49 protein-coding genes and 2 tRNA genes are annotated in these 49,624 nt (G+C 28.3%); 29 read left to right on the top strand and 22 right to left on the bottom strand.

Annotation, left to right across the window (positions count from 1 at the left end):
- Positions 1–57: 57 nt before the first annotated feature.
- Positions 58–657, bottom strand: coding sequence for a class I SAM-dependent methyltransferase (locus tag QM495_RS09560; protein ID WP_408671881.1), 600 nt, complete (start codon positions 655–657; stop codon positions 58–60).
- Positions 658–760: 103 nt separating this feature from the next.
- On the opposite strand from QM495_RS09560, the gene QM495_RS09555 reads away from it, so the two are divergent.
- Positions 761–1,984, top strand: a complete 1,224-nt coding sequence (locus QM495_RS09555; protein WP_408671880.1) for a multidrug effflux MFS transporter — start codon at positions 761–763, stop codon at positions 1,982–1,984.
- Between the two features lie 42 nt (positions 1,985–2,026).
- Here the strand turns inward: QM495_RS09555 and QM495_RS09550 are convergent, their stop codons facing one another.
- Both QM495_RS09550 and QM495_RS09545 read right to left on the bottom strand, forming a co-directional pair.
- Complete coding sequence (locus QM495_RS09550; protein ID WP_408671879.1) at positions 2,027–2,209, bottom strand: CPXCG motif-containing cysteine-rich protein; 183 nt, start codon at positions 2,207–2,209, stop codon at positions 2,027–2,029.
- 10 nt (positions 2,210–2,219) lie between these two features.
- Positions 2,220–2,987, bottom strand: a complete 768-nt coding sequence (locus QM495_RS09545; protein ID WP_408671878.1) for a sulfite exporter TauE/SafE family protein — start codon at positions 2,985–2,987, stop codon at positions 2,220–2,222.
- 80 nt (positions 2,988–3,067) lie between these two features.
- On the opposite strand from QM495_RS09545, the gene QM495_RS09540 reads away from it, so the two are divergent.
- Positions 3,068–3,760 carry a pseudouridine synthase gene (locus tag QM495_RS09540; RefSeq protein WP_408671877.1) on the top strand — a complete coding sequence of 231 codons (693 nt, stop codon included), beginning with the start codon at positions 3,068–3,070 and terminating at the stop codon, positions 3,758–3,760.
- 253 nt (positions 3,761–4,013) lie between these two features.
- On the opposite strand, the gene QM495_RS09535 is transcribed toward QM495_RS09540, so the two are convergent.
- The 6 genes from QM495_RS09535 to QM495_RS09510 all read right to left on the bottom strand — a co-directional run bounded on the left by QM495_RS09535 (position 4,014) and on the right by QM495_RS09510 (position 10,175).
- Positions 4,014–4,460, bottom strand: coding sequence for a hypothetical protein (locus QM495_RS09535; RefSeq protein ID WP_408671876.1), 447 nt, complete (start codon positions 4,458–4,460; stop codon positions 4,014–4,016).
- A 73-nt stretch (positions 4,461–4,533) separates the two neighbouring features.
- On the bottom strand, positions 4,534–4,977 hold the full coding sequence (locus QM495_RS09530; RefSeq protein ID WP_408671875.1) for an Hsp20/alpha crystallin family protein: 444 nt from the start codon (positions 4,975–4,977) through the stop codon (positions 4,534–4,536).
- A gap of 122 nt (positions 4,978–5,099) precedes the next feature.
- A complete protein-coding gene (locus QM495_RS09525) occupies positions 5,100–6,137 on the bottom strand; it encodes a response regulator (RefSeq protein ID WP_408671874.1) in 1,038 nt (345 codons plus the stop codon).
- Between the two features lie 271 nt (positions 6,138–6,408).
- Positions 6,409–8,412, bottom strand: a complete 2,004-nt coding sequence (locus QM495_RS09520; RefSeq protein WP_408671873.1) for a thiamine pyrophosphate-dependent enzyme — start codon at positions 8,410–8,412, stop codon at positions 6,409–6,411.
- A gap of 101 nt (positions 8,413–8,513) precedes the next feature.
- Entirely contained in the window at positions 8,514–8,993 is a 480-nt protein-coding gene (locus QM495_RS09515; RefSeq protein ID WP_408671872.1) for an Lrp/AsnC family transcriptional regulator, read from the bottom strand.
- A 69-nt stretch (positions 8,994–9,062) separates the two neighbouring features.
- Positions 9,063–10,175 (bottom strand): M14 family zinc carboxypeptidase, encoded by a 1,113-nt coding sequence (locus QM495_RS09510; RefSeq protein ID WP_408671871.1) that lies wholly within the window; start codon positions 10,173–10,175, stop codon positions 9,063–9,065.
- A gap of 289 nt (positions 10,176–10,464) precedes the next feature.
- On the opposite strand from QM495_RS09510, the gene QM495_RS09505 reads away from it, so the two are divergent.
- A complete protein-coding gene (locus tag QM495_RS09505; RefSeq protein WP_408671870.1) occupies positions 10,465–10,854 on the top strand; it encodes a helix-turn-helix transcriptional regulator in 390 nt (129 codons plus the stop codon).
- A 31-nt stretch (positions 10,855–10,885) separates the two neighbouring features.
- Here QM495_RS09505 and QM495_RS09500 read toward each other — a convergent pair whose 3' ends face one another.
- From QM495_RS09500 to QM495_RS09480, 5 genes are all read right to left on the bottom strand, one after another.
- Positions 10,886–13,321, bottom strand: a complete 2,436-nt coding sequence (locus QM495_RS09500; protein ID WP_408671869.1) for a M1 family metallopeptidase — start codon at positions 13,319–13,321, stop codon at positions 10,886–10,888.
- 118 nt (positions 13,322–13,439) lie between these two features.
- Positions 13,440–13,988, bottom strand: coding sequence for a DUF4252 domain-containing protein (locus QM495_RS09495; RefSeq protein ID WP_408671868.1), 549 nt, complete (start codon positions 13,986–13,988; stop codon positions 13,440–13,442).
- A gap of 4 nt (positions 13,989–13,992) precedes the next feature.
- Complete coding sequence (locus QM495_RS09490; RefSeq protein ID WP_408671867.1) at positions 13,993–14,508, bottom strand: DUF4252 domain-containing protein; 516 nt, start codon at positions 14,506–14,508, stop codon at positions 13,993–13,995.
- An 8-nt stretch (positions 14,509–14,516) separates the two neighbouring features.
- Positions 14,517–14,939: a hypothetical protein gene (locus QM495_RS09485; protein WP_408671866.1), complete on the bottom strand. Its 423-nt coding sequence runs from the start codon at positions 14,937–14,939 to the stop codon at positions 14,517–14,519.
- Positions 14,926–15,435 carry an RNA polymerase sigma factor gene (locus tag QM495_RS09480; protein ID WP_408671865.1) on the bottom strand — a complete coding sequence of 170 codons (510 nt, stop codon included), beginning with the start codon at positions 15,433–15,435 and terminating at the stop codon, positions 14,926–14,928. Before QM495_RS09480 ends, QM495_RS09485 begins: the two co-directional genes overlap by 14 nt.
- Positions 15,436–15,576: 141 nt before the next feature.
- Between QM495_RS09480 and QM495_RS09475 the strand changes: the two genes are divergently transcribed.
- Positions 15,577–17,046: a S41 family peptidase gene (locus QM495_RS09475; RefSeq protein ID WP_408671864.1), complete on the top strand. Its 1,470-nt coding sequence runs from the start codon at positions 15,577–15,579 to the stop codon at positions 17,044–17,046.
- 15 nt (positions 17,047–17,061) lie between these two features.
- Here the strand turns inward: QM495_RS09475 and QM495_RS09470 are convergent, their stop codons facing one another.
- The gene (locus QM495_RS09470) at positions 17,062–17,976 is read right to left on the bottom strand and encodes a patatin family protein (RefSeq protein ID WP_408671863.1); all 915 of its coding nucleotides are present in this window, start codon (positions 17,974–17,976) and stop codon (positions 17,062–17,064) included.
- A gap of 46 nt (positions 17,977–18,022) precedes the next feature.
- Between QM495_RS09470 and QM495_RS09465 the strand changes: the two genes are divergently transcribed.
- From QM495_RS09465 to pepT, 3 genes are all read left to right on the top strand, one after another.
- A complete protein-coding gene (locus QM495_RS09465) occupies positions 18,023–19,060 on the top strand; it encodes a WD40/YVTN/BNR-like repeat-containing protein (RefSeq protein ID WP_408671862.1) in 1,038 nt (345 codons plus the stop codon).
- A gap of 2 nt (positions 19,061–19,062) precedes the next feature.
- On the top strand, positions 19,063–19,620 hold the full coding sequence (locus QM495_RS09460) for a hypothetical protein (RefSeq protein WP_408671861.1): 558 nt from the start codon (positions 19,063–19,065) through the stop codon (positions 19,618–19,620).
- A 62-nt stretch (positions 19,621–19,682) separates the two neighbouring features.
- Positions 19,683–20,918 (top strand): peptidase T, encoded by a 1,236-nt coding sequence (gene pepT / locus QM495_RS09455; RefSeq protein ID WP_408671860.1) that lies wholly within the window; start codon positions 19,683–19,685, stop codon positions 20,916–20,918.
- Positions 20,919–20,933: 15 nt separating this feature from the next.
- Here pepT and QM495_RS09450 read toward each other — a convergent pair whose 3' ends face one another.
- Positions 20,934–22,382 (bottom strand): phospholipase D-like domain-containing protein, encoded by a 1,449-nt coding sequence (locus QM495_RS09450; RefSeq protein ID WP_408671859.1) that lies wholly within the window; start codon positions 22,380–22,382, stop codon positions 20,934–20,936.
- A 184-nt stretch (positions 22,383–22,566) separates the two neighbouring features.
- Here QM495_RS09450 and lysA point away from each other — a divergent pair, with 184 nt between their 5' ends.
- The 6 genes from lysA to gcvT all read left to right on the top strand — a co-directional run bounded on the left by lysA (position 22,567) and on the right by gcvT (position 31,166).
- On the top strand, positions 22,567–23,775 hold the full coding sequence (gene lysA, locus QM495_RS09445; RefSeq protein WP_408671858.1) for a diaminopimelate decarboxylase: 1,209 nt from the start codon (positions 22,567–22,569) through the stop codon (positions 23,773–23,775).
- A gap of 351 nt (positions 23,776–24,126) precedes the next feature.
- Positions 24,127–26,571: a bifunctional aspartate kinase/homoserine dehydrogenase I gene (thrA, locus tag QM495_RS09440; protein WP_408671857.1), complete on the top strand. Its 2,445-nt coding sequence runs from the start codon at positions 24,127–24,129 to the stop codon at positions 26,569–26,571.
- A 4-nt stretch (positions 26,572–26,575) separates the two neighbouring features.
- The gene (locus QM495_RS09435; RefSeq protein ID WP_408671856.1) at positions 26,576–27,505 is read left to right on the top strand and encodes a homoserine kinase; all 930 of its coding nucleotides are present in this window, start codon (positions 26,576–26,578) and stop codon (positions 27,503–27,505) included.
- 1 nt (position 27,506) lies between these two features.
- Positions 27,507–28,802, top strand: coding sequence for a threonine synthase (gene thrC, locus QM495_RS09430; protein ID WP_408671855.1), 1,296 nt, complete (start codon positions 27,507–27,509; stop codon positions 28,800–28,802).
- A 20-nt stretch (positions 28,803–28,822) separates the two neighbouring features.
- On the top strand, positions 28,823–29,956 hold the full coding sequence (locus QM495_RS09425) for a trans-sulfuration enzyme family protein (protein ID WP_408671854.1): 1,134 nt from the start codon (positions 28,823–28,825) through the stop codon (positions 29,954–29,956).
- Positions 29,957–30,083: 127 nt separating this feature from the next.
- Positions 30,084–31,166 (top strand): glycine cleavage system aminomethyltransferase GcvT, encoded by a 1,083-nt coding sequence (gene gcvT / locus QM495_RS09420; RefSeq protein ID WP_408671853.1) that lies wholly within the window; start codon positions 30,084–30,086, stop codon positions 31,164–31,166.
- Here the strand turns inward: gcvT and QM495_RS09415 are convergent.
- The gene (locus QM495_RS09415) at positions 31,163–31,702 is read right to left on the bottom strand and encodes a 1-acyl-sn-glycerol-3-phosphate acyltransferase (protein WP_408671852.1); all 540 of its coding nucleotides are present in this window, start codon (positions 31,700–31,702) and stop codon (positions 31,163–31,165) included. The genes gcvT and QM495_RS09415 overlap by 4 nt on opposite strands.
- A gap of 99 nt (positions 31,703–31,801) precedes the next feature.
- Between QM495_RS09415 and QM495_RS09410 the strand changes: the two genes are divergently transcribed.
- Both QM495_RS09410 and QM495_RS09405 read left to right on the top strand, forming a co-directional pair.
- Entirely contained in the window at positions 31,802–32,329 is a 528-nt protein-coding gene (locus tag QM495_RS09410) for a DsrE family protein (protein ID WP_408671851.1), read from the top strand.
- Positions 32,330–32,332: 3 nt separating this feature from the next.
- Positions 32,333–33,649 carry a DNA recombination protein RmuC gene (locus tag QM495_RS09405; RefSeq protein WP_408671850.1) on the top strand — a complete coding sequence of 439 codons (1,317 nt, stop codon included), beginning with the start codon at positions 32,333–32,335 and terminating at the stop codon, positions 33,647–33,649.
- A 49-nt stretch (positions 33,650–33,698) separates the two neighbouring features.
- On the opposite strand, the gene QM495_RS09400 is transcribed toward QM495_RS09405, so the two are convergent.
- Positions 33,699–34,409 carry a peroxiredoxin gene (locus QM495_RS09400; RefSeq protein WP_408671849.1) on the bottom strand — a complete coding sequence of 237 codons (711 nt, stop codon included), beginning with the start codon at positions 34,407–34,409 and terminating at the stop codon, positions 33,699–33,701.
- A gap of 240 nt (positions 34,410–34,649) precedes the next feature.
- Positions 34,650–35,924 carry a serine hydroxymethyltransferase gene (gene glyA, locus QM495_RS09395; protein ID WP_408671848.1) on the bottom strand — a complete coding sequence of 425 codons (1,275 nt, stop codon included), beginning with the start codon at positions 35,922–35,924 and terminating at the stop codon, positions 34,650–34,652.
- Positions 35,925–36,037: 113 nt separating this feature from the next.
- Between glyA and fahA the strand changes: the two genes are divergently transcribed.
- Together fahA and QM495_RS09385 are read left to right on the top strand one after the other, a co-directional pair.
- Positions 36,038–37,321, top strand: a complete 1,284-nt coding sequence (fahA, locus tag QM495_RS09390) for a fumarylacetoacetase (protein WP_408671847.1) — start codon at positions 36,038–36,040, stop codon at positions 37,319–37,321.
- A gap of 119 nt (positions 37,322–37,440) precedes the next feature.
- A complete protein-coding gene (locus tag QM495_RS09385; RefSeq protein ID WP_408671846.1) occupies positions 37,441–38,628 on the top strand; it encodes a hypothetical protein in 1,188 nt (395 codons plus the stop codon).
- Positions 38,629–38,630: 2 nt separating this feature from the next.
- Here QM495_RS09385 and ytxJ read toward each other — a convergent pair whose 3' ends face one another.
- The gene (gene ytxJ / locus QM495_RS09380) at positions 38,631–39,029 is read right to left on the bottom strand and encodes a bacillithiol system redox-active protein YtxJ (RefSeq protein WP_408671845.1); all 399 of its coding nucleotides are present in this window, start codon (positions 39,027–39,029) and stop codon (positions 38,631–38,633) included.
- 163 nt (positions 39,030–39,192) lie between these two features.
- Here ytxJ and clpB point away from each other — a divergent pair, with 163 nt between their 5' ends.
- The 7 genes from clpB (at position 39,193) to QM495_RS09345 (ending at position 46,042) form a co-directional block, all read left to right on the top strand.
- Positions 39,193–41,778, top strand: a complete 2,586-nt coding sequence (gene clpB, locus QM495_RS09375; protein ID WP_408671844.1) for an ATP-dependent chaperone ClpB — start codon at positions 39,193–39,195, stop codon at positions 41,776–41,778.
- Positions 41,779–41,864: 86 nt separating this feature from the next.
- The gene (locus tag QM495_RS09370) at positions 41,865–42,368 is read left to right on the top strand and encodes a histidine phosphatase family protein (protein WP_408671843.1); all 504 of its coding nucleotides are present in this window, start codon (positions 41,865–41,867) and stop codon (positions 42,366–42,368) included.
- 33 nt (positions 42,369–42,401) lie between these two features.
- A complete protein-coding gene (gene smpB, locus QM495_RS09365) occupies positions 42,402–42,860 on the top strand; it encodes an SsrA-binding protein SmpB (RefSeq protein WP_408671842.1) in 459 nt (152 codons plus the stop codon).
- A 6-nt stretch (positions 42,861–42,866) separates the two neighbouring features.
- Positions 42,867–43,775 carry a geranylgeranylglycerol-phosphate geranylgeranyltransferase gene (locus tag QM495_RS09360; protein ID WP_408671841.1) on the top strand — a complete coding sequence of 303 codons (909 nt, stop codon included), beginning with the start codon at positions 42,867–42,869 and terminating at the stop codon, positions 43,773–43,775.
- Positions 43,776–43,779: 4 nt separating this feature from the next.
- Positions 43,780–44,361 carry a Maf family nucleotide pyrophosphatase gene (locus QM495_RS09355; RefSeq protein ID WP_408671840.1) on the top strand — a complete coding sequence of 194 codons (582 nt, stop codon included), beginning with the start codon at positions 43,780–43,782 and terminating at the stop codon, positions 44,359–44,361.
- 51 nt (positions 44,362–44,412) lie between these two features.
- The gene (locus QM495_RS09350; RefSeq protein ID WP_408671839.1) at positions 44,413–45,366 is read left to right on the top strand and encodes a transketolase family protein; all 954 of its coding nucleotides are present in this window, start codon (positions 44,413–44,415) and stop codon (positions 45,364–45,366) included.
- A 52-nt stretch (positions 45,367–45,418) separates the two neighbouring features.
- Positions 45,419–46,042 (top strand): outer membrane beta-barrel protein, encoded by a 624-nt coding sequence (locus QM495_RS09345; protein ID WP_408671838.1) that lies wholly within the window; start codon positions 45,419–45,421, stop codon positions 46,040–46,042.
- A 67-nt stretch (positions 46,043–46,109) separates the two neighbouring features.
- Here the strand turns inward: QM495_RS09345 and QM495_RS09340 are convergent, their stop codons facing one another.
- A complete protein-coding gene (locus QM495_RS09340; protein WP_408671837.1) occupies positions 46,110–46,949 on the bottom strand; it encodes an FKBP-type peptidyl-prolyl cis-trans isomerase in 840 nt (279 codons plus the stop codon).
- 79 nt (positions 46,950–47,028) lie between these two features.
- Here QM495_RS09340 and QM495_RS09335 point away from each other — a divergent pair, with 79 nt between their 5' ends.
- The 3 genes from QM495_RS09335 to QM495_RS09325 are packed head-to-tail and all read left to right on the top strand — an operon-like array spanning position 47,029 to position 48,481.
- The gene (locus QM495_RS09335; RefSeq protein WP_408671836.1) at positions 47,029–47,394 is read left to right on the top strand and encodes an RNA-binding S4 domain-containing protein; all 366 of its coding nucleotides are present in this window, start codon (positions 47,029–47,031) and stop codon (positions 47,392–47,394) included.
- The gene (locus QM495_RS09330) at positions 47,375–47,977 is read left to right on the top strand and encodes an SAM-dependent methyltransferase (protein ID WP_408671835.1); all 603 of its coding nucleotides are present in this window, start codon (positions 47,375–47,377) and stop codon (positions 47,975–47,977) included. The genes QM495_RS09335 and QM495_RS09330 overlap by 20 nt, the downstream gene beginning before the upstream one ends.
- Before the next feature lie 6 nt (positions 47,978–47,983).
- Positions 47,984–48,481, top strand: coding sequence for a phosphoribosyltransferase family protein (locus QM495_RS09325; RefSeq protein WP_408671834.1), 498 nt, complete (start codon positions 47,984–47,986; stop codon positions 48,479–48,481).
- Here QM495_RS09325 and QM495_RS09320 read toward each other — a convergent pair.
- A complete protein-coding gene (locus QM495_RS09320; RefSeq protein ID WP_408671833.1) occupies positions 48,473–48,982 on the bottom strand; it encodes a shikimate kinase in 510 nt (169 codons plus the stop codon). The genes QM495_RS09325 and QM495_RS09320 overlap by 9 nt on opposite strands.
- Before the next feature lie 122 nt (positions 48,983–49,104).
- Here QM495_RS09320 and QM495_RS09315 point away from each other — a divergent pair.
- Together QM495_RS09315 and QM495_RS09310 are read left to right on the top strand one after the other, a co-directional pair.
- Positions 49,105–49,177, top strand: a tRNA-Lys gene (locus QM495_RS09315).
- Between the two features lie 52 nt (positions 49,178–49,229).
- Positions 49,230–49,313 (top strand) — tRNA-Leu (locus QM495_RS09310).
- Positions 49,314–49,624 lie beyond the last annotated feature (311 nt).

Genomic DNA, 49,624 nt, shown 5'->3' with positions numbered 1-49,624 from the left:
TATAATTTATATTATGTTAAATAGAGTTTTAATTTCTACGAAATATAATAATAAAGTCTACTCCTTTTTAAAAACTAGAGTCGTCATGCTTCTTTGATTGTGTACAATTGTAGTTTTAATATTTTCTATTAATGTAATATTATTTTTATTCAATAATTCATCAAGAATTACTTGTGTTAATAAAAACCTAGTAGTTTTATCAGGTAATTCATATACACCATTAGTTATGTGTTTAACTTGATTTTCAATCCCAAAATTTGAAGCTACACGAATAAATAAAGTTCCTTGATGTTTTAATACTCTAAGTAATTCTTCAAACATTCTATAAAAATGGTTTAAATCTTTTGCAAAATGTAAAACTGCACTACAAATTATATGTTCAAAACTATTTGACTCATAAGGTATTTCTTCTACAGTTGCCTGAATAAAATTATTTTGCTGAAGTTTATAAATTTTCTTACAATAATTTAATTTTTCTAAATCAGTATCAATTCCATGAATATTAAAATTCTCAGCATAAAACCATTTTAAATTTCGTCCATTGCCACATCCTGCATCCAAAATTTTACTTCCATATTGAAAGCGTTCTTTTAAAATTTGATCTAAAATGTAAATATCAATATCTTTAATTGTAGCCTCTAGCGTTTGTAAATTCATAAAATATATAGTGTATAGTGCAAATTACAAATTCTTATTTATTTATCATTTTAACTATTAGAATTTCATCAAATCATTATTCGATTTGCAGTATATTTACACGATGCAAAAACAATCTTCACAATTTGAGTTTATAGCTTTAATGGCAGCACTAATGTCTATTGTAGCATTGGCTATTGATGCCCTTTTGCCAGCGCTAGATTTTATTGGAATTTCAATTGGAATCACTCAAACTACTGATAATCAGTTGTTAATAACTATGATTTTTTTAGGACTTGGATTGGGTCCCTTATTTTTTGGTCCAATATCAGATAGCTTAGGTAGAAAACCTATTGTTTATATGGGTTTTGGTTTGTTTATTATTGCAAGTTTAATTTGTGTGCATTCTGAAAGTCTTGAAATAATGATATTTGGTAGAATATTGCAAGGTATTGGGCTTTCGGCGCCTAGAACTATTAGTATTGCAATGGTTCGTGATACTTATAGTGGAGATTACATGGCACGAATTATGTCTTTTATAACTGTAGTATTTATTTTAGTGCCTGTTGTTGCTCCTGCTATGGGTAAATTTGTTTTAGACCATTACAATTGGCAAGCTATATTTTATTTACAATTATTTTTTAGTATTATAGTTAGTTGTTGGTTTTGGTTTCGACAGCCTGAAACACTAGCTTTAAATAAACGAGTGAGATTCACGAGTCATATTTTTATTGATGGTTTAAAAGAGATTAAAAAATCTAAAAGAACTATTGGTTTTACATTAATTTCAGGGTTTGTTATGGGCTCATTTATGGTTTATTTAAGTACTGCACAGCAAATTTTTCAAATACAATATGGTTTAAAAGAGCAATTTCCATATATATTTGCTGGTTTAGCGATAGCTATAGGTACTGCTACTTTCTTAAACGGAACATTTGTGGTGAAGTTTGGAATGGAAAAAATGGTGACCACTTCCCTATTAACTTTTTTTGGTATTTCGTTACTTTATATCGTGTTATTTAATGGAAACGCCAATCCTCCTATTGTAATTTTATTAATGTTCTTTGCTTCACAGTTTTTTGCTATTGGCTTTTTATTTGGAAATTTAAGAGCTTTGGCAATGGAACCTGTTGGTCATATTGCAGGAATTGGTGCAGCTATTACAGGCTTTATTTCTACTATGATGGCAGTTTCCATTAGTACTCTAATAGGTAGATTTGTTTCAAACACGGCACTTCCATTATTTATTGGATTTTTGGTTTGTAGTATTTTATCTATTTTAGTTTTAATGTATTTAAAAATTAACACTTCTGAAAAAAGTATTGTAGAACAGGTTAAAATTGAATAAATCTAAATGAAATTTAAAAAAGTACCGATTTACTCCTATAATTTATTGTTCAATACTGTTTATGATTAATGAGACAAGTACTCCACTTTCAAAAATTGAGTTTATTTCAATAGGATTACAACAAATTTCACAATCTTCTACATAAGTTTGATCGTTTACGGAGTTATCTAATAGCATAGAAATAGTTTCCCAACAATACGGGCATTGAAAAAAACACTCTTCCATTGAGTTAAAATTATTTAAATAAAATTAATAAAGCCCCTACGGCTGTAACTACAATAATAAATTTTCTATATAATTGGTTGTTAATGAGTTTTACTAATTTAATTCCAGTAATAAAACCAATAATTATGGCAGGAGTTAATATTATATTTAGTGAAATACTTTCTAAAGAAATTGTTTTCCAAACAAACAAATGAAATGGAAGTTTAAAAACATTAATGATAAAAAAGAGCCAAGCGGCAGTACCTATAAATTCATTTTTAGGTAAACGCATGGCCAAAAAGTAAATGTTTGAAAACGATCCTGCTAAATTACCAATCATAGATGTAAAACCTGATAAAAGCCCTATACTATTCGAAAAAAGTCGATTTTGAGGAATTGCTGAAGACTTTCGCTTATCCATAAGTACCATAAACACAACTATTCCAAGAATTAAAATAGCCATTAAAAATCTAAATACTTCATCAGAAATGTCATTTCCAAGCCAAACACCTACCAAAACACCAATAACCATTGTTGGTAGCAACTTACCTAAATACTTCCATTGTGTATGTCTATGATAATAAATTACAGCTAAAATATCTGCAAATACCATCATTGGTATTAATGTGCCAGTAGAAGATTTTCCACCAAAAACCAATGCCATTAAAGTTACAATTACTACTCCAATTCCCTTTATTCCTGCTTTTCCCATTCCTAATAGAACAGCCGCTAGAAAAACTAATGAAAAGCTAGATATAGATAATCCATGCTGTGTTAAAAATTGAGTTACAATTTGCACTATAAATTTCTTCTTATTTAGTTAACTGCAATGTAATTATAATTCATTAGAATAATTTTTTTAACTTGTATATTTGCAATATGGAGATTGAAATTCTTTTTGAAGACGATTATATTGTAATTGTAAACAAACCTAATAATGTTCTAATACATAATTCATATTATGCAAGGAATATTAAAGAACCAACTTTATTAAATCTATTATTGAAGCAATTTAATCAGAATTTTTACCCAGTACATCGTTTAGATAGAAAAACTTCGGGCGTGTTACTTTTAGTTAAGCAAAAAGAAAATGTTTCAATGTTTCAAGAGTTGTTTAATTCAAATTCTATAGAAAAAACTTATTTAGGAATTGTAAGAGGCTTAATAAATACTTCAATTAAAATTGATTCTCCAGTGAAAAATCCTGATACTATGGTTTATAAAGCAGCAGAAACTTTTTGTAAGCCATTGTTAACTAAAAATTTAGATATTGCAGTTAAGCCTTACGATACTTCAAGATATAGCTTAGTAGAATTAATACCCACCTCAGGCAGAATGCATCAATTACGTATTCATATGAATAAAATAAGTCACCCTATAATTGGTGATTATATGTATGGAGATAGATTTCATAACAGAATGTTTGAGGATGAATTTAATTGTCATAATTTATTTTTGCATGCGAACGCTCTTAAAATAGAACATCCAATTACAAACAAAATAATTAATATTGAAAGTAGTTTACCTAATAACTGGTATACTATTTTTAATATTTTTGAGTGGAAATTATAAAACCGTTTTCAAATTTTAATTCTACATAAACTTTACTTCAAAATAAGATATAATTACATAGATAAACTATTAAACTTGAGTTATTCTCACCCAAATAAAAAAACTCCTTTTTAATAACTTTTCTAAACTTATCAACTTCTACTCTTTTAAAATTATCATTTTAATAATAAATATGAGTAGTAATTATTGATAATCGTATATACTCTTTCAAAGAATTAAAATTTGAAAACGGTAAAATTATTTGAACTTAGTCCTATTTAGTCAACAATTTTTGTTGTTTATCTTTTTTCATTATTAGTAATATAAGTTCAAATACTTCTTCTTTTATATATTTAAAATTACTTAAATAATTTTTTAATTCATTTTTTAAAAAATTATGATTTTCTCTAAATAAATTTTCTTTTTTTAAGTAAATATTTTCAATTAGTAATGCTAAATTAATTTGGTGTTCTTTTATGGATTCTATTAATGTTTTACCCAATATAGCTTCATGATTAATACCATTTAATAATAATTTAGCCTTGTTAAAATTATTAGTATCACATAAACCAATTATATGTTCTGATAGTAATTCTTTTAAAAAATCTTGTTCTATTCTAATAAATTCAATTTCAGAAATCCAATACTTAGTTTTACTGTGTAAATATTGAATACTGTTGTTGAAAATTGGTGCTTTTTGTTTAGGAATAATATGTTTCATCTCAGTATCAATTATTTTTCTTGTTCAATAGAATCCGAGAAATATTTTGTATCTCTCGGATTCAACCAGAAGATTATACAATTTCTATTACTTTTTTGTGTTCTTCACTTTTTAAAATCTCCAATTTTTCTAAATGAACTCTAAGAACACCATTGTTATATTTTGCATCAATCTTCTTATTAAAATCTATACTCTTTGGAAGAGTAAATGATCTGTTAAACGAATTGTAATGAAATTCTCTACGAGAATAATCACCCTCCTCTTCGTTATTAATTTTATTGTTTTCCGCTGAAATTGTTAAAATATCATCGGTAATGGCTACCTCAAAATCTTTTTTTGAAAAGCCAGGTGCAGCAACTTCAATTTCGAAGCCTTCTTCATTTTCCTTTACGTTAATTGCTGGAATCCAATTATCTTTTAGAATTAAATCTTCATTCAATAATCTGTCAGTATTTAAAATGTCAGGGAACATTTGGTCAAATAAAGGAAAACGTCTGTTAAATTTAATAAGTGACATAATATGTTATAATTAAAAATTAAAAAATCGTATTATTGAGTTACTAATTTAATTATTTAAAAGTCTATTTTCAATGATTCTCATCAATTAAAAAAATGATTCTCATCAATTATTTTATTGATTTATTGTATTTGAAGTAATTTTTTTTTATTAATAATTTTTAATCCATTTTTACTTTCTTTTATTAATTTTTCTTCTTTAAAAGCATGTAGCGTCCTAATTAAAGTTTCATATTCAATACCAATAGAATTTGCTAAATCGCTTTTAGAAATATTGATTTCTTCAGCTTCTTTAATAGTGGTTTTTTGCAGTATCCTTACTAAAGTTCTGGCTGTTTTTTTTCTAACTGAGGAATAAGCTAAAAGTATTAATTGTTCTTTTATGTCTATTAAATTATCGGTTAATAAATCTATAAATTCGTATAAAAATTTAGGATTATTTTTTATAATAGTATTTATTTCACTTTTATTTATTTTATATAATTTAACGTTAGTAATTGCTTTTGAATTTTCAAAATGAGAGGAATGTTTCACAAATGAAGAGTATCCAAAATATTGATCATTAGTAAAATAACCAGTAATAAATTCTTTCCCGTCTTCATTTATTTTATACGTTTTTACTTTTCCTTTTTTAATTAAAAAAAGGTGGTTACTTAGGTTTTCTTTACAATAAATAGTCTCATTTTTTTTAAATGAAAATATGGTTTTTTTTGATAAAAATGTTTTAATATTTTTTATGTTTTCAATTTGAATATCTCTGTTTATATTTGAAGTTTGATGTTCAAAAGCTTCAGCTCTTTTTAACCTACTTTCAATAGCTTTTAATAATTCAGTTTCTTTAAAAGGTTTAATTAAAAAATCATCTGCGCCTAAATTCATCCCTTTTCTTAGATCACTATAATCTATATTTTCTGCTAAAAAAATAAATGGAATATGCGCTAGTATTGGTATTTTAGAAATTATTTGTAAAACATCAAAACCATCTAATCTAGGTATTAGAATATCACAAATAATAATGTTTGGAATAAAAGTTTTAGCCATTTCTATTTCCTTTTTTCCATTTTCAGCTGTAATTATTATATAATTTGCTAATTCAAGTATTTCGGTAATATATTTCCTAAATGTAATTTCACTTTCTATTAATAATACTGTTTTTTTCATGGCTTTTAATTATTTGCGACTGTATTTTAAATAAATTCAATTAAAACTTAATTTTATTTAATAAATAATCCAAAAAATGTGATAAAGGGTAATTTAAAAGTCAATACTTTTATTTATAGTACACATATTAGTTCTTTCTTGCAATAAGCCTAAGCAAGATTTGTGAAAAGTAATTTGTTCTTTTAACTTATGGTAAGAGAACATATAAGACTAAAGTTAGCTTATAAATTTGTTAATTTATATGATAAAAATCAGGTTAAAGCTTTAAATGCTAGTAATTTAATACATTTAATATTTCAGAATACAATTTGCTTTTAGGTAAATACATGTTTTCTAAATTTTTAGCAAATGGAATAGGAGTTTCAATACTTCCTACCCGTTTAATTGGAGCATCTAAATAGTTAAAGCAATTTTCGTTAATTAATGCTGATATATCTGATGCAATACCTCCAAATAGCGTGTCTTCTTGTAAAATTAAAACCTTACCCGTTTTTTTAACTGAAGTATAAATAGATTCGGTATCAAGTGGCTGCAAAGTTCTTAAATCTATGATATCTGCAGAAATTTGATGTTCTTTAACTTCTTTTAATGCCCAATGTACACCAGCACCATAAGATATTATAGTAATATCAAAACCTGTTTCAACTAAGGCTGCTTTTCCAAAAGGAATTGTGTAATAATCATCCGGAACTTCTTGATAAATAGACCTGTACAAAGCTTTATGTTCAAAAAACAACACAGGATTTGTGTCTTCAATAGCTGTTGCAAGTAAGCCTTTAGCGTCGTAAGGGAAAGCTGGATATACTACTTTTAAACCAGGTGTTTTTGTAAACCAAGCTTCATTTGTTTGACTATGAAATGGTCCAGCTCCAATATCTGCCCCGCAAGGCATTCTCAATACAATATCGGAATTTTGATTCCAGCGATAATATGATTTAGCTAATAAATTTATCACAGGATTAAATCCAGAGGTTACAAAATCTGAAAATTGTAATTCAACTACAGATTTAAATCCATTAATCGATAGTCCAAAAGCAGTTTCTATAATTGAAGATTCACAAATTGGTGTGTTCCTTATTTTTTCAGCTCCAAATTTATCTAAAAAACCTTCTGTAATTTTAAAAACACCTCCATAATCGGCAATATCTTGCCCCATAATAATTAAATTAGTATGTTTTTCCATACATTGTTTAAGTCCTTGAGAAATAGCATCTACTAAACGAATATTTGAAGTTTTTATTGAAGGTTTTGTTTCAATATAATTTACGTGTTTATAAACATCCTCTAATTCATTATTAATAGTTGAAGAAATTTCTTCTTCAGCAAAAGCGATTTTTAAATGTTCATGAATCTCATGCACAATTTCCTGCTTCATTAGTAGTTCCATTTCTTCAGAAAGAATATTTTCTTTTCTTAAAAAAGCCTGAAAATTTGTAACAGGATCATTAAATGCCCATTTTTCTAATAACTCAGTTGGAACGTACTTATTACCACTCGCCTCTTCATGTCCTCTCATTCTAAAAGTTTTAAATTCTATTAAAACTGGGCGAGGATTTTCTCTAACACTTTTAGCAATTTCAGAAACTTTTGTATGAACTTCTAATATATTGTTGCCATTAATTATGTGACTTTCTATTCCATAACCAATGCCTTTATCGGCAATGTTTTCACATTTAAATTGTTGGCTTGATGGTGTAGATAATCCATATCCGTTATTTTCAATGCAAAAAAGTACAGGTAAATTCCAAACAGCAGCAACATTGAGAGCTTCATGAAAATCCCCTTCACTTGTTCCTCCATCACCAGAAAAAACGGTTGTAACTTTAGGTGATTTTTTTAGTAAATCGGCTAAAGCAATACCATTTGCCACGCCCATTTGGGGACCTAAATGAGAAATCATACCAACAATTTTGTACTCTTGAGTTCCAAAATGGAATGATCTATCTCTTCCTTTTGTAAAACCGCTCTTTTTTCCTTGCCACTGTGAAAATAATCTATGAAGTGGAATGTTTCTAGAAGTAAATACACCTAAATTTCTATGAAGTGGTAAGATATATTCGTCAAAATTAATAGCGTTTGTAACACCAACAGATATTGCTTCTTGTCCAATTCCTGAGAACCATTTAGAAATTTTACCTTGACGTAAAAGAATTAACATTTTTTCCTCAATTAATCGAGGTTTTAGAATTAATTTATATAATTCTTGTAATTGTTTATTTGTGTAGTTTTCTCTATTATAAATTATAGATCCAACAGAGGTGTTAGTAGTTCTCATTAATAATCATTATAATTTCAAATGCAATAATAAAGCAATTATATAAAAAAATACCTTATTATAATTTATAATAAGGTATTTTTTTATAGTTTTATTATTTACTAAAGTTCTCTAAATATAGAGTGCATTAAACGAGTTTTATCGTTAATACTTTCTTCAAGAGAAATCATAGTTTCTGTTCTTGAAACACCATCAATATCATCTATTTCAAAAATTATTTCTTTAGCATGAGTAGTGTTTTTTGCTCTAATTTTACAGAATATGTTATATTTACCTGCAGTAATATATGCTATGGTTATATTTGGAATAACTTTTAAATCTTTAATAACTTGTTTAGTTTTTGAAGTTTGGTTTAAATAAATACCAACATGCGATATGAAAGAATATCCCATTTTTTCATAATCTAATGTTAGTGTAGATCCTTTAATTATCCCTTCATCTTCCATTTTTTTTACTCTAACATGAATAGTTCCTGCCGAAACAACTAATTTTTTAGCGATATCTGTAAAAGGAGTTCTAGCATTTTCAATAAGAATATCTAATATTTGATGATCAATTTCATCAAGCGTAAATTTTTTCATGGTTTGTTTTATTTAAAAAATATACAATACGCAAATTTATTAAAAAAAAACGATTATTCTACGATTTATTTACGAATTTGATAATTTCAACTCCAAAACATCTAAATTTTCTGCATTTATTAACTCATAAGTATGAAAACTCGATAAATCACCTCTGTTTTCAATATATTTATATTTAATTAATACATTTTTTTTTATTTTAAATTTATACTGTATCCCAACATCTTCTATATAAGTGGTATTATTTCTAATAACTTTTAGATTTTTGTAGATTATATCTAAAAAATATTTATCGTTTTTAGGTATATTAAAGTATGGTTTGTAATTGTTATATACAGTGTTTGTTGAAATATAAAATAATCCATTTAAAAGGGCATAGAAGTTAAATTTTCTTGTAATTTCTCTATCATAATCACCTTTGAAATGACCAGCTTCTATTAAAATAGTGTTGTGTCCAAGCTTTTGAAAATTATCACCTGTGGCAGTTGGATAAAATTCATCGGTATATCTTCCAATTTGGTTCGGCATAATTTGCTGCAGAAAGTTATTCATAGCAACAATAACACTCATTGTCTCTTTTCTTCCCTTGGTTACTGTTCGTTCAATACCTTCTGAAGGTGCTAAAAAAGATAGTGTTGCAGCGTTATTTGTTCCTTCAACATTAAAAATAGAACGTTGGTCATGTAAATTGAAACAAAATTTAGGCTTAAAACTGTCTAAAGTTGCACGTAACAGTTTACTTTCAACGGCTTTTTGCTCTACAGCATCTCTGTTTAGATCAATATTTTTAAAATTTTCTCTTGTAAATTTGATAGCACCATCAGGGTTTAATAGCACAATAAATTCTAAAGTGCAACTTGCTAAAATTTTATTGATTATTATTTTTAAGCTTTTATCGTCAGATTCAAAAAAATTAAATAAATCAAATAATGCTTTTGTTCCAGTACTTTCATTTCCGTGCATTTGAGACCAAGTAAGGATTTTAGTTTTTCCAATACCAATAGAAATTTTATAAATGGGTAGCTTATTTTCAGAAACTCCAATTTTTTCAACTGAAAACTTTGATGATAACTTATGTAAAATAGGTTCAATATCATTTAAGAGAATTCTTCTACCAAATAAACTTTTTTCAAAATTTTGAAGATACCAATTATCTAATTTATTTATACTTATAAAATTCATGTTACAAATGTAAATAATCAGATGTTTACATTTGTATACACACTTTTAATAAGTAAATTATACAAATGTAAACAGATATTGGTAGTAATAATTAATGGTGTGCACTGACGTTAGTTACTTCTATAAGAAATTCTTATAGAACTTACATAGATAGCTATTAATCAGTATTATACTCTATGATATATGAAGTGTTGGTTTTATATAAAAGTTCTATTTACATTATTTATAAATAAGTTTATTGTTCCTTAAAATTAAAAAGATTACATTTGTAATCTAAAAATAGATTACAATGGTAAACGTTGAGGAGTTTTCAAAACGGCTAACAATAGTTATGAATTATTATGAAATATCAGCTGCTTCACTGGCTGAAAAAATTGATGTTCAACGTTCAAGCATTTCACATCTTCTTTCAGGAAGAAATAAACCCAGTCTAGAATTTGTTTTAAAAATATTAAAAAACTTTCCTGAGGTTGAGTTGTATTGGTTATTAAACGGCCAAGGTAATTTTCCTAAGGAAAATAGAAAAGAAATAAGCACACCTACTCTATTTTCTTCAAATGAAGAGAAAAATATGGTGAAAGAAAATTTAAAACCTACTTTAAAAAATGCTAAAGATAATTCTATTGAACGAATCGTTGTATTTTATAATGATGGTACCTTTAGAAATTATAATCCCTAAAAAAACTTTAGAAATTTACTTAATTAAACTGTTATTCAATAAGCTTAGCTAGTCCAGTTTTTAAAACAAGAATTAATTCTTCTTTATTTGTGTTATCAGACTGTTGTTGTGCATAAACTAATTGATTGATCATATTTATTGCCATTTTATCGAAGCTGAATTTTTTATACTGCAATCCTAATTTTACAAAATCGTTAGTTAAATTTTCTATGGCTTGTTTATTATCACTACCAGAAATCCATTTAAAAGCTTCGGAATATAATTGCTGAGTACGTTTATTTTTTGTTAAAAACATACCTTTTAAAACATGGTTAGCTATAAATGGGAGCTTTGTTTTATCTTTTTCATTGATATAAATATTTGTGATGGCATCTGCTAAATGTTCTTTTATATCATCATTTAGGGTATTTACTTTATCTAAGGTAGTTTGTTTATCAATTTGATATAGTGAAATTAGTGAACTTCCAGTAATTGCATAAGATTCGCTATTCATTCCTCTTACAAAAAGAGGCTTGTAAATAGGTTCTATTAATTTTCCCAAAACTCTTAAAGCAGCTGCTTTTACAAGTGTTTTTTTATCAAATTGAGCTAATTTTTCAATTTTAGCAATGGCTTCTTTTTTATAATATTTTTGAAACAAATCGATATTTTCTAACGCTAAAATTCTAATTTCATAGTAAGGATCATCTAATGCTTTAATTAAAGTACTAAATGCTTCTTTATCATCTTGATGTATTGCAATTTCTTCAATAGCTAACCTTCTATCTAAATAGTGAGGAGCATTGTTAAATTGATAGATGTAGTTTTTGAGTGTTTTCTTATCTGTAATTTCAGCTAACAATACGTGTTTAGCATCAATATTTATAAGCTTTGGTAGTTTATTGAATGGAAAAGTAAATGAATTTTGTCTGCTATCAACCCAAACTTTATGCCTTAATTTTCTATTTTGTTCATAAATATCAATTGTCAAAGGAAATTTAAAAATATTCCCTTGCTGATTAATATTTACAGTAACGGTTCCATTTATGGTGTTATAATCATAAGTTACACTTAATTTTATATGTCCATTTCCAAAGTACCATTGGTTGAAAAACCAATTTAAATCTTTACCACTTATTTTTTCAAATGCTATACGCAAATCGTGTGCTTCTGCAGTCCCAAATTTATGTTTTGTTAAGTAGTAATTAAGGCCTTCAAAAAATGCCTCATCTCCTAAATAATCTCTTAACATATGAAGAATTGCACTTCCTTTATGGTAGCTAACAGGATCAAACATATCCTCCTTATTTTTATAATAAAATCGGACTAATTTTTTATTATCACTTTGACTTTCTAAATATACTTTTATATCATCAAACATATGTGCATTTGCTTTGTCTTTGCCATATTTATATTCATACCATAAATAAACACTATAGGTTGCAAATGATTCATTCAAAGTTAAATTAGACCAACTTTCAGTAGTTACTAAATCTCCAAACCAATGATGAAATAATTCATGTGCAATGGTTTCTTCCCACTCATTATTATCAATTAATTGTCCTTTTTTTTGCTGTGCATTTTCACCATGAACAACAGCGGTAGTATTTTCCATGGCGCCACTCACATAATCTCTTACAACAATTTGGCTGTATTTATCCCAAACATAAGGAACACCTGTTATTTTTGAAAAGAAAGTCATCATTTCTGGAGTTAATCCAAAAATATCTTTAGCTACAGATTCGTATTCAGGCTCTACATAATAATTAACATCTAACCCATTCCAATTATCTTTAACAATACTAAATTCTCCAACACCCATAAAAAATAAGTATGGAGCAATCTTTTGATCCATTTTCCAATAGTCAGTTCTAGTTCCGTTATTATTTTCAGTTTGACTTATTAATGTTCCATTTGACAGCGTTACAAATTTAGACGGGACAGTCATATAAATTTCATGTGTTGTTTTTTGATTTGGGGAATCTATTGTTGGAAACCAACAACTACTTGCTTCAGTTTCTCCTTGAGTCCATATTTGAGTAGGTTTATTAGGATCTTCATCTTTAGGATCTATAAAATAAAGTCCTTTTGCATCAGTTATAACTTTACTACCTTTTTGTTTAACTTCTTCAGGTCTTGCAGTATATTTTATATAAATAGTATATTCTTCTCCTTTTTTATAAGTTCTATCTAAATCTATTGTTAATTCATTGTCTGAATAATTAAAAGAAGCTTTCACTTTGTTCAACATTATTTCATGAATTTTAAAAGCTTTTGCATCTAAAATAAGTTTATTAGTTGCATAAAAATGAGGTGTTAAAGTAATCCAAGCTTCACCATTCATTTGACTTTTTTCAAAATTAAAATCAACTTTTAATTTGGTATGTACTAAGTCGTTAATTTTTTCTCTTTCTCCTCTATATTGTTTTTTTTGAGCAGTTCCAAGTATCGAAAATAGAAGAATAAGTGTAAGTAATAAATTTTTCATTCGTAAAATTTAATTTAAGGCTTCAAAAATAGTATTTTTTAGTGTTTAAAGAAGTTAATAACACGTTAAAAAGCCATACGTGTTAGGTATGGCCTAGTTTATATATGTGATTTGAAATTTATTTAATACTACTTAATAACCCTCCAAGCTGTTTCAATTGAGCATTATCATCATCCATTTTAATTTTTTGAGTTAATTTTAAGATAGCTGATGGATTCATATTTTTTCCGATAATTCTTATAACTGCAAATCCCTTAGTATTGTCAGCTCCAAAAATAATAACTTCATCAATTGCATCTTCTTCTCCAAGATAACTTACACTTACATTACTTTTTCCTAAATTCATACGAACTAATTGTTTGTATTTAGGGTTTTTAAGAATCGTATTTATTTTTTGTTTTTCTGAAGCATATAAATCTGCATTTGTTTCATTTAATTGCAATGCTAAAAAATTAACTTTCTTTATAGTTTCTAATGTGTTTTTAATGTCTTCAGAAACTTCCGTGTCTTTTAATTGTAAAATGCTAGCAGGTAAATCAATTGAGATAAACTCACTATTTTCCTTACTATCTACATAATACTTTTGAAGTGAAGGGTTTGTTTCACAAGCAGTTGTTAATAAAACTATTGCGAAAACTAATCCTGTGAATTTTAAAAATACTTTCATTTTATTAATTTTTTTCTTTAATACCACTATTAGGAATGTGTGCTTCAGTAAGTTTAGATATTTTATTTAAATCAATATCTCCAGTTAATGATAAAATAACAGCTTCTTGGTTTGATTTATGTTGTAAATCACTAACAAACATTAATAATTCGCTTACGTGATCATCATCTTTACCAGATTTAATATATATTTTCACCTTGGCATCTTTGTCTTTTACTCGCATTAACTCTGTAAGTTTTGCAGATTTTAAATATTTTAAAACTACAGTTTCCATTTCCTTTGCTATTTCTGAATTTTCAGTAGTAAAAACTCTAAAAGAATGTAAACCTTTTACCATATCAAAGTATTCTTTACCTTCTTCTCCACTGCCTCTAAATTTTGCAAGCATTTTAAAAGCATTTTGTGTTACAACTACAGTTGTTACGTCATCCATTTCTTCAAACTTGTCAAAAATTGAATTTTGAGCATAATTTGTAAATGATATTAGTGCGATTGTTATTAATAAGATTATTTTTTTCATTTTTTGTTTCATTTAGGTTGTTTAAAAATTTTGTTTGTTGTGTTTCCAAAACGTTGTAATTGTGTAATTGCAACATTCCCTTTGTTTAAATTTGTTGAAAGCATTTGGAATGCGCCAATAGTTTCGGCATAAACTTTATCTGCTTTTCTTTGTTGAATATTTTCATATCCACTGTAAACACTTACTAGTAATATTACTGAGGCAGCTACAGATAGCCATTTCCAATTCTTCTTTTTACTGTTTAATTGAATGGTTTTTGTAAAACGCTCATTTTTACTAGTTGAAAAATACCCGAATAATGCTTGATATTCTTCTAAATGTGGAGCTACATTATCACTTAAGAAATAAGTTTTCAACGCTGTTTCTTCTGCAATGCTTGTTTCAGCATTTAGATATTTTTCCAACAACTTTTCTATGTTAGCTAATTCCATATTTGTGTTGTTTTAATAATTGTTCTCTAATTGTTTTCCGTGCTCTAGATAATGTTACTCGAATTGCTGTTGGTTTTAAATTCAATAATTTTGCAATCTCATCAAATTCGTATTCTTCAATATCTCTAAGCTGTATAATTAATTTTTGTTGCGCTGGTAAGTTTTCAATTAATTCATGAACTTTACTTACACTGTCATTAAGTTCCATTCGTCTATCTAAAGACGTTCCATTTTCTTTATAATTACTATGAATCAATGTTAAATTACTTGCTTGTTTTGATTTTAACCGATCAAAACAATAATTTTTTGTCATTGTCATAGCAAAAGCTTCTATGCTTTTATACTCTTTTAATTTTTCTTTATTTTTCCATAACTTAAAAAGTAATTCTTGAGTTGCATCTTCAGCTTCTTCAGTAGATACAAGTAACCTTTTCGCCACGCGAAACACTTTATCTTTAAAGGGCATTACAGTTTTTAAAAACTCAGATTGCTTCATTTTAAGTTTGGTGTTACAACATTTTTTGCTGCTGTTACAATTATGACGAGCAAGTTTCGTTTTTGTAACAGTGGCTATTAAATTTTGTAAGAAAAATTAATATCTTTCGACTTAAATTAAGGTTAAATATAAAATTATAAAATGAAGAAAATTAACTATTCGCTATTAATATACTTAATTTTTAGTATAGTTTTTATAAGTTGTACTAAAAATAATGATATTGAAGTTCCTCAAAATATTGAAATTCAAGATTTTGTATGGAAAGGAATGAATTCATGGTACAATTGGCAATCAGGTGTGCCTAATTTAGCAGATTCTAAAAATGATGATACAAATGCTTATTTTTCTTATTTAAATAGTTACTCAAACCCTGATAGTTTATTTGAAAGCTTGCTCTACAATCCTGGCACAACTGATAGGTTTTCTTGGTTTATTGATAATTATGAAGTTCAAAACAATGCATTTCAAGGAATTTCAACATCTTTTGGCTTTCGTTTGCAAGCCGTTACAACAAATGGTAGTGGAAATATAATTATATATGTGCGATATGTTGCACCAAACTCACCTGCAAGTAATTCAGGAATACAAAGAGGTGATATTATAAATGCTCTCAATGGTTCAGTTTTAAATGAAAGTAATTATAATAATGTTATAAAAGGTTTTAATAATGAAACAATTACGTTGTCTTTTGTCTCTGAAAGTAACGATATTCTAACTCCTATTGAAGATAAAACAATAACTGCAATTGAATTATCGGAAGATCCAGTACATTTTAAAACTGTTTTTAATAATATTGATGGGGGAAAAGTTGGTTACTTGGTTTATAATTCATTTAGATCTTCTTACAACGATGAATTGAATGCCGCTTTTTCATATTTTCAAAGCGAAGGTATTGATGAGTTAATTTTAGATTTAAGATTAAACGGTGGTGGTGCTGTTTTAACAGCCACATATTTGGCAAGTATGATTTATAATAATGCTAATGAAAATGTTTTTGCGGAATTAAAATTTAATAGTAAGCATTCAAATGAAGATGGCTTTTATTATTTTGACAATACGCTAGATGTTTATAATTCAAATGGTGATAATATTGGTCAGGAGTCTATCAATAGGTTAACTTCAATTAATCAGTTGTATGTTTTAACATCATCTAGCACTGCATCAGCAAGTGAAATGATTATTAATGGTTTAAAACCTTTTATTCCTGTAAAAGTAGTCGGTACAACAACGTATGGTAAAAATGTTGGTTCTATTACACTTTATGATTCTCCATCTTCAAAATACACTAGTATTTCAAGCGCAAACCCAAATCATTTAAAAGCAATGCAACCCATTGTATTTCAAATATATAATAAAATAGGTCAAAGTGATTATGCAGAAGGATTTGCACCGGATATTGAAGTGAAAGAATATAATTTTTGGAATGCTATTTTACCTTTTGGTGATGAAAATGAAGTTGTTTTAAAAGCTGCGTTAGATGATATTCGTGGACTTAGTGGTAAAAGTGAAAGCACTTTGAAATATAAAAATAGCAAGGCTTTTAATGTGATTGTACTTGAAGATAAATTTGAAAAAGAAATGTATATTGATAGTGATTTTTTTAATCAATAATCAGATCAAATTTTATTATAAATTAGGTCTAAATTCATTCGTAAATTCATTATATTTAAGTTGTGCATGCTTATACCCTTGCACCCACCATTTAGTCATTAATTTTTTATCAAAAACTAAAGAGTTTGTTGTTAAAACTGTTGGTGTGTAATATAAATTAAGCTTTACATTATAATCACTCGCTGATAATTTTCCAATAGTAATATTATGTCGCTCTACATGCTCTAACATAAAATCAAAAATGTCAAATAATATAGAAAAAGGATTCTTAGATTGAATTCTATTAATTTGAGTTACTTTGGTTTCTAAAATAATAGCATCAATTTCTGTAGCTCCACGTAAAATAGCTTCCTTAATAGGAACAATGCACCCAAACCCTCCATCTGCATATTGGCAGCCATCTTTAACTAATACACTCATAAATGGAGCATAATTGCATGAAGCCCAAATCCAGTCACAAAAATCATTATACGTACAATCATTAATTGATTTGTATTCAACTTTATTAGTAGATAAATTAGATACAGTAACTACAGACTCAATATTATTGTATTTTATTTGTTGATACATTTCTTCTGTAATATTCCTTTTTATAAGTTTTCGTAAATTTTTACTTTCTCCAAATGTTTTTCTGCCATTTATAAAATTCCAAAACGTATTAAGATGATTTATGCTTATAACTTTTTCTCCATGAATTTTTCTTATTAAAAAAGGATTATTACTAAATATTGTTTTTTGATCAACATTTGTGTATAAATGTTTTAACTCATCAATCATTCCTAATGCCAAATGTGAAACCATTAAACTACCTGTAGAAGAACCTAAGAATAAATCATATTTTCTCTTTTTTTCTTCCATTAAAAACTGTGCAACACCTCCCGCGAAAGCGCCCTTGCTTCCGCCTCCAGAAATAACTAATGCTCTTTTCATAAAGCTATGATTGTTTTATGTATTTTAGTACTTTAAAAATATTAAAATGAAAAGAATTCTACAATGCTTAGTAATCTTATTTTCCATCATTTCTTGCAAAGAAACATATAAATCAAGAGCTAGCATAAAAATTTCAATTGAAAAATTTAAAATGGATGGCACAAGTATTCGTGCTATTGCAATTTTAAATGATTCATCTGCTGTGTATGTGGGTTCAATTGGTGATATTGGAGTTGTTTCAGAAACCGGTAAAATTACTGAAATTCAAAATATTTCAACGGATACAATTGTGCCTCATTTTAGATCTTTAGCACTAAACAAAAATGCTGTTTTTGCTTTAAGTATTGGTAATCCAGCACTACTCTACAAGGTTGAAAATAATAAAATTACTATAGTTTATAAGGAATTTGATAAAAAAGTTTTTTACGATTCGATGCGATTTTTTGACAAACTAAATGGAATTGCAATGGGTGATCCTACTGATAATTGTTTATCTATAATAATAACAAATGATGGAGGAAATACTTGGGAAAAAGTAACTTGTAAAAATTTACCTAAAATTGAAAAAGGTGAAGCAGCTTTTGCAGCGAGTAATACGAATATTGCTATTGTGGGTAAAAATGCCTGGATTGCTACTGGTGGATTAAAATCGAGAGTTTTCCACACTGCAGATATGGGGTTAACATGGAATGTGTATGAAACACCTATAATTCAAGGAAAAAGCACCACTGGAATATACACTATAGATTTTTATAATGAAACTCAAGGAATTATTTGTGGTGGAGATTATACAGATAAATTTGGGGAAACAGCAAATAAAGCATTAACATTTGATGGAGGAAAAACTTGGAAACTTGTTTCGGAGGGTACTTTACCAAACTATGTGAGTTGTGTTCAATATATACCAAAAACTAAAGGAAAAGAGATAATGGCTGTTTCTACAAATGGTATTTTTTATTCAAAAAACTCAGGTAGAAATTGGGAAAAAGTGAGTGATGAAGGATTTTATTCAATTAGATTTGCATCTTCAGCCATTGCTTGGCTTTCTGGTAATGAAGTAATCGCAAAAATGATACTTAAATAAGTATGAAAAAAACTATTATTTTAATAGCTTCTATACTATTTCTATGGGGTTGTAATAAACAATATAAGCTAAGTAAATCATTTAATTGTAATCCAATTAAAACAGTAAATAAAATAGAAATTAAAGATTTTAATAATAACTTCATATTAACTATTCCAAATAATTGGAAATCAAAGCTATACTTTAGTAAATATGAATCTGAAATATTTGTGGCTGATACTTTAAAACAACTCACAGAATCATTCATTTTATCAACTTCATTTAATTTAGGAAAAGTAACTTTAAATAAAAATTTCTATCAAAAAACAGATTCTATTTTAGTAGCTAATAATTTAGAACTCTTAAAATCAGGAATTGATACATATCAATCTAAACAAGCTTATTGGTATGTTGCAAAAGGTTTCAAAAATAAATTTACTTTTCATCAATTTAATTTAACTTCAAAAAGAACTGAAAACTCTTATTTTAATGCTTCTGTAGAGATTTACGGAGATAAGAATGTAAATGAACGAATTTGTGAAGCAATTTCAATACTTCAAAAAGTAAAATTTTTGCAATAATTTATGATAATTTGATTGTAAAACCTTTATCAAAATCTTACTTTTGAAAAAAATATAATAATATGCAAAAAATAATAGATCGCTTTGTAAAGTATATCACTGTAGATACACAATCAGACCCAAATAATCCAGATTTCCCAAGTACAGAAAAACAATGGAATTTGGCACATATTTTAGTGAAAGAATTAAATGAAATAGGCTTAGAAGATGTAACATTAGATGATCATTGTTACATAATGGCTACATTACCTTCAAACGTAGAATTTAAAGTACCAACAATTGGCTTTATTGCTCATATTGATACAAGCCCTGATTATACAGGAACTAACGTAAAACCACAATTTTATCCTAATTATAATGGAGAAGATATTATTTTAAATAAAGAAGAAAATATTGTTTTGTCACCAAGTTATTTTGATGATTTGTTGTTGTATAAAGGTCAAACTTTAATTACTACTGATGGTTCTACCCTTTTAGGTGCTGATGATAAAGCTGGAATTACAGAAATAGTTTCGGCAATGGAATATTTAATGGAGCATCCAGAAATTAAACACGGTAAAATTAGAATTGGCTTTACACCTGATGAAGAAGTTGGGAAAGGCGCACACATGTTTGATGTTGAAAAATTTGGTGCAGATTGGGCTTATACAATGGATGGTAGTCAAGTTGGTGAGTTAGAATATGAGAATTTTAATGCGGCTGGTGCTGTTGTAACCATAAATGGAAAAATTGTACATCCTGGTTATGCAAAAGGCAAAATGATAAATTCAATGACTATTGCAAGTGAATTTATCGCTTCTTTACCAGAAAATGAAGTTCCTGAAAAAACCGAAGGCTATGAAGGTTTTTTTCATCTTCATAATATGAAAGGAGAAGTTGAGAAAACTGAATTACAATATATTATTAGAGATCACGATCTTAAATTATTTAAAGAAAGAAAGGTTTTATTTCAAAAATTAGTAAATGATTTAAACAAAAAATTAGGTGCTAACCTTGTTGAAGTTGAAATAAAAGATCAATATTTTAATATGAGAAAAAAAATTGAGCCTGTAATGCACGTTGTTGATATTGCTGAAGAAGCAATGAAACAATTAGGCATTAAACCTTTAATTAGTGCAATTCGTGGTGGAACTGACGGGTCTCAACTTTCGTATAAAGGATTGCCTTGTCCTAATATTTTTGCTGGCGGACATAATTTTCACGGTCGTTACGAGTATGTTGCAGCAGAATCTATTCAAAAAGCGACAGATGTTGTAGTTAAAATTGCTGAATTAACAGCAGAAAGAGCTAAAAAATAATTTTATTATTATAATTTAAAGCTGGTTAAAAAAGAATATTCTTGCAAGTTTTGCTCTAAAATTATCCTTAATTTGAATATTTCTATTAATTAACAACTTGTCTGCTTTCTCTGGTTTAATATTCTCATTAAATTTATTTATGAGTTTTTTACTGATAATTGTATCAAAAAAAACAGCAACCAATTCACCCTCATAATAATAAGATCTTGGTTGGAAGTTAAAACTTCCAACCATTGCTATTTTATCATCTACCACCAAATATTTAGAATGTAGGGATGCTCCTTTCTTTAAATAAACTTCCACCCCTAACTTAGCTGCTTCTAAAGAGGACGTAAGTATTGGGTTAGATAATACTACCTCATTTAAACTTGCTTCTGAATTAGTTAAAAGTCTTATTTTAACACCCTTGTGAATCGCTTTTTTAATTGCACTTTTAAATGGAGTTGTCATAATAAAATAGGCGTTCTCAATAACTATAGATTTTTTTGCTTCAGAAATTAATTTTACAATTCCAGTTGTAATATTTTGATCCGCTTTCCTGTTTTTTGTTCCAGGATTATGGTTGTTGATAACTACTGGGATAGTTTTTAATAAATTAGGAGCTCTATTTACTTTAGAAACCTTTGGTATTAAATCAAAATATTTTGCAAGTTTATTATTTTTAACTTGTTCATTCCAAATTTCGGCAAAAATATTGTACGTATCCATTGCAGCGCTTCCGTCAATAAAAACATCAACATCTTGCCAAAAAACAGCACCAGAAATATGAGAATACATATTTCCATAATTCATACCTCCTAACACACATTTTAAACCATCTACAATAAATAATTTTCTATGATTTCCATTAGCCCGATAAGGTTTAGTACGCCAACGAATTATTTTAATTAGCCCTTCACTTTCTATTTCAAGATTATCCAATATTTTATTATGTAGCTTTCTTTCAGATACTTGCCCATCTACAATAATGCGAATGTCAATCAATTTATTCGTTCTTACTTTTTCTAATAATTTCTCTTTTAATAAAAAGCCTGTTTCATCATCATAAATTGCCCAAGTAGATATATAAATACTTTTTTTAGCTTCTTTAATTAATTTTAATCGCTTATTAAAACCATCAATACCACTATATATAATATAAGTATTGTAGGAATAAGAAATATTTGAATTTGTGCTTTTTGCATAATCATGTACATAATTACTGCAATCTGTAGATTTACAAGAATCATTTTCAACAATAGTTAAAATTTTCTTATTTAGTCTTTTCCAACTTAAATGATTTTTCTTAAACCCACTTCTAAATGATAAGCCTTTTTGATCAATCCCCCCAAACAGAACAGAATTTAACATATGAAGTTTCGTGTTAAATTTCTCGTTTTTGAATTTCTTATATCCTTCATTGTTTTGAGGGAAAACTTGTGAAAAATTCAATACAAAAAGTATAATTAAACTTATCTTTTTCATATTTAAAAGCATTAGTACTTAAAATTAGAATATTAATTTTTAAAAAAGTATTACAAAACTCACATTTCAAATTTATTAAGTTTTTTGCTGAAAATTTAACAACTCATTAAATAATGTAATTTAAACAAATTATATTTTAAAAATTAAATACATTTGATACATTTGATACTTCAAAAAAAAAAGAATGGATAATCAATTACTAGTGTCTCTTACAGAAAAATACGGAAGCCCCTTATATGTTTATGATTCCGAAAAAATAAGTTCTCAATACAATCGTATTACGAATGCTTTCTCAAGTGTTAAAAATTTAAAATTAAATTATGCTGTAAAAGCGAATTCAAATATTAGTATTTTAAAGTTATTTAAAAAGTTAAATTCTGGAATTGATACGGTTTCCGTTCAGGAAGTTAGATTAGCTTTAGAGGCTGGTTTTAATCCAAAAGATATCATTTTCACACCCAATGGAGTTTCACTAGAAGAAATTGAACAAGCAGCTAAATTAGGTGTTCAAATAAATATTGATAATATTTCAATTTTAGAACAATTTGGTAGTTTATATCCTACTATTCCAGTATGCGTACGTATAAATCCTCATATTATGGCTGGAGGAAATAGAAAAATTTCAGTTGGACATATAGATTCTAAATTTGGAATTTCTGTTCATCAAGTACCTCATATTAAACGTGTTGTAGAAAATACAGGAATGACTATTAATGGAATTCATATGCATACAGGTTCTGATATTTTAGATATTGATGTTTTTTTAGCGGCAACAGAAATTCTTTTTAATACGGCTACTGAATTTAAAAATCTTGACTTTATTGATTTTGGAAGTGGATTTAAAGTTCCCTATAAAGAAGATGATATTTCTACAAATATTGAAGAATTAGGAGAAAAGTTAACGGAAAGATTTAATTTATTTTGTAAAGATTATGGGAAAGAATTAACCTTAATGTTTGAACCTGGCAAATTTTTAGTAAGTGAAGCGGGTAAATTTTTAGTAAATGTAAATGTTGTTAAACAAACCACATCTACTGTTTTTGCAAGTATTGATTCAGGTTTTAATCATTTAGTTCGCCCAATGATGTATGACTCATATCACCATATTCAAAATATTTCTAGTCCAAATGGAAGAGAGCGCTACTACTCTGTTGTGGGTTATATTTGTGAAACTGATACGTTTGGATCTAACCGCAGAATTAGTGAAATTAAAGAGGGAGATGTTTTGTGTTTTAATAATGCTGGCGCTTATTGTTTTTCAATGGCATCTAATTACAACTCACGCTATAGACCAGCAGAAGTGCTTTTACATGAAGGAAACGACTATTTAATTAGAAAACAAGAAACATTTGATGATTTGTTAAAAAATCAAGTTATCATAGATTTTGATTAAGAAAAATCAAAAAATTTGATTTGGAATTTTTAAGTATTCATAAAAAACATATTAAAATTCCGTTTTATATGAAGTTATTTTGTAAATAAATTAAAATAGTATCAAAATTTAACGAAAAGCTTTGTAGATTTGAAAAAATAATTAATTTTGCTATATGCAAGCTAAAGAATTACATCATCTAACAATTAACGCAATTACTATGCGTGGCTTTGCTGTTACAACTACTACAATTACTATTACCCTTTAGGGTTTATTTCTATTCATATTAACTGTACCCATATTCGTTTTCATAAGAAATGAAACAAGGAATATTTAGAAATCAAAAATTAATTTTAGTAAAAATAAGAACTCATGAAAGTATTAAAATTTGGAGGTTCATCAGTTGCTTCTTCAGAAAACATAAATAAAGTTATAACTATTGTTAAAGAAAGTGCTAATAGTACAAATGTAGCCGTAGTTGTTTCAGCTTTAGGAGGCGTTACAGATTTATTATTAGAAGCTGGAAATTTAGCTTGTAAAAGTAACGAATTGTACAAAAACCGCTTAAAAACTATTGAAGAGCGTCATTTGCAAGTTGTAAGAGAATTAATACCTGTAAATAATCAAAGTAGTGTTTTAGGATCTATAAAAAAGAAATTAAATAAATTAGAGAGTACACTTGAAGGAGTCTTTTTAATTAATGAATTATCACATAAGACATCTGATAAAATAGTGAGTTTTGGAGAATTGTTATCTTCGTTTATTGTTGCTGAAGCTATGAAATACAGTAATTTAGATGTTATATTAAAAAATTCCCAAGAATTAATTGTTACAAATGAAAATTTCTCAAATGCTTCTGTAAAGTTTGAAAAAACGTCTTCAAATATTAAAGATTTTTTCAGTCAAAACAAACATCAAGTTGTTGTGTTACCTGGTTTTGTAGCTTTAACTGAAAAAGGTGAAGTTTCAACTTTAGGGCGTGGAGGTTCAGATTATACAGCAGCTATTATAACTTCAGCAACAAATTCATCTATTTTAGAAATTTGGACAGATGTAAGTGGAATGTACACTGCAAATCCAAAATTTGTTCGTCAAGCATTTCCCATAAAAAATATTTCGTACCAAGAAGCTATGGAATTGTCGCATTTTGGAGCAAAAGTATTGTACCCGCCAACAATTCAACCAGTATTAGAAAAAGAAATTCCAATTGTTATAAAAAACACCTTCAATTCAAAAGCTGAAGGAACTTTAATAACCAAAGTTTCATCTAACAAAAATCCAATTAAAGGAATTAGTCATATCGAGAATATGGCTTTAATTACTTTAGAAGGAAGTGGAATGGTAGGTATTCCAGGTTTTTCTAAACGTTTGTTTGAATCGTTATCTCAGCAAAGAATTAATGTTTCGTTAATAACACAGGCATCTTCAGAACATTCAATTTGTATTGCCATTGATACTTCTGATGCGGAAAAAGCAACATTAGTAATTAATACCGAGTTTAGTTACGAAATTGAGCAACACAAAGTGGAACCTTTATTGGTTGAAAAAAACAATGCAATTATTGCACTGGTTGGTGATAATATGAAAAGTCATCAAGGAATTAGTGGTAAAATGTTTAGTACATTGGGTAAAAACAATGTAAATATTAGGGCGATTGCCCAAGGTGCTTCAGAAAAAAATATTTCAGCGGTAATTGCGCATAAAGATATAAAAAAAGCATTAAACACCTTACATTCAGCCTTTTTTGAAGATCAGACAAAACAGTTAAATTTGTTTGTTGTTGGAGTTGGAAACGTTGGAAGTAAATTAGTGCAGCAAATTAAAAATCAGCAACAGTATTTGCTAGAAAACTTGAAAATTCAAGTGAGAGTAATCGCTTTAACAAATTCTAAAAAAATGTTGTTTAATGAAGATGGCATTGATTTAGAAAATTGGAATGTACCGTTAGAGAATGCAGAAAACTTAAATATGGATTTATTTCACGCTAAGGTTACTGAATTAAACTATAGAAATAGCATTTTTGTTGATAACACTGCAAATGAAAGAATTTCAGGCTTGTATGCCAATTATTTAAAAGAAAGTGTGGCAGTTGTAACGTGTAATAAAATTGCATGTTCATCAAACTATTCAAATTATTTAAACTTAAAAAGTTTAGCTCGCGAGTACAACGCTCCGTTTTTATTTGAAACCAATGTTGGAGCAGGATTACCAATAATAGATACTTTAAAAAATTTAATTGCATCTGGAGATAAAGTAACTAAAATACAGTCAGTTCTATCAGGGAGCTTAAACTTTATCTTTAATAATTTTAATGAAAATAATTCTTTTCATGAAGTTGTTCAAAAAGCAGGTATTGAAGGGTATACAGAACCCGATCCAAGAATTGATTTAAGTGGTGTAGATGTGATGCGAAAAATTTTAATATTAGCTCGAGAAAGTGGAACAAAATTAGAATTAGATGCTATTGAAAATGATTCTTTTTTACCGCAATCAAGTTTAGAAGCAGTTTCTTTAGCCGATTTTATGGAAACATTAAATGTTGAAGCAACTCATTTTAATAAAATATATCAGAATGCTTCAATGAATAATTGTAGATTGAAATATGTTGCTGAATTTGATAACGGAAAAGCAAAAGTTGGTTTGAAAGAAATTACTTCAGACCACCCTTTTTATAATTTAGAAGGAAGTGACAATATTGTACTTTTTTTTACAGAAAGATATAGTCAGCAACCTTTAATAATTAAAGGAGCTGGAGCTGGAGCTGATGTTACTGCTTCTGGTTTATTTGCTGACATTATTAGAATTGGAAATAATTAAAATTATGAATGAATTAACAATATTTTCTCCGGCAACCATTGCTAATATATCTTGCGGTTTTGATGTGCTAGGTTTAGCACTTGATACTGTAGGCGATGAAATGACAATTCGTAAAGTTTCACAAAAAGGTGTGAGAATTACTAAAATTATTGGTCAAAATTTACCGAAAGAAACTCACAAAAATGTTGCGGGAGTTGCTGCTCTAGCTTTATTAGCTGAAATAGAAAGTAATTTTGGATTTGAAATTGAAATAGATAAACGTATAAAACCTGGAAGTGGTATTGGAAGCAGCGCTGCAAGTTCAGCGGGTGCAGTTTGGGCAATTAATGAATTATTAGGAAAACCATTTAACCCTTTAGATTTAGTTCGTTTTGCAATGGAAGGTGAACGTTTAGCAAGTGGAGTTGCTCATGCAGACAATGTGGCTCCTGCCCTTTTTGGTGGATTTACATTGGTTAGAAGTTATGAACCTTTAGATATTATTAAAATAAATACACCAAGTGAATTGTTTGCAACAGTAATTCATCCACAAATTGAAATTAAAACTTCTGATGCTAGAAATATATTAAAAACTACAGTTCCTTTGAAAGATGCTATTAAACAATGGGGTAATGTTGGGGGTTTGATAAGTGGCTTATACACTAATGATTATGAATTAATAGGTCGTTCTTTAGAAGATTATATAATTGAGCCAATTCGATCTATTTTAATACCAGCTTTTGATAAAGTTAAAGAGGAATCCATAAATACCGGTGCTTTAGGTTGTGGAATTTCAGGTTCAGGACCTTCTATTTTTGCATTAAGTAAAGGAAAGGAAATAGCTACAAAAGTCGCTGAAACAATGAAATTAGTGTATGATAAGGTTGGAATTGAATATGATATCCATGTTTCAAAAGTAAATACAAAAGGAATAAAAATTTTAGAAATTAAGTAATATGAATTTTTATAGTTTAAATAAAATAGCACCAAGTGTATCGTTTAAAGATGCTGTAGTTAAAGGTTTAGCACCCGATAAAGGATTATATTTTCCTGAGAAAATTAAACCCTTAGTAAAAGGCTTTTTTAATAATCTCAGTTACTTTTCAAATGAAGAAATTGCTTACGAAGTAATTAAACAATTTATTGCTGATGAAATTCCTGAAGCTGATTTAAAAGAAATAATTAAAGAGACACTTAGTTTTGATTTTCCAGTAGTACCAATTGAAGAAAATATTTCAACATTAGAACTGTTTCACGGACCAACAATGGCTTTTAAAGATGTTGGTGCACGATTTATGGCTCGTTGTTTAGGCTATTTTAATAAACAAGAAAACACAACTAAAATTACTGTTTTAGTTGCAACATCAGGTGATACTGGTGGCGCGGTAGCAAGTGGTTTTTTAGGTGTTGAAGGTGTTGAAGTTGTAATTTTATATCCAAGTGGAAAAGTAAGTAATGTTCAAGAAAAGCAATTAACAACATTAGGGAAAAACATTACAGCTTTGGAAGTAAGTGGTACTTTTGATGATTGCCAAACGATGGTTAAAAACGTTTTTTCGGATAAAGAGTTAACTTCAAATAAAAATTTAACATCTGCGAATTCTATCAATGTTGCACGTTGGTTGCCACAAATGTTTTACTTCTTTTTTGCTTATAAACAATTAAAAAACAAGAAAAAGGACGTTATTTTTTCTATTCCAAGTGGGAATTTTGGAAATATTTGTGCAGGAATGATGGCGCAGCAATTAGGTTTACCAGTAAAGCAATTTATTGCTTCAACAAATGTAAATGATATTGTTCCTAATTATTTAAAAACTGGAATATATACTCCAAAACCTTCAATACAAACCATTTCTAATGCTATGGATGTTGGGGATCCAAGTAATTTTGTACGAATTTTAGAAATCTATAAAAATAACGATGCAGAATTAAAAAACCATCTTACCTCCTATTCTTTTACAGATGATGAGACACGTGAGGCATTGAAATTCATAAAGGATAATTCAAATTATATTGCTGATCCACATGGAGCAGTTGGTTATTTAGGGTTGAAAAAATACTTATCAGACAACGATGCCCAAGGTATATTTTTAGAAACTGCACATCCAGTTAAATTTTTAGATGTTGTTGAACCTGTAATCAATGAAACTATTGAATTTCCTACACAAATAAAGGAAGTAATTGATAGAGAAAAAGTTTCAATACCTATTTCTACTTATGAGGAATTAAAACAATTTTTGCTAAATTCATAGAAAAGTGTAAATTAGTTATAATGAAATCTAAACCAAAATTTGAAACCTTAGCCATAAAAAGTATAGAAAATAAATTTATGGATTCAAAGCCTGTTAGCACACCAATATATTTATCGAGTACTTATGAAAGAAATGAAGATGGAACTTATAATAACAATTTCATTTACGCACGCCTTAATAACCCAAACCGTATGATATTAGAGCAAAGCATTGCTCAATTAGAGCAAGGTAAACATGCCTATGCTTTTTCTTCAGGTATGGCAGCAATTAGTGCTGTTTTTCAAAGTTTAAAAACGGGTGACCATATTATTTTACCTGATGACATTTATTATGCAATAAATAAATTAGTAGATGAAGTTTTTATACGTTGGAATTTAACCTACGATTTGGTAGATATGTGCGATTTAAAAGCTATTAAAAATGCTATAAAACCGGCTACTTCTTTAATTTGGATTGAAACACCTTCTAACCCACAATTAAAGATTAGTGATATTTCTGAAATTGCTAAAATGGCTCATAAAAATAATATAATTTGTGCTGTGGATAATACATGGGCCACACCTGTTTTACAAAATCCATTAAAGCTTGGAGCCGATATTGTAATGCATTCAACTACTAAATATTTTGGAGGTCATAGTGATGTGATTGGTGGTTGCATTGTTGTAAATAATAATAAAATAGCTAAAAAAATTAAAGCAATTCAATTATTATCTGGTGCAGTTCCTTCTCCTTTTGATTGTTGGTTAATTACAAGGGGTATTCAAACATTACATTTACGAGTTACAAAACAGTCTGAAAACGCTATTAAATTAGCCACATATTTAGAAAAACATCCAAAAATTGAAAAAGTGCATTATCCCGGTTTGGAAAGTCACTCTCAATATTCAATCGCAAGAAAACAACTAAAAAATGGTTTTGGGGCTATGATTTCAGTTTTAATTAAAGGGAATGAAGCTGCAGCTATTAAAATATCAACCAACTTAAATTATTTTACAACAGCAACTAGTTTGGGAGGTGTTGAAAGTTTAGTTGAACATAGGAAATCTGTTGAAGGTGAAAACAGTTCTACTCCATTCAATCTTTTAAGAATATCTGTGGGGATTGAACATATTGAAGACTTGATTGAAGACTGGGAACAAGCACTTCAGAAATAAAATTTTAAAACCATTTTTTACACTAAAAAAATAATTTTATCATTGTAAAATTAGTTGATAAAAAGGTAAAATACTACCAATCGAATTCTCGAATATTTAGTATTTTAGCAATACAAAACTTTATTAAATGAAAAATACTGCATTAACTCATATTCACCAAGCACTAGGTGCGAAAATGGTGCCATTCGCAGGCTATATTATGCCTGTTCAATACGAAGGTATAAATATTGAACACAAAACTGTTAGAAATAACGTAGGAGTTTTTGATGTTTCACATATGGGAGAATTTTATTTGAAAGGTAAAAATGCATTGGCATTAATTCAAAAAGTTACTTCAAATGATGCTGCTGTTTTAATAGATGGTAAAGTACAATATAGTTGTTTGCCAAATGCTGATGGTGGAATTGTAGATGATTTATTAGTGTATCGAATTAATAATGAAGAATATTTATTAGTTGTAAATGCTTCAAATATTGAAAAAGATTGGAATTGGATTTCACAACATAATGACTTAGGTGTTGAAATGATTAATAGTTCTGATGAATTTTCACTATTGGCCGTGCAAGGACCATTAGCAGCTAAGGCGTTACAATCTTTAACTGAGATTGATTTGACTGAAATGAAATATTACACTTTTAAAATAGGTAATTTTGCTGGAATGGATGATGTCATAGTTTCTGCTACAGGTTATACAGGTTCAGGTGGATTTGAATTATACATTAAAAATAAAGATGCTGAGCAAGTTTGGAATGCGGTTTTTAAAGCCGGAGCCGAATATGGCATTAAACCAATTGGTTTGGCTGCACGCGATACGCTACGATTAGAAATGGGATTCTGTTTATATGGAAATGACATTAATGATACTACTTCACCTATTGAAGCAGGTTTAGGATGGATTACAAAATTCACCAAAGACTTTGTAAATGCTGAAGAAATTAAAAAGCATAAAGAAGAAGGTGTTACAAAAAAATTAGTTGCTTTTGAATTAACTGAAAAAGGAATTCCACGTCACGGTTATGAAATAGTGAATGAAAATGGTACTATTATTGGTGAAGTTACTTCAGGAACTATGAGTCCTTCGCTTAAAAAAGGAATTGGCTTAGGTTATGTTGAAAAAGCATACGCTAAGCGAGATACTCAAATTTTTATACAGGTTCGTAAAAAAACATTAGCTGCAGTTGTTGTTAGGTTACCATTTTATAAGGCTTAGCAATTTTCGGGTATTTTACCTATAACATCTTTATAATATTCATGAAAGAAGTTAAAGTCTTTTTCCTTGTTATCAGTAAGATAATATGGTTTTGAGACTTTAACTTCTTTATCTTTAAAATTAAATGTTATCATCACAATTGGTACATTTGCTCCTTTTGCAATATAATAAAATCCTGTTTTCCATTTTTCTACTTTCTTTCTAGTTCCTTCGGGTGAAAGCGCTAAAATAAATTTTTCATTATTGTTAAACACTTCTACAATAGCATCAACTTTGTTGGTACTTGTATTTCTGTCAATTGGAGTTCCTCCTAACCATCTAAAAATAAAACCAAAAGGAGGCTTAAATAATGCTGCTTTACCAATATAGTTTGCTGGTACTTCCTCTGCAAATTTAATAGCAATTCCAAGAGGGAAATCAAGCCAGTGCGTATGTGGAGCGCCAATAATAACACATTTTTTTAAATCTTTTTGGAATTCTCCAACAGTTTTCCAACCTAAAATTGTGTATAATATAAATCGAGAAAAATATTTCATATCATTGTTAATAACTCCGTTTTTATTTTTAAACTTGAAGTTATTTCAACAAAGATAAAAATCTTACTTTTATAAACTAATATTTAAATTATTACGGTTGTGAAAAATATAATACTTTTACTCTTTTTGGTTAATTTCACTTCAATTATTGGTCAAGAAGCCGAAATTATTAAAGGTTACGGGAAAGTTTATTCTATTAAAAACCCTGATTTATTATTGAAAACTAATACAGAGTATAAAATAATTTTTGATATTTTTACTGATAAATCTAAAAAAAATGGTGTAAATCCTTTGCTTAATACTGTTGCACGTTATTTAAATATGCATGCACAACAAGGAGTATTATTAGAAAACATGAAGATAGTTATTATTTTACATGGGGCAGCAACAAAATACACTATAAACGATATTGCTTTTGAAAATCAATTTGAAATAAAAAATCCAAACAGTAAATTACTACAAGAACTTAAGAAATCGAATGTTGAGTTGTTTGTGTGTGGACAATCTTATGTTGCAAATGGATTTAAAATTGAAAATAAATCGTCGAATATTAAATTGGCTCTTTCAGCTTTAACTGCATTAGTTCATTTTCAAACTGAAGGATATCAAATTATTAATTTTAATTAAATTATGGAACAGTATTATATTGGTATTTTCATTTTTATTATAGCTTCAATTATTGGTGTTGTAATTGGTAGATTGATAACTAAAAATAGACTTGAAAAGTTAACTTCTGAATTAGAAATTAGAAATAAACTATTACTTGAAGATAAAGACTCTAACGAATTAATTATAAGTAAATTAAATAATGAAAAAAGTTCTTTAAGTGAGGAGAAACATGAAATAGATTTGAGATATACTCAAAAGGTTTCTGAACTAAACAATTTGGAAGAAAAACTTTCAGAAAATAAAGCAGAAGTTGAAAAATTACAAGAAAAATTCACCAAAGATTTTGAAATTTTAGCAAATAGAATATTAGAAGAAAAATCAACAACATTTACAAAACAAAATAAAGACAATTTAAAAGTTATTTTAGATCCGCTTCAGCAGAGAATTAAAACTTTTGAAGAGAAAGTAGAAAATACCCAAAAAGATAGCATTAGAATGCACTCCGCACTTGAACAGCAATTAAACAATCTTAAAGCTTCGAATTCAGAAATGAGTAAAGAAGCGATTAATTTAACGAAAGCATTAAAAGGCGACAGTAAAATACAAGGAAATTGGGGGGAATTAGTTTTAGAACGTGTTTTAGAAAAATCGGGTTTAGAGAAAGAACGAGAATATTTTGTACAACAAAGTTTTACCAATGAAGATGGAAAACGTGTATTACCTGATGTAATTATTCAGTTACCCGATCATAAAAAAATGATTATTGATTCAAAGGTTACTTTAACTGCTTATGAACAATATGTAAGTGCTGAAAATGAATCTGAAAAACAACACTTTTTAAAGGAACATGTAAATTCGCTTAAAAGACATATAGAGCAATTAAGTGCCAAAAAATATGAGGACCTTTATACCATGGAATCACCTGATTTTGTGTTGTTATTTATACCTATTGAACCGGCATTTGCTATCGCTTTAAATATTGATAATCAGTTATATAATAAAGCATTTGAAAAAAATATTGTAATTGTTACTCCTACTACTCTTTTAGCAACACTTAAAACTATTGACAGTATGTGGAATAACGAAAAACAACAACAAAATGCCATTGAAATTGCCACCCAAGCAGGTAGATTGTATGATCAATTTGTAAATTTAACAGATGATTTAATTAAAGTTGGAAATCAGCTAAAAACGGTACAAGGAACTTATGATACGTCTATGAAAAAGCTTACAGGAAAAGGTAATTTAATTAAAAAAGTAGAAAATATTAAAAAGTTAGGCGTTAAAACCAGTAAAATAATTAATGATAAGTTATTAGAAAGAGCATCCGAAGATTAAAAGTAAAATCCCGCTAATTAGCGGGATTTTTTTATTTAATAGAGTTCTATTATTTTTTTAAAATTTTACCTAAAACTTCTTCTTTACCTAGCTTTTTAGTACAGAAATACCAATCTTTACAATCCATTTCTTCTTTACCTTCCATTCTATCTTGGGCAGTTCCACAAGAACCTGCAGGACCAATAATAACATCATCCCCAGGATACCAATCTGCAGGAGTTGCAACTCCAAATTCATCAGCTGCTTGTAAAGCTACTACAACTCTATATAATTCATCAAAATTTCTACCTAAACTTAATGGATAATAAATGACTGCTCTAATAATTCCTTTTGGATCAATAAAGAATACAGCTCTTACAGCTTGTGTTGTAGCTTCATTTGGTTGAATCATTCCGTATTTGTTAGCAACATTCATAGTAATGTCTTCAATTAAAGGGAATTTTACTTCAACATTTTTCATTCCTTTGTATTCAATTTTTTCTTTAATTGAGCGTAACCAAGCGATATGACTATATAAACCGTCAATTGATAAACCAACTAATTTACAATTTGCATTTGCAAATTTATCTTCCATAGTTGCAAAAGTCATAAATTCTGAAGTACACACAGGTGTAAAATCTGCTGGATGACTAAATAATATCACCCAATCTCCTTTATAATCTGATGGAAAATTGATATTCCCTTGAGTTGTTACCGCTTGAAATTCAGGAGCTTTATCTCCTATTCTTGGCATTGATGTAATTTCTTGATTTGATTCCATATCTTTATATTTTATATGTTTAAATTATTTCTAAAACAAAATTATACGATTTAAATCAATTATATTTATAAATATAATTGATATTAATAATATTAGAATAGTTAATATCTATGTGTGTAATTATTTAACAATTAATATACAAAATACTCAAGTAAATTATGGAACTAATATAACAGTAGAATTAAAATTTATCATAAAAAAACCCACATAAAGTGGGATTTTTTAATTGTAATTATACTTTTACCAAGTAAATAAAGGTCTGTGAGCCATTAAAGCATTTACTTTTTCAGCAACGCGCTCTAAAATAGCTTCATCTTCATAATTATTAATAACTTCATCTAATAAATCAACAATAATTCTCATATCATCTTCAGTGACTCCTCTAGTTGTAACTGCGGCAGAACCAACTCTTATTCCTGACGTTACAAATGGTGATTTATCATCAAAAGGCACCATATTTTTGTTAACAGTAATATCAGCTTTCACCAATGCTTTTTCAGCATCTTTTCCACTAATATTTTTATTACGCAAGTCTATTAGCATGCTATGATTATCTGTTCCTCCTGAAATAATTTTGTAACCTTTACTCACTAATGCCTCAGCCATTGCTGCAGCATTTTTCTTTACTTTTATTTGATAATGTAAAAAATTATCGGTTAATGCTTCTCCAAATGCAATAGCTTTAGCAGCAATAACATGTTCTAATGGTCCACCTTGATTTCCAGGGAAAACGGCAGAATTTATTAGGCTTGACATTTTTTTAAGATTCCCATTCTTTAATTTTAATCCAAATGGATTCTCAAAATCTTTTCCAATCATGATAATACCACCACGAGGTCCTCTTAAAGTTTTATGAGTTGTTGTAGTTACAAAATGACAATGTGGTATTGGATCATTTAAAATGCCTTTTGCAATTAAACCCGCAGGATGAGAAATATCAGCCATTAGTAAAGCTCCAACTGAATCAGCAATTGCTCTAAAACGCTTAAAGTCCATATCTCTTGAATATGCTGATGCACCTGCAATTATTAATTTAGGTTTCTCAATATTAGCTATTTCTTGAATTTTATCATAATTTAAAACGCCTGTTTCTTCATCAACACCATAAAAAGAAGTTTTATATAATTTTCCAGAAAAATTAACTGGAGATCCATGTGTTAAATGTCCACCGTGTGATAAATCAAACCCTAAAATTTTATCACCTGGGTTTAACACCGCTTGATAAACTGCTGCGTTTGCTTGTGAACCAGAATGTGGTTGCACATTTACATATTCAGCACCAAAAAGCTCTTTTGCTCTATCAATAGCAATCTGCTCTATAATATCAACCACTTCACAACCGCCATAATAACGCTTGTTAGGATAACCTTCAGCATATTTATTTGTAAGTATAGAACCTGTAGCTTCCATCACTTGATTGCTCACATAATTTTCTGAAGCAATTAATTCTATTCCGTTAGTTTGCCTTTCTTTTTCATCTTGAATTAAATCAAAAATAAGTTGGTCACGTTGCATTATTTATTTTTTTAAAAAATTAATAGCAAAAGTACTAATTTCATTTTTCTTTTAACAATTATCTTATATATTTGGTATAAATATTTAGTAACTAGTTAAAATAATTTATATAGATGTTAATAACTGCTAATAATCCAACAAGAAGATCTTGGTTGAAAGTTGAAAAAGAAAGTGATTTCCCAATCCAAAACATTCCTTTCGGGGTGTTTTTCACCAAAGATGACATTATCACTATTGGAACAAGAATTGGTGAGTATGCAATTGACTTAGGTGCATTTCATCAATTAGGTTATTTTGATGGAATTCCACTTACAGATGATATGTTTATGCAAGATTCATTAAATGACTTTATTTCTGATGGTAGAAAGACTTGGCGTTTGGTTAGAAATAGAATTGCTGAAATTTTTGATGAAAAAAATTCAAGTTTAAGAGATAATGTTAAACACAAAGAAATAATAATTTTTGATGTAAATGAAGTTGAAATGTTACTCCCAATTAATGTAGGTGATTACACCGATTTTTACTCAAGTAAGGAGCACGCTACCAATGTTGGCGTTATGTTTAGAGGAAAAGAAAATGCCTTGATGCCAAATTGGTTACATATGCCTATCGGTTATCACGGCCGTTCATCATCTATAATTGTTTCTGGAACACCAATTCATAGACCTTATGGGCAATCTCTCCCAAAAGGCGAAACAACACCTGTTTTTGGACCTTCAAAAAGTTTAGATATGGAAGTAGAAACTGCTTTTATAACTACTGACGCTAATAATTTAGGAGAACCAATTTCAATTGACGAAGCAGGAGAATATATTTTTGGAATGGTATTACTAAATGATTGGAGCGCTAGAGATATCCAAAAATGGGAATATGTTCCTCTTGGTCCATTTTTAGGTAAAAACTTTGCTTCAACAATTTCACCTTGGATAGTTACAATGGACGCTTTAGAACCTTTTAGATGTGAAAGTCCAAAACAAGATCTTTCTCCACTTACATATTTAAAGCAAAAAACTACAAATAATAGTTTTGATATCAAGTTAAAAGCTTCAATAGAAACTCAAAATGGTGAACTTACCGAGATTTGCAACACCAATTTTAAATATTTATACTGGACTATGGAACAGCAACTTGCACACCATACAATAAATGGTTGTAATGTACGATCTGGTGATTTAATGGGTAGTGGAACAATTTCAGGTTCAGAAAAAAATAGTTACGGATCTATGTTGGAGCTCTCGTGGGGTGGTAAAGAAGCAATCACCTTAAAAGATGGTACTAAACGTGTTTTCTTTAATGATGGCGATAATGTAATTTTACGAGGATTTTGTAAAAATAATGAAGTTAGTATTGGTTTTGGAAAATGCACAGGTAAAATTTTGCCACCAATAAATTTGTAAAAAACATAATTTAAGTTTAAATCATAATTAACCCTAGAATTAATTTTTTAGGGTTTTTTAATTACTTTTGGTAAGGAAATTGTAATTATCAAATTTTAATTTTTAAAACAATCCCCAAAATGAAAAAAACACTACTCTTATTAAGTGTCATAGCTGTTTTTACCAATTGCAGCAGCATAAAAAAAACACAAGAAGCCATAAATTATGGTAATTATGATAAAGCTATTGAAATAGCAGTAAAACATTTAAGAAATAATAAAACAAAGAAAGGCAATCAAACTTATGTAATTATGCTTGAAGAAGCTTTTGAAAAAGCAGCTGCTAAAAATTTAGAAAAAATAGCTTTTCTCAATAAAGAAGGAAATCTAGCAAATTTAGAATTGCTATTTAATAATTATCACGCTTTAAATAACAGACAAGAGCTTATAAAGCCACTACTTCCTTTGCAAATTATTAAAAAAAGAAGAAATGCCATATTTCAATTTAATGATTATACAAATGACATACTAAGTACAAAAGAAAAATTATCTGAGTATTTATATAGCAATGCAAAGCAATTATTAAACAATTCTATTAAGAAAAATGATTTTAGAGGTATATTTAATGATTTAAAATATTTAAACGATATAAATCCAGCATATAAGGATACACATGCGTTGCTAGATGAAGCACATTATAAAGGAACCGATTTTGTGTTTGTATCTATGCAAAACAAAACTAATATGGTAATTCCAATGCGTTTAGAAGAAGATTTATTGAATTTTGACACTTATAATTTAGACGATTTTTGGACAGTTTATCATAGTAATAAGCAGCAACAAAAGAAGTACGATTTTGAATTGGAATTAAATTTCAGAGAAATTAATATTTCCCCAGAGCAAGTTAGAGAAAAAGTTATAGTTCAAGAAAAACAAGTAAAAGATGGCTGGGAATACTTAATGGATGAAAATGGAAATGAAGTAAAAGATAGCTTAGGTAACACAATTAAAGTTGATAAATTTAAAACAATTAAAAGCAGCATAAAAAAAATCACTCAATTTAAGTCTGTTCAAATAGTTGGGCAAGTAAAATATTTCGATTTAAAAACCAATCAATTAATTGAAGTATTTCCTATTGCCAGTGAATTTATATTTGAACATCATTATGCAACCTATTCGGGCAATAGAAATGCTATAAACAAAGAAAATTTAGGATTTTTAAACTTCAAATATGTTCCTTTTCCTAGTAATGAGCAAATGATTTATGACAGCGGAGAAGATTTAAAAAAGAAGATAAAAGCAATACTAACAAGAAATAGATTTAGATAAAATTACTTTAAATCTAAAACCTTTTTAATTTTCTGAAGACTAATTTGATAGTGAGAATCATGATAAACTAGTTGTCCATTTTTTACAACTAAAACTTGTGGGGATTGATGATGTACATTTAATTGAGATGAAATTTCATTTGAAATATTTCTGTAAGTCAATAAATCCAAAAAATACATTTCTAAATCCGAATCATTTAAATCATACGATTTCTCAAAACTTTTAAGCGCCATTCTACTCACTCCGCACCTTGTGCTATGTTTAAATATTAAAATAGGCTTTATACTTGATTGAGAAATTAATGTTGTTAACTGACTTATTTCTGTTAATGGAACCCAATTTATTCTTAAATTGTTGTCTCTTTCATTCCTTTCATTAAATAAGCTATTTAAAAACCCCATTCTTGTTTTTTTATATTTTGTCGACAAATGTAATTATAACTTTCTTAAAAGACAAAATGTCGTTAATCCCTTTAAAAACAAGACATAATGACTTATTTGTACTGTTTTAATTAATTGGAATACTCTTTGAAAGCACAATTATAAACAATAAAACTAAAACGTTATGAATTTTAACAATTATACCATAAAATCACAAGAGGCCATACAACAAGCACAACAAATTGCACAAAGTTATGGACATCAACAAATAGAAAATTCACATATTTTAAAAGGAATTTTTGAAAAAGATGAGAATGTAATTCCCTTCATTTTTAAAAAATTAGGGTTACAATTAGATTTGATAAAAAATTTAGTTGATAAAACTATTGAAAGTTACTCAAAGGTTACTGGAGATGTCACATTATCTAGAAATGCGTCTAAAATGTTAAGTATAGCTTCTGATGAAGCTAAAAAAATGAACGATGAATATGTGTCTATTGAGCATTTATTAATTGCTATTTTAAAAACGAAAGATACTACCTCTCAAATTTTAAAAGATCAAGGTATTTCAGAGAAAAATTTAAAATTAGCTATTAAAGAGTTACGAAAAGGTAGTAAAGTAACTTCACAAAGTGCTGAAGATACTTACAATTCATTAAATAAATTTGCTCGTAATTTAAACCAATTAGCAAAAGAAGGAAAATTAGATCCTGTAATTGGGAGAGATGAAGAAATACGAAGAATTCTTCAAATTTTATCTCGAAGAACAAAAAACAATCCAATGTTAGTTGGAGAACCAGGAACTGGAAAAACTGCTATTGCTGAAGGTTTAGCGCATAGAATTATAAAAGGTGATATTCCTGAAAATTTAAAAGACAAACAAATTTATTCTTTAGATATGGGAGCACTTATTGCCGGTGCAAAATATAAAGGAGAATTTGAAGAACGTCTTAAATCAGTTATAAAAGAAGTCACTTCATCAAACGGAGAAATAGTATTATTTATTGATGAAATTCACACATTGGTAGGTGCAGGTGGCGGACAAGGGGCTATGGATGCTGCTAATATATTAAAACCAGCATTAGCAAGAGGTGAATTAAGAGCAATTGGAGCTACTACCCTAGATGAATATCAAAAATATTTTGAAAAAGACAAAGCTTTAGAGCGTAGATTTCAAAAAGTTTATGTTGATGAACCAGATACTGAAAGTGCTATTTCAATTTTAAGAGGAATTAAAGAAAAGTATGAGAATCATCACAAAGTACAAATTAAAGATGATGCAATTATTGCTGCAGTAGAACTTTCTCAAAGGTATATTTCAAACAGATTTTTACCAGATAAGGCAATTGATTTGATGGATGAAGCTGCTGCAAAATTACGAATGGAAATTAATTCAAAACCTGAAGAATTAGATGTGTTGGATCGTAAAATTATGCAACTAGAGATTGAAATTGAAGCAATTAAACGCGAAAAAGACGAAAAAAAAGTAGCTGTATTAACTAAAGAAGTTGCTAATCTTAAAGAAGAACGTAATGAAATTAATGCAAAATGGGTTAGTGAAAAAGAGTTGGTTGATGCTGTTCAATCAAATAAAATAGCTATTGAAGATTATAAATTGGAAGCTGAACGTGCTGAACGTGAGGGAGATTACGGTAAAGTAGCCGAAATTAGATATGGAAAAATAAAAGAGGCACAAGAAAAACTAGAACTACTACAAAAAGAATTATCCGAAAACCAAGATTCTGCATTAATTAAAGAAGAAGTAACTCGTGATGATATTGCTGAAGTTGTTGCTAAATGGACAGGAATACCAGTAACTAAGATGTTACAAAGTGAACGTGAGAAATTACTTGATTTAGAAGACGAATTGCATCTTAGAGTAATCGGTCAAGATGAAGCAATACAAGCTGTTTCTGATGCTGTAAGACGCTCTAGAGCGGGTTTGCAGGATGAGAAGAAACCAATTGGAACTTTTTTGTTTTTGGGAACAACTGGTGTTGGTAAAACTGAATTGGCAAAGGCACTTGCTGAATATTTATTTGATGATGAAAATTCTATGACTCGTATTGATATGAGTGAATACCAAGAACGTCATGCAGTAAGTAGACTGGTTGGTGCGCCTCCAGGTTATGTTGGCTATGAAGAAGGTGGACAACTAACAGAAGCTGTACGAAGAAAACCATATTCAGTAATTTTATTGGATGAAATTGAAAAAGCACATCCAGATACGTTTAATATTTTATTGCAAGTATTAGATGAAGGTAGATTAACTGACAATAAAGGAAGAATTGCCGATTTTAAAAATACAATTATTATAATGACATCAAATATGGGGGCTCATATTATTCAAGAAAAATTTAAAAAAATGGATATGGAAAAACGAGAGGAAATTACTGAAGCCACCAAAGTTGAAGTAATTGATTTATTGAGACAAACTATACGTCCAGAGTTTTTAAACAGAATTGATGAAATTATAATGTTTACACCATTAAATATAGCCGAAATTCATCAAATTGTAAAACTTCAGTTAGAAAGTTTGTTAAAGTTATTAGCAACAAAAGACATTCACATAAAATATACTGAAGATTTAATTGAAACGCTTGCAAATAAAGGATTTGATCCTCAATTTGGAGCGCGACCTGTAAAAAGAGTGATTCAAAGAGATATTTTAAATGCACTCTCTAAAGAAATATTAGCTGGTAAAATAACTTCCGAAAGTCATATTTTACTGGATGCATTTAATGATGAAATAATATTTAGGAATAAATAATACCTAAAACAAATAATCCGAAACTCCTTATATTTTATAAGGAGTTTTTTTATGTACATTCGCTTTATTATTATAATTTATTAATTATGAAAAATGACGTTATCTTTTTACTTATTATTTTAAGTTCATTAAATATCAAAGCACAAGAAAGTGAAATAACTACGTATTATTTTATTAGACATGCTGAAAAAGTGCGAACAGATTCAACTAATACTAATCCTAATTTAGCAGAAAAAGGTTTAAGTAGAGCTAAAAATTGGGCTACTGTGTTTAAAAATGTAAATTTAAATCTAGTTTATTCAACAAATTATAATAGAACTCTTCAAACTGCTTCTCCAACTGCTAAGAGTAAAAATTTAGAAATTCAATTTTACAATCCTAAAGATTTATTTAGTGAAGATTTTAAGTTAAAAACGACAGGGAAGACTGTACTTGTGGTTGGGCATAGCGATACAACTCCTCTATTTGTAAATAAAATTTTAGGTGAGGAAAAGTACTCCGCTATTGATGATTCAAATAATTCAAGTTTATACATTGTTACAATTTTAAATACTGAAATTTCTGATATTTTGTTAAAAATTGAACACTAAGAAAAGTTCAAATTGTAGTACATTTGTAGCCATATGCAGAAGAAAATAAACATCCAAAATAAAAAAGCACGGTTTGAATACGAAATTATTGATAAATATACAGCTGGGATTCAACTTACTGGTACCGAAATTAAATCGGTTAGAGAGAGTAAAGCACGTATAACTGAAAGTTTTTGTGAGTTTAATGATCAAGGTGAATTATTTGTTATTAATATGTTTATTGAAGAATATTTATACGGTCATTCATACAATCACAAACCAAAAAGTGAACGAAAATTATTGTTAAATAAAGGCGAACTAAAAAAATTACAAAAAGAAGTTCAAAATGTTGGTTTAACAATTATTCCTTTAAAATTATTTTTAACAGATAAAGGTTGGGCTAAATTAGATATTGCACTTTGTAAAGGGAAAAAGAACTACGATAAACGTGAAACAATTAAAGATCGTGAGAATAAAATAAGTTTAGATAGAATCAAAAAGGATTTCAACTAACTATAAATGAAGATATTAGCATTTTTAAAATTAATTCGTTGGCAAAATTTACTACTCATACTTTATATTCAATTAGTACTTAAATTATTGGTTTTTTCTTCATTTGAAGTAGCAACAGAACTTTCATTATTTCAATTTATAATTTTATCGAGCGCCATTTTATTAATTACTGCTGCAGGCTATATAATTAATGATATGTTAGATTTAAAAACCGATTTAGTTAATAAACCTGAAAAAGTGATTGTTTCAAAACAGTTTTCAATAGAAAAATCTAAGCAATTATATTTATGGGTGAATTCTGTTGGATTAATTCTAGGAATTGGTTTGAGTTTACAAATAGAAAAACCACAGTTTTCTTTTATATTTATTGGTGTGTCAATTCTACTCTATTACTATTCAAAAAAGTTTAAAGCAATGCCTTTAGTTGGTAATTTTATCGTATCGTTTTTAATTGCATTTAGTATATTTGTTATTTGGGTTATGGACATGGATAGAACAATTCAAACAGGTGCACAACAACTTGTTGAAAAACTAATTTTTGGACTAACTCTATTTGCTTTTTTATTAAATTTGATTAGAGAATTAGTTAAAGACATTGAAGATGTGAATGGAGATTACAGTCTAAACATGAATACATTACCTATTCTTATTGGTAAAAAAAGAGTACGAATATTAGCTTCATTTATTTGTATATTAACAATTGGCTTATTAGTTTTTTTAATTATTTCAATGGCTTTAATTTATAAGTTTACAGCTATTTATTTAATAATTTTCACAGTAATACCTTTAAGCTATATAGCTATAAAATTAAGATCCATAAATTCATTAAAAGGATTAAAAAAAATAAGTTTATTCTTAAAAATAATAATGTTTTTAGGTATAAATTCAATCATTTTATTTTCATTACATATTTAGTTTCATGCTTTCAAAAAAATTTAAAGATAAAAATATCATATTGGCATCAGGATCGCCAAGAAGACAAGAATTATTTAAAGAATTAGGTTTAAAATTTTCTATCAAAGTAAAATCTATTGAAGAAAATTATTCTTCAGACTTAAAAGAAGAAGAAATAACTAATTATTTGGCGGAGTTAAAAGCCAAAGCTTTTGAAAATGAGTTAAATGAAAATGATATTGTAATAACTTCTGACACTATTGTTTGGCATCAACAAAAACCTTTAGAAAAACCTAAAAATAGACGAGAAGCTATAGCAATGTTAGAAACTATATCTGGAACATCTCACAAAGTAATTACTTCTATTTGTATTAAAACAAGTACGACTCAAAAGGTGTTTTTCGATACTACAGTAGTTCACTTTAAGAATTTAAGTGATGAGGAAATTGAATTTTATATTGAAAATAATAACCCTTATGATAAGGCAGGTGGTTATGGAATACAAGAATGGATAGGTTTTATAGGAGTTACAAAGCTTGAAGGAAGTTACTTTAACGTAATGGGATTACCTGTGCATAAATTATATGAAGAATTATTAAAAATGTAGTTTCTTATCACTAAATATCCTTATTTTTGAACGATTTTTATAAATAACAACATGAAAAAATACACATTTACAGAAAAGAAAGATACCAGATCAGGTTTTGGTGCAGGGCTCGCTGAATTGGGTGATACAAATGAGAATGTAGTGGCACTTTGTGCCGATTTAGTAGGTTCTTTAAAAATGGAAAAATTTATCGAAAATCATCCTGAGCGATTTTTTCAAATAGGAATTGCTGAAGCAAATATGATAGGAATTGCTGCAGGTTTAACAATTGGCGGTAAAATTCCATTTACAGGAACATTTGCTAACTTTTCTACGGCAAGAGTTTACGACCAAGTTCGTCAAGCAATTGCATATTCAGGGAAAAATGTAAAAATATGTGCATCACACGCTGGTTTAACATTGGGTGAAGATGGTGCAACACACCAAACTTTAGAAGATATTGGTTTAATGAAAATGTTACCAGGAATGGTTGTTATTAATCCTTGTGATTATAACCAAACAAAAGCAGCTACTATTGCAATAGCTGAGTATGTTGGACCCGTTTATTTGCGTTTTGGTCGTCCTGCTGTTCCAATTTTTATGCCTGAAGATCAGGAATTTATTATTGGAAAAGCAATTCAACTTACAGAAGGAACGGATATTACTATTGTAGCAACTGGACATTTAGTTTGGGAGGCTTTACAAGCTTCAGAAAAATTAGAAGCTATGGGAATTAGCGCTGAAGTTATAAATATTCACACCATTAAACCTTTAGATGATGAAGCAATTCTAAAATCTGTTGCAAAAACGGGTTGTATTGTTTCTGCTGAGGAACATAATATTTTAGGAGGTTTAGGAGAAAGCATTTCACGTGTTTTAGTTCAAAACAACCCAGTCCCTCAGGAATTTGTAGCTGTTAATGATAGTTTTGGAGAATCTGCAACTCCAGCACAGTTAATGGAGAAATATGGTTTAACAGATAATGATATTGTTACTGCAGCTAAAAAAGTAATTTCAAGGAAATAACTGTATAATTATTGCGTTTAATAGCATATTATAAATTTTAAATTCAAATTTTATGAAGAAAAAAAGTGTATTATTCTCAATTTTGTTTATCAGTTCCTTATTTGCTATAAATGCTCAAAGTGGTTTTGGTATTAAAGCAGGTTTAAGTTATAATTCAAACGGAGACCTTAAAGAATTTACATCAGAAGTAACAGAAATTTACAAGAATGATGGAAAGGGAAAATCAGGTTTTAACATTGGATTTTATGGTAAATTGGATTTAGGACCTATTTATTTACGTCCAGAATTGGTGTATACAAAAACTACAAGTGAATATATATTAAATACTGGAAGTACTGAAGATTATAAAATTTCTAAATTAGATATGCCAGTTTTAGTTGGTTTTAAATTAATTGGCCCTTTAAATGTATTTGCTGGTCCTGCATTTCAATATTATTTAGATAACGATTTAAAAGGGTTAAGTTTTAATACTATTGAAAATGAATTTTCAGTTGGTTTAAATATTGGTGCTTCAATTGAATTAGGTCGATTAGGCTTAGATGTTAGATATGAAAGAGGTTTAAGTAAAAATGAATCTAATTGGTCAAATGCAGGAGAAATATTTACATTAGATTCTAGACCAGAACAAATTATTTTTAGCTTATCATATAGATTATCTAAGAAAAAAGAGTCATAATATAAACTAGTTTTAAAAAAAAAGCTTCTCAAAATTGAGAAGCTTTTTTTTTAAATTATAAGTACTACTAATTGTCGGTGTCTAAATAGTCAGGTATTCCATCACCATCTGTATCATCATTTCTTGGGTCACCATCATTATTAGCATCTTCATCTTTTGTTAAAATTCCATCATTATCATCATCAGGATCTAAATAATTTGGAATAAAATCACCATCAGTATCATCGTTTTTAACATTTCCATCATGGTCAAGATCTTCATTTTTAGATAAAATACCATCATTATCGTCATCAGATTCTTTTACATCATTTAATGTAATTTGAAAAACTAATGGCTCATTTGGAGCAATAAACCCATTACCTAAACTACCATAACCTAAACCTGAAGGGATAAATAAAATTCCTTTTCCTGAATTTTCATAATAAAAAGATTCATCATCATTCACAATTTTAGTACCTCCTTTAAAATTGGTAAAACCATAACTCCAACCTTCAATTAAAGTCGTTAGAGAAAACCAAACCAATGTTGATCTAGAATCAAAAACAGTGCTATCTAATAACATACCAGTATAGGTAGTTAATACAGAATCGGCTCTTGATGGAGACATTTCTGTTTCAACCCCAGGTTCTTGCATTAAATAATATAATTTATAGTCAATTTCGTCTTTTATAATATTTTGAGTTTCAAGTCTTCCATCAATCATTAAAGAGGGCTCATTATTGGTAATGGTCCAAATTCCACCGTCTTCTTCATTTAAATAATGAGTTTGTAAATATTCAATTAAAGCTTCATCATCAATTAATGATTGAGAAGCAGCATCTGTGTTCACATCAACAACATCATCATTTTTACAAGAAAAAATAACAATACTAACCGCTAGTATTAAAAATAATTTTTTAAATTTCATTCATTCTAAATTTTAGGTACGCAAGATACTATTTTCATATCTTTGGCGAAAGAGAAAAGCTAAAATTTAACGTTATATTATGCGAATTGATAAATATTTATGGTGTGTACGTTATTATAAAACTAGAAATAATGCTACTGAAGCTTGTAGAAAAGGCCACGTTAAAATGAATGGAGATACAATTAAACCTTCAAAAACAGTTTTTAATAATGAAAAAGTTACAGTTCGAAAAAATCAAGTAAACTATGAATTACAAATTTTAGACATACCTTCAAATCGTGTTGGAGCTAAACTTGTTGATTTGTATAGAAAAGATATTACTCCGATTGAAGAGTCAAAAAAATTAGAATTATTAAAATATGCTAAAGATTATTATAGAAAAAAAGGTGCTGGAAGACCAACAAAAAAAGATAGAAGAGATTTAAATGAGTTACAAGAAGAATAAAAATGATTTGGATAAATGCTATTGGGAAACTAAATATGCTAAAAATTCTATAGGTTGGGACATAGGTTATCTCTCTACTCCTCTTGAATCATATTTTAAACAGTTAACAAACAAGAGTTTAAAGATTTTAATTCCAGGTGCTGGAAACAGTTATGAAGCAGAATATTTACATAAACTAAAATTTTCAAATGTTCATGTTATGGATATAGCATTGCAACCAATTTTAAACTTAAAAAGCAGAGTCCCAACTTTTCCAGACGATAATTTAATACAAACTGATTTTTTTAGTCATAATGATACATACGATTTAATAGTTGAGCAAACTTTTTTTTGTTCATTTCATCCTAGAAAAAGAGTTGAGTATGTAAAAAAAATGGCTGATTTATTAGGAGATAAAGGAAAATTAATTGGCGTATTTTTTGATTTTAAATTAATCGAAGAAGGGCCACCGTTTGGAGGTAGTTTAAATGAATATTTACAATTATTTTCGACATTATTTAATATAAAAACTTTAGAAAGATGCCATAATTCTATAAAGCCAAGACTTGGTAATGAATTGTTTTTTATCTTTGAAAAAAAATAACTCTTAATGGAAAGTTCTATTATTTTAACCAATGAGCAAATTCTAAATAAAACGAAGCGAATTGCTTACCAGATTTACGAAGACAATTGTAAAGAAAAAGATATTATAATTGCTGGAATTAATGGGAATGGTTATGTTTTTGCTCAAAAAATATACAACGAATTATGTAAAATATCAGACTTAAATGTTGTTTTGTGTGAGGTTATTATAGATAAAAAAAATCCATTAAATAAGGTTTCAACAACTCTTAAACCCTCTGATTATAAAAACAAACCACTTATATTAGTTGATGATGTGTTAAATTCAGGAAGCACGTTAATTTATGGTATTAAACATTTTCTAGAAGTTCCTCTTAAACGATTTAATACAGCAGTACTTGTCAACAGAAATCATAAAAAATACCCCGTAAAAGCTGATTATAAGGGGATTTCTTTATCTACTTCTCTAAGAGAACATGTTACCGTTGTATTTGAAAATGAAAATTCTTTCGCAATTCTAGAGTAATTCTATTATTTCATCAATTATTATAAAAATATTTTTTTCACCAACTGAAATTGTATAATCAGACTTTTCATAAAATAGAATACGTTCAAATAAATGCTTAGCAATATATTCTTTTAAGTTTTCTTCACCAATATCACTAACTAAAGGTCTTTGTGCAGTTTCATTTTTTAATCTTTCAAAAAGTGTAGTTATAGATGCTTTTAAATAAAATGAAGCGGCATTATTTTTAATAAGATTCATATTATTTCCATAACAAGGTGTACCCCCACCTAAAGAAATTATACAGTCCTTTTTTAAATTTAACAGTTCATGTAAATATTCACCTTCTTTTTTTCGAAAATAAATTTCTCCTTTTTTAGTAAAAATTTCAGAAATAGTTAATTGTTCATGTTCTTCAATATAACTATCTAAATCTATAAATTTAATGTTTAATTTATTAGCTAATACAGCGCCTACAGCTGATTTACCACTAGCCATATACCCGAGTAAAACAATTTTCATATTTGAATTTTATGTGTTTTAAAACTTAAAAACAAATATCGTTTAAAAAACAACATAAAAAAACTTGTTTTCTTAAGTTTAGGTAGTATATTTGCACTCGCAATTGCGGAAAGTAAAAAGAAGACCTGGTAGCTCAGTTGGTAGAGCACCTCCCTTTTAAGGAGGTGGTCCTGGGTTCGAGCCCCAGCCAGGTCACAAAAAGTTGAGCTAAAAGCTTGGCTTTTTTTGTTTAAATTTACTTCTAAAAGCACATATGGCGGAATTGGTAGACGCGCGGGCTTGAGGGGCTCGTAAACGTAAGTTTGTGCAGGTTCAACTCCTGTTATGTGCACTATTATAGAATATAAAACAATGTAACTCAGCTTTTTAATGAATTTGTAATTTCAAAAAAAAACTGTTTCACATTCCACTACTCTCCTATCGTCATTTTGTATAATAAGTGTTCTATAACAATAGTAAAAATGGACTACTAATCTACATATTGGATGCTGAACAAAATGAATCTTATATTATAAACAATACTTATAACTTGGTTGCAATTAATAAATGATTCTGGTCTCAGGAAAAACATTGATCCACGCGAACCAAAAAGCCTCATGTGAAGGAATCCGGGAGAGGCGCTGTCTTTCCGGACCTATCAAA

Origin of the sequence: Lutibacter sp. (assembly GCF_046055765.1) — a bacterium.
In the GTDB taxonomy this organism is placed as follows: domain Bacteria; phylum Bacteroidota; class Bacteroidia; order Flavobacteriales; family Flavobacteriaceae; genus Lutibacter.
The sequence above is the reverse complement of the archived record's forward strand: the minus strand, read 5'-3'. Positions and strand labels throughout refer to the sequence as shown.

What these genes read in the sequence shown, in the direction of transcription:
- QM495_RS09560 (WP_408671881.1), bottom strand. Translation starts at nt 657, where the DNA reads ATGAATTTACAAACGCTAGAGGCTACAATTAAAGATATTGATATTTAC.
- QM495_RS09555 (WP_408671880.1), top strand. Translation starts at nt 761, where the DNA reads ATGCAAAAACAATCTTCACAATTTGAGTTTATAGCTTTAATGGCAGCA.
- QM495_RS09550 (WP_408671879.1), bottom strand. Translation starts at nt 2,209, where the DNA reads ATGGAAGAGTGTTTTTTTCAATGCCCGTATTGTTGGGAAACTATTTCT.
- QM495_RS09540 (WP_408671877.1), top strand. Translation starts at nt 3,068, where the DNA reads ATGGAGATTGAAATTCTTTTTGAAGACGATTATATTGTAATTGTAAAC.
- QM495_RS09535 (WP_408671876.1), bottom strand. Translation starts at nt 4,460, where the DNA reads ATGAAACATATTATTCCTAAACAAAAAGCACCAATTTTCAACAACAGT.
- QM495_RS09530 (WP_408671875.1), bottom strand. Translation starts at nt 4,977, where the DNA reads ATGTCACTTATTAAATTTAACAGACGTTTTCCTTTATTTGACCAAATG.
- QM495_RS09525 (WP_408671874.1), bottom strand. Translation starts at nt 6,137, where the DNA reads ATGAAAAAAACAGTATTATTAATAGAAAGTGAAATTACATTTAGGAAA.
- QM495_RS09520 (WP_408671873.1), bottom strand. Translation starts at nt 8,412, where the DNA reads ATGAGAACTACTAACACCTCTGTTGGATCTATAATTTATAATAGAGAA.
- QM495_RS09515 (WP_408671872.1), bottom strand. Translation starts at nt 8,993, where the DNA reads ATGAAAAAATTTACGCTTGATGAAATTGATCATCAAATATTAGATATT.
- QM495_RS09510 (WP_408671871.1), bottom strand. Translation starts at nt 10,175, where the DNA reads ATGAATTTTATAAGTATAAATAAATTAGATAATTGGTATCTTCAAAAT.
- QM495_RS09505 (WP_408671870.1), top strand. Translation starts at nt 10,465, where the DNA reads ATGGTAAACGTTGAGGAGTTTTCAAAACGGCTAACAATAGTTATGAAT.
- QM495_RS09500 (WP_408671869.1), bottom strand. Translation starts at nt 13,321, where the DNA reads ATGAAAAATTTATTACTTACACTTATTCTTCTATTTTCGATACTTGGA.
- QM495_RS09495 (WP_408671868.1), bottom strand. Translation starts at nt 13,988, where the DNA reads ATGAAAGTATTTTTAAAATTCACAGGATTAGTTTTCGCAATAGTTTTA.
- QM495_RS09490 (WP_408671867.1), bottom strand. Translation starts at nt 14,508, where the DNA reads ATGAAAAAAATAATCTTATTAATAACAATCGCACTAATATCATTTACA.
- QM495_RS09485 (WP_408671866.1), bottom strand. Translation starts at nt 14,939, where the DNA reads ATGGAATTAGCTAACATAGAAAAGTTGTTGGAAAAATATCTAAATGCT.
- QM495_RS09480 (WP_408671865.1), bottom strand. Translation starts at nt 15,435, where the DNA reads ATGAAGCAATCTGAGTTTTTAAAAACTGTAATGCCCTTTAAAGATAAA.
- QM495_RS09475 (WP_408671864.1), top strand. Translation starts at nt 15,577, where the DNA reads ATGAAGAAAATTAACTATTCGCTATTAATATACTTAATTTTTAGTATA.
- QM495_RS09470 (WP_408671863.1), bottom strand. Translation starts at nt 17,976, where the DNA reads ATGAAAAGAGCATTAGTTATTTCTGGAGGCGGAAGCAAGGGCGCTTTC.
- QM495_RS09465 (WP_408671862.1), top strand. Translation starts at nt 18,023, where the DNA reads ATGAAAAGAATTCTACAATGCTTAGTAATCTTATTTTCCATCATTTCT.
- QM495_RS09460 (WP_408671861.1), top strand. Translation starts at nt 19,063, where the DNA reads ATGAAAAAAACTATTATTTTAATAGCTTCTATACTATTTCTATGGGGT.
- pepT (WP_408671860.1), top strand. Translation starts at nt 19,683, where the DNA reads ATGCAAAAAATAATAGATCGCTTTGTAAAGTATATCACTGTAGATACA.
- QM495_RS09450 (WP_408671859.1), bottom strand. Translation starts at nt 22,382, where the DNA reads ATGAAAAAGATAAGTTTAATTATACTTTTTGTATTGAATTTTTCACAA.
- lysA (WP_408671858.1), top strand. Translation starts at nt 22,567, where the DNA reads ATGGATAATCAATTACTAGTGTCTCTTACAGAAAAATACGGAAGCCCC.
- thrA (WP_408671857.1), top strand. Translation starts at nt 24,127, where the DNA reads ATGAAAGTATTAAAATTTGGAGGTTCATCAGTTGCTTCTTCAGAAAAC.
- QM495_RS09435 (WP_408671856.1), top strand. Translation starts at nt 26,576, where the DNA reads ATGAATGAATTAACAATATTTTCTCCGGCAACCATTGCTAATATATCT.
- thrC (WP_408671855.1), top strand. Translation starts at nt 27,507, where the DNA reads ATGAATTTTTATAGTTTAAATAAAATAGCACCAAGTGTATCGTTTAAA.
- QM495_RS09425 (WP_408671854.1), top strand. Translation starts at nt 28,823, where the DNA reads ATGAAATCTAAACCAAAATTTGAAACCTTAGCCATAAAAAGTATAGAA.
- gcvT (WP_408671853.1), top strand. Translation starts at nt 30,084, where the DNA reads ATGAAAAATACTGCATTAACTCATATTCACCAAGCACTAGGTGCGAAA.
- QM495_RS09415 (WP_408671852.1), bottom strand. Translation starts at nt 31,702, where the DNA reads ATGAAATATTTTTCTCGATTTATATTATACACAATTTTAGGTTGGAAA.
- QM495_RS09405 (WP_408671850.1), top strand. Translation starts at nt 32,333, where the DNA reads ATGGAACAGTATTATATTGGTATTTTCATTTTTATTATAGCTTCAATT.
- QM495_RS09400 (WP_408671849.1), bottom strand. Translation starts at nt 34,409, where the DNA reads ATGGAATCAAATCAAGAAATTACATCAATGCCAAGAATAGGAGATAAA.
- glyA (WP_408671848.1), bottom strand. Translation starts at nt 35,924, where the DNA reads ATGCAACGTGACCAACTTATTTTTGATTTAATTCAAGATGAAAAAGAA.
- fahA (WP_408671847.1), top strand. Translation starts at nt 36,038, where the DNA reads ATGTTAATAACTGCTAATAATCCAACAAGAAGATCTTGGTTGAAAGTT.
- QM495_RS09385 (WP_408671846.1), top strand. Translation starts at nt 37,441, where the DNA reads ATGAAAAAAACACTACTCTTATTAAGTGTCATAGCTGTTTTTACCAAT.
- ytxJ (WP_408671845.1), bottom strand. Translation starts at nt 39,029, where the DNA reads ATGGGGTTTTTAAATAGCTTATTTAATGAAAGGAATGAAAGAGACAAC.
- clpB (WP_408671844.1), top strand. Translation starts at nt 39,193, where the DNA reads ATGAATTTTAACAATTATACCATAAAATCACAAGAGGCCATACAACAA.
- QM495_RS09370 (WP_408671843.1), top strand. Translation starts at nt 41,865, where the DNA reads ATGAAAAATGACGTTATCTTTTTACTTATTATTTTAAGTTCATTAAAT.
- smpB (WP_408671842.1), top strand. Translation starts at nt 42,402, where the DNA reads ATGCAGAAGAAAATAAACATCCAAAATAAAAAAGCACGGTTTGAATAC.
- QM495_RS09360 (WP_408671841.1), top strand. Translation starts at nt 42,867, where the DNA reads ATGAAGATATTAGCATTTTTAAAATTAATTCGTTGGCAAAATTTACTA.
- QM495_RS09355 (WP_408671840.1), top strand. Translation starts at nt 43,780, where the DNA reads ATGCTTTCAAAAAAATTTAAAGATAAAAATATCATATTGGCATCAGGA.
- QM495_RS09350 (WP_408671839.1), top strand. Translation starts at nt 44,413, where the DNA reads ATGAAAAAATACACATTTACAGAAAAGAAAGATACCAGATCAGGTTTT.
- QM495_RS09345 (WP_408671838.1), top strand. Translation starts at nt 45,419, where the DNA reads ATGAAGAAAAAAAGTGTATTATTCTCAATTTTGTTTATCAGTTCCTTA.
- QM495_RS09340 (WP_408671837.1), bottom strand. Translation starts at nt 46,949, where the DNA reads ATGAAATTTAAAAAATTATTTTTAATACTAGCGGTTAGTATTGTTATT.
- QM495_RS09335 (WP_408671836.1), top strand. Translation starts at nt 47,029, where the DNA reads ATGCGAATTGATAAATATTTATGGTGTGTACGTTATTATAAAACTAGA.
- QM495_RS09330 (WP_408671835.1), top strand. Translation starts at nt 47,375, where the DNA reads ATGAGTTACAAGAAGAATAAAAATGATTTGGATAAATGCTATTGGGAA.
- QM495_RS09325 (WP_408671834.1), top strand. Translation starts at nt 47,984, where the DNA reads ATGGAAAGTTCTATTATTTTAACCAATGAGCAAATTCTAAATAAAACG.
- QM495_RS09320 (WP_408671833.1), bottom strand. Translation starts at nt 48,982, where the DNA reads ATGAAAATTGTTTTACTCGGGTATATGGCTAGTGGTAAATCAGCTGTA.